Source organism: Bradyrhizobium sp. 2TAF36 (assembly GCF_052114925.1).
Classification (GTDB): domain Bacteria; phylum Pseudomonadota; class Alphaproteobacteria; order Rhizobiales; family Xanthobacteraceae; genus Bradyrhizobium; species Bradyrhizobium barranii.
The window spans coordinates 1-57671 of record NZ_JBFRFR010000041.1 but is presented as its reverse complement, the minus strand read 5'-3'; the positions used below and the strand labels follow the sequence as shown (position 1 = coordinate 57671).

Genomic DNA, 57671 nt, shown 5'->3' with positions numbered 1-57671 from the left:
CATCAATGCGAAACACGTATCAATGCAGCCCTGATCGCGCAATGACGCATCGACATGACCGCCACGCGACACTCGACAAAGTCGCGCGCGACTGCAACACTCCGCGCAAGACCAAAAAGGAGGAAACGATGACGATCAACCGACGCGATCTGGCTCTCTCGACTCTTGCCGTCTCAACCCTTGCCGTCTCCGCGCTTGCTCTCACAGCACCGGCGTTGGCGGCCGCGGCGGATGAGGAAGCCGTGGCGAAAAAGGTCGAGGCCTTCCGCCTTGCCCAGATCGCGGCCGATCCCAAGGCGCTCGGCGCGCTCTGCGCCGACGAGGTGAGCTACAGCCATTCCAACGGCAAGGTCGAGGACAAGGCGACCTTCGTCACCAACGCCACCGACGGCAAATCAAAATTCCTGTCGATCGAGTACAAGGACCCGACCATCAAGGTCGTCGGCCCCGCCGCGATCGTGCGCTTCCACTGGATGGGGGAACAGGAGATGGCGGCCGATGGGAAAAAAGTGTCGACCAATCTTCACATCCTGATGAACTGGCAGAAGCAGGGCGACGATTGGAAGCTGCTGTCGCGGGCTGCGACGAAGTTGTGATTGCGATTCTTTCCCTCTCCCCCTGTGGGAGAGGGTGGCTCGCGGCGTAGCGGCGAGACGGGTGAGTCCCTCCGCGAGCAGACCTCTCACAATTGAATTCGCAGATTCAGGCTCCCCTCATCCGACGCTATAGCCGAAGCTTTGCTTCGGCGTTCTCTTAGCATAGGCCGCCGAAGGCGGCCTATGCACCTTCTCCCACATCCGCCTTCGCCAAGGCTTCGGCGGACATGAGGGGAGAAGGAAAAGGCAGCGGTATCAAGGGCTGCAAAAAATTCCGACCACGCTTTGCGCGTCAGAAATCGCGCCGCCTGGCGCAATGCAGCGTATTGCGACGACGATTGCGACCTGGCGCTCGACACAATCAAGTGCGGCTGCAACAGTGGGCGCAAGATCAAGGACGGAGGATATGATGACACTGAATCGCGACCATGCTGCCACGACGGACCACGAGGCGGTGGCAAGAAACGTCGAGGCATTTCGCCTCGCCCAGATCGCGGCCGATCCGAAGGCCCTCCGCGCGCTGTGCGCGGACGATCTGAGCTACAGCCATTCCAGCGGCTTCCTCGAGGATAAGGCGGCCTTTATCGCCAACGCCACCGACGGCAAGACGGAGTTCCTGTCGATTACGTACAAGGACCCGACCATCAAGATCGTCGGCCCCGTCGCGATCGTGCGCTTCCATTGGCTGGCCGAGATGATGACCGGCGGACAGAAAGTGGCAAACAGCCTTCATATCCTGATGAACTGGCTGAAGCAGGGCGACGATTGGAAGCTGTTGTCACGCTCCGCGACGAAGTTGTGATCGACGCTCTTACCCCCTCCCCCTGTGGGAGAGGGTGGCATAGGCGGCCTTCGGCCGCCGTTCTTGAGAACGCCGATGCTTTGCATCGGCTATGGCGACAGCGGCGAGACGGATGAGGGGTTGCCCTCGCGGGCGACCCTCTCACGATTGAATTCGCGGAAACAACCCCTCATCCGGCGCTTCGCGCCACTTTCTCCCACATCCGCCTTCGCCAAGGCTTCGGCGGACATGAAGGGAGAAGGAAAAGGCAGCGGCATCAAGGGCTGCAAAAAATTCCGACCACGCTTTGCGCGTCAGAAATCACCAGCGGAAGGCGCCTACGCCGCTTCCTTCACATCGCCGTTAACCAGCTTGCGCGCGGCACGCTCGGCTTCGCGTGCGTTGCGGAAGAGCTGGCCTTCAAGGCGATTGAAGCGGTGCGACGAGGCGAAGAAACAATAGCCTCCCTGAGAACGAACGACGATACCTGCGGTTTGCGAGTCGACTTCAATAATGTAGCTGTCCGGCATGGTCCGTAGATTCCTCAGTGCGGGCAAATAACGGCAATCCTGCCCAAAGGTTCCTGAGCATTTGAGGCCGTTTCCACCCCGAATCGACACGCAATTGAGTACGCCGGGACCTCATCCGTTTTATGACTTGTTCTTGGCGAAGCCGCGACGCGGTGACTCAGTCGCGCCGCGTTTGGCGTGCCGCAAGTTTGCGTGAGATAGGGCAGAGCGTCGCGCGCGATTACGTCGCGATCGGCGGATCGTTGCGCTGGATCGCTTGCGGACGGCCGTCATCATCGATCGAGACGTAGGTGAAATGACCGTCGGTGACGAGGATCGGCTGGAGCTCCCTGCGCCGCAGCGCCCAGGCTTCGAGATGCACGGTCATCGAGGTGCGGCCCACGCGGACGAGATTGGCGTAGACCGAAACGAGATCGCCGACATAGACCGCTTTGCGAAAATTCATCGCCTCGATCGCCACGGTGACCGTACGCGACCGCGCGAGCTTTGATGCGAACACGCCGCCGCCGACATCCATCTGGCTGAGCAGCCAACCGCCGAAGATGTCGCCGTTGGCGTTGGTGTCGGCGGGCATTGCCAGCGTGCGAATGCAGAGATCGCCGCGCGGCTCGGTGTCGGACGTTTCGGTCATGTCGGTCTCACCTAAAATTGTCCCAGCCCGGATCGGGCGCAAAGCGCCCGCCGAATCGCTCGGCCAGCGCGCGCAGGGTGGATACGACATTTTCCACGCCGCGCATGCGCGCGTAGTTCAGCGGACCGCCGCGGAACGGTGCATATCCGGTGCCGAAGATCATGGCGCCGTCGACCGCATCGGCATCGTCGACGATACCTTCGCGGAGTGCCGCGACGCAGACATTGGACATCGGCAGCACCAGGCGGTCGATCATCTGGTCGGTGACGCGCGGGCCGGTCTCGGACAACGGCGCCTTCTCCGCCTTGCCGTCCTTCCAGGTGTAAAAACCCTTGCCCGTCTTGCGGCCAAGCTCGCCCTTGGCGACCTTCTCGCGCAGCCAGGCCGGCGTCGGCGGGAGCAGATCGCCGAACTTGGTCCGTAGCATGTCGCCGACGTCGAGGCAGATGTCGAGCCCGACCTGGTCGGCGAGCTCGATCGGCCCCATCGGCATGCCGAACTGCTCGGCCGCCGCGTCGATCAGGCGCTGGTCGATCCTCTCATCCAGCATCACCATCGCCTCCAGCATGTAGGGCGTCAGCGCACGGTTGACGAGGAACCCGGGCGAGCTCTTCACGGAGAGCGGCAGACGGTCGATCGCGCCGACGAAGGCGAGCGCCTCCTTCAGCACCTGCGCGTCGTTGCCGTCATGGCTGACGACTTCGACCAGCTGCAGCCGCGACACCGGGTTGAAGAAGTGCAGGCCGACGAGACGATCGGGCCGCGCCAGCGTGGTGCGCAGATCCTGGAGCGGAATGCTCGACGTGTTGGTCGCAAGGATCGCGCCCGGCTTCATCTTCGGCTCGAGGCCCGCATAGACCTTCTGCTTCAGCTCGAGCTTTTCCRGCACCGCCTCGATGATGAGATCGGCGTTGCGGACACCCTCGCCGTCCATGTCGGGGATCAGACGATCCAGCGCGTCGCGCACCTCGGTCGGCTTGCGGATGATCTTGCCGTAAAGCTCAGCGGCGCGCTTCAACGCGCCGGCGACCGGCTCCGCCTTCATGTCCGCGAGCGAGACGCGCAGCCCCTGCCCCGCACACCAGGCCGCGATATCACCGCCCATGGCGCCGGCGCCGATGACGTGAACATGTTTGACCGAATTGCCGCCGCCGGCCGTCTTCTTCATCTGCTCACGCAGGAAGAACACGCGGATCAAATTCTGCGCGGTCGGCGTCACCATCAGCCTGGCGAACGAGGCTTGCTCGGCCTTCAGCATCGCGGCCTTGCTGCCGCCATGGGTCTCCCAGAGATCGATCAGCGCGTAAGGCGCCGGATAATGCTCGCGGGGCGCGGCCTTCGCCGCCTCCGAGCGCATGCGCCTGGCCAGCAGCCCGCGCACGGGACCGAAATTGGCCGCGTGAGTCAGAAGGTCCGGACGCGCCCGCTTCAGACGGCCGAACAGTGCATCCTTCACCGCGTTGCGGACGTGCCGCTCCTGCGTCACGGTATCGACGAGGCCGAGCGATCTGGCGCGGCGCGCATCGATGGTGCGGCCGGTCAGCATCAGCGCCATCGACTGCGTCGGATTCACCAGCGCGGTGAAGCGCGCGGTGCCCCCGAGGCCGGGATGCAGGCCGAGCATCACCTCCGGGAAGCCGAAGCGCGCGCCGTCGATCGCAATGCGCGACTGGCAGGCCAGCGCGACCTCCAGCCCGCCGCCGAGACAGAAGCCATGGATGACCGCGACCGTCGGCAACCTCAAGGCTTCCAGGTGATCGACCACGGCATGCGCCGCGCGGATGCGTGTCTCGACCATCTCGGGATCGCTGGCACCGCGGAATTCGTTGACGTCGGCGCCGGCAATGAAGCCGGACGGCTTTGCCGAGCGGATCACGAGGCCCGCGGGACGCTCGGTCTCGATCGCCGCGAGCACGGCATCGAACTCCTCCATCACGTCCGCGGACAGCGTGTTGGCGCTGGCATCTGCGCGGTTGAACAGCAGCCAGGCGACGCCGTCGGCATCGCGCGTCAGCTTGAAGTGCTTGTAGGGGCTGTCGGTCGCGGGCCTGGGCCCAAGCTCCAGCACGCGGTCGCCGAGCGCGGTCATGATCCTGGAATCCATGGTCACACCGCCTCGATCAGCATGGCGCCGCCGAGCCCGCCGCCGATACATTCGGTCGCGACGCCGCGGCGCGTGCCGAGCCGCTTCATCGCGTTGACGAGATGCAGCACGATGCGGTTGCCGGAGGTGCCGACGGGATGGCCGAGCGAGATGGCGCCGCCATCGACGTTGAGCCTGTCACGGTCGATCTCGCCGGCCGCGCCGTCGAGGCCCAGGATCTCGCGACAGAATTTGTCGTCGTTCCAGGCGGCGAGACAGCCGAGCACCTGCGTCGCGAAGGCCTCGTTCAGCTCCCAGGTCTCGACGTCCTTGACGGTGAGGTCATTGCGTTGAAGCAGCGGCGTCGCGGACATCACGGGTCCCAGTCCCATGATGCTGGGATCGAGCGCGGCCCAGTGGCTGTCGACGATGACAGCCTTCGGCGTCAGTCTGTGCTTTGCGACCGCCGCGTCGGAGGCGAGGATCACCCAGGAGGCGCCGTCGGTGATCTGCGACGAATTGCCGGCGGTGACCTGGCCCCACGGGCGCTCGAACACCGGCCGCAGCTTTGCGAGCGTCTCGGCCGTCGAGTCCGGCCGCACGCCGTCGTCATGGTCGAAGAATTTTCCGTCGCGGGAGAACGCTGTCTCGACCTCGCCCTTGAGAAAACCTTCGGCCTGCGCATGCGCGAGCCGGCGATGACTCTCGGCGGCATAGGCGTCGGACTGTGCCCGCGTGATGCCGAAGAGATGGCCGACGACCTCGGCGGTCTGGCCCATGTTCAAGTCGGTGATGGGATCGGTGAGCCCGCGCTCGAGGCCGATGATCGGCTTGAGATAGCGCGGCCGCAGCTTGAAGGCGGCAGCGAGCTTCGCGGCCACGCCCTTGGCGGTGGCAAGGCCGGCGAACCAGCGCACACCGGAGTTCGGCCAGACCAGCGGCGCGTGGCTCAGCGCCTCGGTGCCGYCGGCGAGGACCATGTCGGCATGACCCTCGCGGATGTAGCGGTAGGCCGTGTCGATCGACTGCATGCCGGAGCCGCAATTGATCTGCACGGTGAAGGCGACCATGTCCTCGCCCATGCCGAGCCGGAGCGCGGCGACGCGGGCCGGGTTCATCTCGTCCGCGATCACGTTGACGCAGCCGAGGATGACCTGGTCGAAATCATCGGGTGAAAACGGCTGACGCGCCAGCAGCGGCCGGCCGCATTGCACGGCGAGATCAACCGGCGTGAACGGCCCCGGCCCCGAACGCGCTTTGAGAAACGGCGTCCGGCTGCCGTCGACGATGAAAACCGGTCGTGCCATCAGCTCGCCGCCCTCTGTTCACCGAGTTCCTGGAAGAACTGATGCACATCTCCGGTTTTCTTGTAAATCGGCGACAGCGCTTCGGGCGCAAAATCATCGACCTCGATCACTTTTGTGACGGCTTCATGAGCGGCCGCAAGCTGCTCGCCTTCGGCCTGCGTGATCACGCCCTTGGCGACGCCATCCTTCCAGTCGCGGATGTGCGCGGCCCGCATGCGCTTGGCGATCGCATCGGTGCCCGCAACGAGCTTGAACGCGCGCTCCAGCCGGGCAAAGCCGCCGTCGTCGTCGACATGGGCGAGATCCGGCGTGAGACGCTCGCGCGCGGCCGATGGCTCCAGCACGAGACTTGCGCATTGGTGCACGACACGGTCAGACGGGCCGAGCACCCGCGCGCCGAAGGGCTGGACCACGAGCTTGAGGATAACAGCGACAAAACGGTTGGGCAGATTGGCGAGGATCTCGGCAAGCCGGTTCTCGATGGTCTTGAAGCCGGTCGCCATGCACCATTCCAGCGCAGCAAAATCCTCCTTCTGCCGGCCCTCGTCCTGCCAGCGTTTCAGCGCGGCGGAGAGCAGATAGAGCTCGGAGAGGATGTCGCCGAACCTCGCCGACAGCATCTCCTTGCGCTTGAGCGCGCCGCCGAGCGTGAGCAGCGCCATGTCGGCGCAGAGCGCAAAGGCCGCAGAGTAGCGCGCGAGCTGGCGGTAGAATGGCGTTGCATCGCCCGCATCCGGCGCAAGCGCGAAGGCGCCGAAGCTCCAGCTGCGGCCGAACGCACGCAACAGCGTCTGGAAGCTATGGCTGACATGTTTCCAGAACGCTTTGTCGAACGCGGCGAGCCCGCGCTCGCGATTCGTGTCCGCAAGCGCGTTCATCTCGTCGAGCAGATAGGGATGCGCGCGGATCGCGCCCTGCCCGAACACGATAAGGTTGCGGGTCAGGATGTTGGCGCCCTCGACCGTGATACCAACAGGCACGGCGCGGTGCAGATTGCCGAGATAGTTTTGCGGACCGTCGATCACGGCCTTGCCGCCATGGATGTCCATGGCGTCGTCGACCGCGGTGCGCATCCGCTCGGTCGCGTGCAGCTTCATGATGCCGGAGATGACGGCGGGATGGATGCCGGCATTCAGCGCCGCGCAGGTCAGCCGGCGTGCCGCGTCGAGCTGGTAGGCGGTGGCGACGATGCGCGCGAGCGGCTCCTCGACGCCCTCGAATTTGGAGATGGAGATGCCGAACTGCTCGCGGATGCGGGCATACGCGCCGGTGGTGCGGGCGGCATAGGCGGCACCGGCCGCCGATAGCGACGGCAGCGAGATGCCGCGGCCGGCGGCAAGCGCCGTCATCAGCATCTTCCAGCCCTGCCCGAGTCTCTCCTTGCCGCCGATGACGTAGTCGAGCGGGATGAAGACGTCGCGGCCCCAGTTCGGGCCATTCTGGAACACTTGCATCGACGGCAGATGACGATGGCCGATCTTGACGCCGGGCAGATTGGTCGGGATCAGCGCGACAGTGATGCCAAGCTCTTCCTGGCTGCCCACGAGATGATCAGGATCGTAGGCCTTGAAGGCGAGCCCGAGCAGCGTCGCGACCGGGCCGAGCGTGATGTAGCGCTTGTGCCAGTTGAGCCTTAGGCCAATGACCTCGCGGCCCTCGAAATCGCCCTTGCAGATGATGCCGGTGTCGACCATCGAGGCGGCGTCGGAGCCGGCTTCGGGGCTAGTCAGGCCGAAGCACGGAATGTCGCGGCCGTCGGCGAGGCGCGGCAACCAGCGCTCCTGCTGCTCTTTCGTGCCGAAGCGCATCAGAAGCTCGCCGGGCCCGAGCGAGTTCGGCACCATCACGGTGACGGCCGCCGCAATCGAGCGGGTCGAGATCTTGCGCACCACTTCCGAATGCGCATACGGCGAGAAGCCGAGGCCGCCAAACTCCTTCGGAATGATCATGCCGAAGAATTTTTCGCGCTTGACGAAATGCCAGACCTCCTGCGGCAGGTCGCGCCATTCCCAGAAGATCTTCCACTCGTCGAGCATGGCGCAGAGCGCGTCGACCGGGCCGTTGAGGAAGGCCTGCTCCTCGGGGGTGAGCGTCGCCTGAGGCACCTCCAGCAGCTTCGACCAATCCGGGTTGCCGGTGAAGAGATCGGCATCCCACCAGACGTCACCGGCCTCCAGCGCCTCGCGCTCGGTGTCGGACATCGCTGGCAGCACGCCGCGCGCCCAGGAGAAGATCGGCTTTGTGATGGTGTCGCGGCGGAAGCTCATGGCTGACCTCATGCATCGGCGCGGTTATCGGCATTTTAGCGGAAAGTGGCCGGGGTAAGTGAACACTTCGCGAGCAAAAAGACGCGAATTGACGCGGCCGGGCGGCCGCCCCGGGGGCCATAACGGCCGGGGCGTGGGGGCAGTTCCGGGGAGGGGAATCGGGCTGAATGCCCTGTCGTCATTCCGGGGCGACGCGCAAGCGTCGAGCCCGGAATCCATAACCACCATCGGGAGTATGGATTCCGGGCTCGCGCCTAACGGCGCGCCCCGGAATGACGATGCGGAGAGAGTGGCTTAACCCGGATCAGATCAGTCCGGCCGCACCATCTCGAACATGTTTTCCGGCTTGATCTCGAAGTAGTCGCCGCGACGGCCGGCGCGGACGATGGGGCGGGCGGCGGCGGTCTGGTAGACGCCGTCCTTGATCATGGCCTTGTCGATATGGACGGCGACGACCTCGCCCAGCGTCAGCCAGGCATCGGCCTCCTTGCCATCGGCGCCCTTGAGGCGGACGATGTCGGACACCTTGCACTCGAAGGCAACCGGGCTCTCGGCCACGCGCGGCACGTTGACGAGCTTGCCGGGGACGGCGGTCAGCCCTGCGAGCTTGAACTCGTCGACCTCGGGGCCGACATGCGCGGCGGTCGCGTTCATGTGCTTGGCGAGATCCATGGTCGTCAGATTCCAGACGAACTCGCCGGTCTGCTCCATGTTCGACACCGTGTCCTTCCAGTTGGTGGAGGAAAACCCGATGATCGGCGGCACGTAGCAAAAGGCGTTGAAGAAGCTGTAGGGCGCGAGGTTGACGTGGCCCTTGGTGTCGCGGGAGGAGATCCAGCCGATCGGCCGCGGCGCGATGATGGCGTTGAAGGGATCGTGCTTGAGGCCGTGGCCCTTGGAGGGCTCGTAGAAATAGAGGTCTTTGTCGGTCACGGCGAGGTCTTCCCCTGATCCAGGCTACGTCGGCCTGCTTATAGGGGAAATTCCAGCGCCCGTCAGTGGCGCGGCGACAGACCGGCGATGACGAAATCGATCATCTGGTCGATGGTCGGGCCCGGCTTGGTAGCGCACTGGGCGATCATCTGGGGGTGGAAGAAGCGCATCATCGCGGTGCAGGCGCACATCGAGGCCAGTTGCAGGTCCGGCGCCTCGAACTCGCCGGACGCGGTACCTTGCGCGATCACCTGGCCGATGACGCCGGCAATGCACTCCATATGGGCGACGCAGACGTCCCAGTCCTCCTGCATCGCGATCTCGACCATCTCATGCAGCTTGTTATCACCGACATAGCGCTCGGTGTTCATGCGGTGGATGGTGGTGAGCAGCTCGCGGAAGCGCGGGAGCACCGGACCAGGCCTCGCCACGATCCGCTGCGCTTCGATCTCGACCTCGCCCATCAAGGCCCGCGCCACCGACTGGTGGATCGCCTTCTTCGATTCGAAGAAGCGATAGACATTGGCGGGGCTCATCCTGAGCTCCTTGGCGATGTCCCCGACCGTGGTCTTCTGGTACCCGATCTGGCGAAACAGCCGCTCGGCCACCTCGAGGATACGATCCCGGGTGTCGCCTTCGATATGTTCCGCAACCAGTGTCATGTGTCAGGACTCGTCCATCAGCAGTCTTCTCATTTATTCAGCCGCTTCAGCAAGCGGAATTGCGTGCTGGTCATCGCTCCCATGCTGCGGCGCGGCAGGCTGCTCGGGGGTGCCCGCCTCGTCCAGGCTCTTCCTGAACCACAGGGCGTAGAGGCCCGGCAGGTACAGCAGCGTCAGGAAGGTCGCGACGAACAGGCCTCCCATGATCGTGATCGCCATCGGGCCCCAGAAGGCCGAGCGCGACAGCGGGATCATGGCCAGGATCGCGGCGAGCGCCGTCAGCACCACCGGCCGGGCGCGGCGGACGGTTGCCTCCACGATCGCCTCGCGGCGGGTCAGGCCGTGGGAAACGTCGGTCTCGATCTGGTCGACCAGGATGACCGTGTTGCGCATGATCATGCCGGCGAGTGCGATCAGGCCGAGCAGCGCCACAAAGCCGAACGGGGCATTGGCGACGTTGAGGCCGAACGAGGCACCGACGATGCCGAGCGGCGCGGTGAGGAACACCAGGATCAGGCGCGAGAAGCTCTGAAGCTGGAACATCAGCAGCGTCAGCATCACCATGACCATCAGCGGGAAGAGGATGAAGATCGAGGCGTTGCCCTTGGCGGATTCCTCGAACGCCCCACCCGGTTCGATACGGTAGGCCGGCTCGAGATTGTCCTTGATCGCCTTCAGCTTCGGCGTGATCTGGCTGGTGACGTCGGGCGCCTGCACGCCGTCGACGACGTCGGAGCGCACGGTGATCGCCATGTCGCGGTTACGCCGCCACATGATCGGCTCCTCATGGGCATACTCGATCTTGGCGATCTGCTGGAGCGGCACGGCGACGCCGTTCTTCGAGGTGATGGTCAGATCGCCGACGCCGCCGAGATCGAGTCGTTCGGACGGGACCGCACGAGCGACCACGGCCACCTTCTCGATGCCGTCGCGAATGGTGGTAACCTGCGCACCCGAGATCAGCATCGACAGCGCCTGCGAGACGTCCTGCGGCGTCAGGCCCATGGCGCGGGCACGATCCTGGTCGACGACGAGCTTGAGGTAGGGCGACTGCTCGTTCCAGTCGAGCTGGACGTCCTTGACGCTCTTGTTCTGCCGCATGACGTCGCGGACCTGATAGGCGATCTCGCGCACCTTGTTGGCGTCGGGGCCGATCACGCGGAACTGGACGGGGAATCCGACCGGCGGACCGAAGTTGAAGCGGTCGACGCGCACGCGCGCCTCTGTCAGCATGCCCTCCGCAGCCGCGTTCTCGATCTTGGCCTTGATGCGCTCGCGCGCCTCGACGCCCTTGGCGACGATGACGATCTCGGCAAACGCCTCGTTGGGAAGCTGCGGATTGAGGCCGAGCCAGAAGCGCGGCGAGCCCTGGCCGACATAGGACGTATAGGTCTCGATGTCCTTGTCGTCCTTGAGCAGCGTCTCGGCCTTCTTCACCGCCTTCTCGGTGACGTTGAAAGCGGTGCCCTCGGGCAGGCGAAGCTGGAGGAACAGCTCGGGCCGCTCCGACAGCGGGAAGAACTGCTGCTGGACATGGCCGAAGCCGACGATCGAGGCGATGAAGACGCCGACGGTCGCGGCCACCACGGTGATGCGGTGGTTGACGCACCATTGCACGATGGCGCGCAGGCCGCGGTACATGCGGGTCTCGTAGACCGCGTGCGGATCGTGATTGTGGTGCACCTTGATGTTGGGCAGCAGCATGACGCCGATATAAGGCGTGAAGATCACCGCCACGAACCAGGAGGCGACCAGCGCGATCGCCACGATCCAGAAGATGCTGCCGGCATATTCGCCGACCGCGGAATTGGCAAAGCCGATGGGGAGGAAGCCAGCGGCCGTGACCAGCGTTCCCGTGAGCATCGGAAACGCAGTGGATTCCCAGGCAAAGGAGGCCGCGCGAAAACGGTCCCAGCCCTGCTCCATCTTCACCACCATCATCTCGACCGCGATGATGGCGTCATCCACCAGCAGGCCGAGCGCGATGATCAGCGCACCGAGCGTGATGCGGTGCAGATCGAGCGACATCATGTTCATGACGACGAAGACGATACCGAGCACCAGCGGCACCGACAGCGCGACCACGATGCCGGTGCGCCAGCCGAGTGCCAGGAACGAGACGAACAGCACGATGACGAGGGCTTCCATGAAGGAGTGCACGAACTCGCCGACGGCGTGCTCGACCACCTTGGGCTGGTCGGCGATGAGCTTGACGTCGATGCCCTGCGGCACCGCCTTCATGAACTCGGCGGTGGCCTTCTCGACCTCCTTGCCGAGATCGAGGATGTTGGCGCCCTTGGCGGTGACGACACCGATGCCGATCGCGGCCTTGCCTTCCTGGCGCACGATGAAGCTCGGCGGGTCGACATAGCCGTGGGTGACGGTGGCGATATCGCCTAAACGGAACACGCGGCCGTTGCTCTCGACCGGCGTCTCGGCGACGGCCTTGGCGCCATCGAGCGCGCCGGTGACGCGCAGCGGCACGCGCTGCGACGAGGTCTCGACCGTGCCGGCCGGAGTCACGTTGTTCTGCTTGGCGAGCGAATCGAACAGCGCCTGCGGCGTGATGCCGAGAGTGGCGAGCTTGGCGTGCGAGAATTCGACGAAGATGCGCTCGTCCTGGTTGCCGTAGACGTCGACCTTGGTCACACCCGGCACCTTCAACAGGCGCTGGCGGAAGCCTTCCGAGACCTTCTTGAGCTGGGCATAGTCGGCGCCGTCGCCGGTCATCATGTAGAGGATGGAATCGACGTCGGAGAACTCGTCGTTGACGACGGGTCCCAGAATGCCCGACGGCAACTGGCCCTGCACGTCGGCGAGCTTCTTGCGCAGCAGATAAAACAGATACGGCACGTCCTTCGGCGGCGTGGAATCGCGGAAGGTCACCTGGAGCGCGGTGAAGGCCGGCTTGGAATAGGTCTGCACCTTCTCGAAGTAAGGCAGCTCCTGGATCTTCTTCTCGATGGGATCGGCGACCTGCGTCTGCATCTCCTGCGCGGTCGCGCCCGGCCAGATCACGGAGACGTTGACCACCTTCACCGTGAAGAACGGATCCTCGGCTCGCCCGAGCTTCTGATAGGAGAAGAAGCCGGCGACGCCGAGTATGATCATCAGGAACAGGACCAGCGTCGGATGGCTGACGGCCCAGGCCGAAAGGTTGAAGCGCTTCATCGCACTCTCCAAAGATGGTCCAATTGCAAAAAAACCACAGCCACTCTGTTCAAACCGTCGTCGCGAGGCAGCGAAGCAATCCAGGGGGCTGGGCAGGTTCTGGATCGCTTCGCCGCTTCAGCCCCGGCATTTGCGCTTGGGCCGAAACTCACCTCACACGACGTGACTCGTAAACTCTAGAAAGACAGCGACGAGACGATCCGCACCCGCTGGCTCGGATCGAGCTTCTGCACGCCGAGCGCCACGATCTTGGCGCCCTCTTCGACACCGCTGGTGATGATGACGTCGTTGCTCTCGTAGGACTTCACCACGACCGGCTTGAGCGTGACGGCGCCATTGTCGTCGACGACATAGAAGGAGGGCTTGCCGCCTTCGTTGAACAGCGCCGACAGCGGCAGCCGCGCGACGCGCTCGGTCGCGGCATCCGACAGCGTCAGCGTCGCGGTCATGCCGAGCGAAACCTTGTCGTCGGCCTCGGGCAGCGAGAACTTTGCAAGATAGGTGCGCGTCGACGGATCGGCCGTCGGCGCGATCTCGCGCAGCTTGGCCGCATATTTCTTGTCCGGCTCCGACCAAAGAGTGACGCTGGCGGCGCCCGACTTGGCACGTCCGACCAGCGTCTCAGGGATCGCGACGACCGCTTCCTTCTCGGCAAAGCGGGCGACACGGATCGAAGTCTGGCCTGCGGCAACCACCTGGCCGGGCTCGATCAGCGTTGCGGTGACGACGCCACGGGCGTCGGCGTTGAGCGTCGCGTAGGAAAGAGAATTCTTGGTCAGCTCGACTGAGCGCACGGCCCGGTCCAGACGCGCGCGGGCCTCGTCGGCGGCGGCGCGGCTCGAATCCATCGCCGCATCCGTAGTCCAACCCTTGGCCTTCAGATCCTTGGCGCGCTGCTCGGCAGCGGCGGCCTGGGCCAGCACGCCGGTCGCGGCGGTCTGCTCGGCGACGGACTGCTCGGCCTGGAGCTTCAGATCGACCTCATCGAGGGTCGCGAGCGGCTGGCCGATTTCGACGGTCTGGCCGACCTCGACCAAGCGCTTGGCAACCTTGCCGGCAACCCGGAAACCGAGATCGCTCTCGATCCGGGGCCTGACGGTGCCGACGAAGCTGCGCTCGGGCGTTTCGGCATCATAATGAGCTGTTGCCACCAGAACCGGCCGCGGCGGCTCGGCCTTTTCAGCGACGGTGTCATTGCACCCGGCCAGCGCAGCGGCCATGAGGGCCAGCGACACACCCGCCAAGAGCTTGGAATAGCTGGACAAAACTGACCGAACGAACATCGGAGGACACTCCCGCGACTGCAATGAGAGGAATGTCGACTAATCACTGATAAAAGTCAATAATCGTCAGTCATCAGGAAAGCGTGATCGTTAAGGGGTGGTAAGGATTTGGATGGCGGTTGCCGGGAGGGTGCGATCGTAGGGTGGGCAAAGCGGAGCGTGCCCACGATGCCTGCCGGAATCAGGAAAATGGTGGGCACGGCGCGAATCGCGCCTTTGCCCACCCTACGAGAGCCCGTAGCCCGGATGGAGCGGAGCGCAATCCGGGGCCTGCAGGCTGTAGCTCGGAGCGCCCCGGATTTCGCTTCGCTCCATCCGGGCTACGCAGCGGTGAGTGCTGCTCTACCGCCCCTGCCCGGCGAACTCGTGCTTGCTCTCGTGGCCACCGACAAAAACCAAAATGCCGGCGATCAGGGGCAGGACCGCCAGCACCAGCAAGCCGGTCGAGGTCTGGCCGGTGGCTTCCTTGACCCAGCCGATCAGGTACGGCCCGCCGAAGCCGGCGAGATTGCCGATCGAGTTGATCAGCGCGATGGCGCCGGCCGCCGCCGTGCCGGAGAGCCAGGCGGTCGGCAGGGTCCAGAACACGCCGAAGCAGCAGAACACGCCGATCGCCGCCACAGTGAGCACCACCATCGTCATGGTGGGATCGGTGAGATAGGAGGAGACGGCAAGCGCGACGGCGGTGAGCAGCAGCGGCGCGCCGACATGCATCACGCGCTCGCGCGTCGCATCGGAATGCCGCGCCCACAGGATAATGCCGCGCCCACAGGATCATGGCGATGGTGCCGAACAGATACGGGATCGCGGTGACAAAGCCGGTCTGGGCGTTGGTGAGGCCGAACGCCTTGACGATCTGCGGCAGCCAGAACTGCATGCCATAGAGCGCGCCGACGAAGCCGAAATAGACGAGGCTCAGCATGATCACCTTCGGCGACGACAGCGCCTCGCCGAGCGACAGATGCTTCACCGTCTGCTTGGCCGCGATTTCCGAATCGAGCCTGGACTTGAGCCAGGCCTTCTGATCGGCCGAGAGCCAGTCCGCCTTCTCCGGCCTGTCGGTGAGATAGAACCAGGTGACGATGCCCAGCAACACCGAGGGGATGCCTTCGATGATGAACAACCACTGCCAGCCCTTCAACCCCATCGCACCGTCGAGCCCGAGCAGCAGGCCCGAGACCGGCGCACCGATCACGGTGGAGACCGGGACAGCGATGGCGAAGGCCGCGAGGAAGCGGGCGCGATACTCGGCCCGGTACCAATAGGTGAGATAGAGGATGATGCCGGGGAAGAAGCCGGCCTCGGCGACGCCGAGCAGGAAGCGCAGCACGTAGAAGCTCGTCACCCCGCTGACCAGCGCCATCAGCGCCGAGATGATGCCCCAGGTCACCATGATGCGGGCGATCCAGCGGCTCGCGCCGAACTTCTCCAGCGCCAGATTGCTCGGCACCTCGAAAATGAAATAGCCGATGAAGAAGATGCCCGCGCCCCAGGAGAAGATCAGCGGCGTGAACTTCAGCTCCGCGTTCATGGTCAGCGCGGCGAAGCCGAGATTGACGCGGTCGAGATAGGAGAAGAAGTAGGCCAGCACCAGGAACGGAATCAGGCGCCAGGAGATGGCGCGGATCGTCGAGGTCTCGATTTCCGACTTGGCTGAGCCGGCGGAACCGGCATAGGTCGTGGTCTGGCTCATGGCTTTCCCCCCGGGGTTGTTGCTCTTATGGGCTGGTTGCGGTTTTGAGCATCGCGGGCAAAGAGTCAATGGAGCGAGCAATGCACGGGGCGCAACCGGATAAACCTGTTGCGCCGCTACAGACATCACTGATCCGCGCCGGCCTTGCTCTTGCGGTCATCGCCTGCGGGCTGTCGTTGCGTTGGTACGGCTTTCCGCTCGGGCTTCCCGCCTTCGTGGTGAAGTATGGCGGCTCGCTGCTATGGGCGACGATGGTGTTTCTGCTGGTCGGGGTGTTGCTGCCGGGGATGTCACGGAGCCGACTTGCAGCCATCGCCGTGGCGATCGCGATCGTCGTCGAGTTCTCCCGGCTGGTGCATGCGCCCTGGCTCGATGCGTTTCGGCTCACCACCGCGGGCGCGCTGCTGTTAGGACGGATCTTCTCGCTGTGGAATCTGGTGGCGTATGGGGTGGGGATTGCGTTTGGCGTTTGGGTCGATGGTCTTGTAGGGTGGGCAAAGGCGCGTTAGCGCCGTGCCCACCATTCTCCTTCGCGGACCACGATGGTGGGCACGCTTCCGCCTTCGCTCTTCGAGCTACGGCGGACAAGTCGCTTTGCCCACCCTACGAGACCGAAGCCGTGGCGAGCGCGCTTCACTCCGCCAATTGAAACCGCTCAAAGCGATCGAGCTCCTCCTCGATCACGCGCTTCAGCTCCTTGCGCCCCGCCGTCTTCTTCCCCTGCCCGACCCAGGTCCATTTCTGCATCAACAGCTTCTTCACCTGCCTATCGGTCTTGAGGTCAAGCGCCGCGACGATCTCGTCGCCCACCAGCACGGGCAACGCGAAATAGCCAAGCTTGCGCTTGGCCTTCGGCACATAGGCTTCGAACAGATGGTTGTAGCCGAAGAACAGATTGGTGCGCTTGCGCTGGATGATCAGGGGATCGAACGGCGAGAGGATGTGAACGAGATCGGGCGCGGCGCCCTCACCCGGCTCCAGCGCCGCGGGCGCGGCCCAATGCTCCTGCTTGCCGGCGCCCTCGATCGCAACGGGCACGAGCTCGCCGCGGCGCACGCGCGAGGCGACCAGCTGAGCGATCGCCTTCTTGCTCGGCGCATCGAGGTGGCAGATCGAATCCAGGCTGACCACGCCCTGCGACCGCAGCGCGCGGTCGAGCAGATAGGCCGTGATGTCTCTCGCTGACGCCGGCCTCGGCAGCTTGTCCCAGCCGAAGTGCCGCGTCATCAGCTCGTAGGTCTTGAGCATACCCTGGCGCGCGCTGACGGTCGCGACGCCGGTGTAGAAGGCGAGCTGCAAAGCCCGCTTCGAGGGTTTTCGGCTCTGCCAGAGATGCTCCTTCTCGGTGAGCACGTCGTCCTCGATGTCGCGGATCGTCAGCGGACCGGCGCGCAGGRGCCGCATCACCTTGCGCGTATCGGCCGGCTTGACCGAGGCGTACCATTTGTGCCCCTCGCGCCGGTGCTCGCGCATCGCCGGCAGGAAGAAGCGAAAATCGTTCGCTGGCACGTAGGACAGCGCATGGGTCCAGTATTCGAACACGCTCCTGTCGACGCTCTGGGCCTGGCGCAGATCGGCACGCCGGTAGGACGGAATGCGGCTGAACAGGATGTGGTGGTGGCTGCGCTCGATGACGTTGATGGTGTCGATCTGCACATAACCGAGATGGTCGATCGCATCCGCCACCGCGCGCGCCCCCTCCCCGAACGGCGCGCGCTCGTCCAGCCGCTGGGCATGCAGCCAGATCTGCCGGGCCTGTGTCGTGGGGATCGGAAAGGGTTTGGGCGCGCGTGACATTGCAGGAGGCAATGTAGCCGGATTCGCGCCAGGAAAAAGAGAGACGCCAAAGAAGCTTTCTCAAGAAAAAGCCGCGCTGCCAACTGCTGACAGCGCGGCCGAACCGTGCGCGCCTCACTTCATCGACATGGCCTTCTGCGCCTTCATGTAATGCGTGCAAGCGCTCTTCATCTTGCCGTTGCTGATATCGGTGTTGGCCATGGCTGCGCTGCGAGGGTGCAAGGCCTCAATTGCCGTTCTTTTGCACCTTGGGCCGGTCACCGACGCTGCCTGTGGCGACATCGGGCTCGCAGGACGCTTTGCCACGCCCCTCCGCCTGGCAGCGATAGACGCTGCCGGTGAGGCGGTCGACCAGCCACATGTTCTCGTCGTTCGGACCGTCGAGGCCGACATAACGGCTGCTCAGCCCGGTGATCAGCGTGGACAGCAGGATCGCCACCGCGATCATCGCCGCACCGACATAGATGGGCATTGAGCTCAGAAAGACTGTCCGATCCTGCGGCCCGCCACGATAGAACTGGTAATCACTCGGCCTGGGCACTGGACTGAACTCGGCTCCCTTCCTCGGCGGTTGTTGGACGCGGAGTCCTGCTAGGCGCCCAACTGGCCGAATTCTTGTTCGCACGCGGGCCATCACGCGACGGCTTTGCGACGATCGGTGAGCAAGGGTTTCCGGAACAAATTGGCGGCCCGAACCGGGCCGCCTGTTGCTTGCCTGCCGGCTCAGCGGCGGCCGAACAACCCGCCCATCATACCGCCGAACAGACCGCCGGGGCCGCCTGGCGGACCGGCACCGCCACCGCCGTAATGGCGCCGGCCGCCACCGCCGGAGGACCGGCGACGCGCGGGCTCGTCGTCTGCCTGCTCGGAGGAGGCCGCGCGGGTCGAGACAATCTCCGACAGCAGGGCCTTGTGCTGGAGCTTGTTGAGATAACCAGTCGCAGGATAGCCACGGGCAGCCTGCCACCGCCTCATCACGGAACGGGTCTCATCGTCGAACTTGCCCGTCGCCTTGACGTCGAAGCCGAGCCCGGTGAGGCGGCGCTGCACGTCGCGGCGCTGGTTCTTGTCCAGACCGATCTGGTCTTCAGACACCTGGTTGGCTTCTTCCGTAAAGGTCGCGGGATCGATCCCGGCCGAGAGATTGCGGGTGGTGATGGATGGACCATCCTGCAACGCCGCGATGCGGGCGAGTGCGATCGATTTGAACGTGCCGTTGGGATAGCTGGTGAGATAGGCGTTGAGTTCCTCGACCTTGTTGGAGTCCCTGATCGAGCGCCAGAACTCGAGCTCGACGTCGGAGCCTTGCTTGCTCGCGGCCGACACCGGTGCGTTCGACGGATCGGTCGTGGCCGCGGCCGGCACACCAACCGGATTGAGATAGACGTTGCCCGTGAGGTTGGTGTGCCCCCAGGGCAATTGCCCCTTGCTGGTCTCGTCACTGACCTGGGCACGGACCTTGGTCATCGCCTGCTGGATCTCGATCCCGGGCTGGGCAATGTTGGCGACGAGCGCGCGGGTGAACGGGCTGTTGGTGCCGGCCTCGCCGTCGAGCGCGGTCTGGCCGGGGCCGGTGGCAAAGGCAATCAGCGTGCCCTCGCCCGACTTCATCTCGGCAAGACCGGTCTGGACGTTGACGGAGCGGGTGGCCTTGGCCGAGCGGATCTTTGCCGCGAACGGATTGTCGCGGCAGGCGTCCAGGAACACGAGCTTCACCTTCGCGTCCGACATGGTCTGATCGAGCGTGAGGTCGACATTGATCGCCGCGCCCAGCTTGACGTCCATCTCGGATTTCAGGTCGGCGTCGACCGGCAACAGGTAGTTGACGCCGTTCACGGCAATCCCGTGGCCGGCATAGAAGAACACCGCGACGTCGGCGCCTTCGCTCTTCTTGCCGAACTCCAGCAGCTTCGCGGTCATGGCATCGCGGGTGAGGTTGGCGCCCTCGACGACGTCGAAGCCGACATTGCGCAGCACCCTGGCCATCGCCTTGGAGTCGATCGCGGGGTTGGGAAGCTGCGGGACGTTCTTGTAGGCGGCGTTGCCGACCACGAAGGCGACGCGCTTGTCCGCGAAGGCCGCGTTGCCGCTGACGAGAAATACTGCGATTGAAATTGCTGCGATCAAGAAGCGCATGATCATTCTCCCCTGATCCAAACTTCCTCGCTGCTCTCGGTTCGACCTTCCGATGAGAGCAATCTGATCCAATTCACAACGACGCACTGTGATCTGGATCACTCGGGGATTTCTGCTGCTCGAACCGAGCTGAGAGTCGCTGCGACGGTCGCTTTTTGGGCTGCTGACGCAGCGGGCAATACGGCTGGTGACGAACAATGGCCAAAAGATTGTACCTGCGCGGGCTGCGAGTCCAGCCGGTTCAGCTGTCGATGCCGAATGAGACGGCGCTTCTTCCCGGTGGCAGGGCACCGCCGCTGGCCCGACATGCCATGGATTCCGATCGGCGCCGGCGCGAGGATGCACGGGTCATTTCGGTCGTCTGGAATGTGACCCGCATCACATCGAGGCTGTTGAACCTTCCCTACGCTCGCAACATCAAATCGCCATCAGGCGTAACAGCGAGGATTCGACAATGACCCGTTTTGATAAGTTTTTTGGACTGAAGGCGATTACCCTCACGGCCGCGCTGTCGATGACGGCGGGCCTGGCTTTCGCCGGCGATAACGTCTCCGCCAACCAGATTCTGGATGCGCTGAAGCCCAAGCCGGCGACCCGCGGCCTGTCCGTCGGTCCGCAGGCCGATCCGGCGGTGCAGGCCAAGGAATCGACGTTCCTGAACACGGTGCGCAACCGCTCGACCCGGTCGCTCTCGACGGGCGAGCGCGAGCAGATCGCCGAGCTCGCCGCGACCAAGCCGAAGATCGATCTGGAGATCCAGTTCGACTACAACTCGGCCGACATCGCCAAGACGTCGGTGCCGTCGGTGCAGGCGCTCGGCAAGGCGCTGTCCGATCCGTCGCTGAAGGGCTCGACCTTCGTGGTCGCCGGCCACACCGATGCGATCGGCGGCGAGGAGTACAATCAAGGGCTCTCCGAACGGCGCGCCGACACCATCAAGAAGTACCTGGTGCAGAACTATGGTCTCAACGGCACAGATCTCGTCACCGTCGGCTATGGCAAGACCAAGCTGAAGGACACCGCCAACGGCGCCGACCCGATCAACCGCCGCGTCCAGGTCGTGAACATGGAAGCCAAGACGACGGCGTCCAAGTAAAATTGTCCAAGTGAAATTCAAGTCATCGCCGCGTGAAACACGCCGCCTGCCACGATCGTGACAGGCGGCGCTTTCATATCCAGCTCTGGAACAGCATCAACCGGTTGAACGTCTGCATGGACGTGCCGATGAAGGCCGCCGAGATCGGCAGCATCACCGCAAAGCCGATCGCCGCGACCCCGACATAGGCCCACAGCAGCCAGCGCGGCAGCCCCTCTCGTCGCAGCACATAGACCAGCGCAAGCGACGCCACCGTTGCGGCCGGCAGATAATAGTAGAGGAAGCCGAGCGTGCGCGGCAGCAAAGCCCAGGCGAGCCACGAGCCGAAATAGAACGCCGCGATCAGGAACGCGTCCCAGCGCCGCGCGACGATAAAGTCGCGCAGCACGACGGCGAGCGCGAGCAGCGCCGGCCACGCGACCAGCGGATTGCCGAGGAAGACGATCGCGGAGACATTGTTCTCCGAGGTCTTGTCGAACAGGAACCACACCGGGCGCGCGAGCAGCGGCCAGGATGGCCACGCGCTCATATAGGTATGGCCGGCGATCGCGGTCGTAGTGTTGTCGGCGAATATCCGGCGCTGCGCCTCGATCAGATCCGGCAACGACGCTCCGTAGAGCGGCACGAAAGCGGCAAGATATGTCAGCGCCGGCAGCACGGCAAAACAGAGCGCGACATGCTGCACGCGAAGATCGGGCCAGAGATCGGGCCGATACCAGTCGCTCGGCGTCGCGCCGGCGAACAGCGTGCGCCAGCCCTGCATCAGCCGGATCACCGCAACCATCACGATGCAGATGCCGAGCGGAAACAGGCCGCTCCATTTGCAAGCCGCCGCGAGGCCAAACAAGGCGCCCGCGAGCGCGAACAACGCATGCGGGCGCTCTCTTCGAAAGCCGTGCATGAAGGCGGCAATCGCGAGCAGGCCGAACCCGAGCGCGTAAATGTCGAGCATGGCGATGCGCGCCTGCACGTAAAGCATCTGGTTGAAGCCCGCGATCGCCGCGGCGGCGATCGCGGGCCCTTGCGCGGAGAACAGCGCGAGCCCGCACAGATAGATCGCGACGATCGCCAGCGCGCCGAACAAGGTCGACGGATAGCGCCAGCCCAGCGCATTGTCGCCGAAGGCGGCGATCGATGCCGCGATCAGCTCCTTGGCCAGCGGCGGATGCATCGGATTGAGCATCGGTTGCGACATCGTGGGTGCCAGCATCTGCCGTGCCGCCGGCACGTAATGCACCTCGTCGAAGACGAACTTCTCCGGCGCCGTCAGGCCGATCAGCAGCGCGAGATGCGCGACCAGGAAAATCGCGACAGCGATCACTGCGCTCTGCGACACCTTCGGAACCGCGGGCAATTCGAACGGCTGCTGTGGGGCTATTTTGCGTGGCAAATCTGCTTCACCGCGGAGAAAAACAAAGACGGCACTTTTCATTGAACGCATTCTGCCGCAACTGTCACTAAGCATAACGCACGTCCAGCACCGCTTGTGATAATTTCGCCACATCAGAAGCGCGCACGATCCGGTACGATCAGGGACATATCGATCGGTTGCGAAATGAATTTGCGTTTCTGGCTTTTCCCCACTCTGTTGTCGGCCGCGTTGTGCGCGGCGCACTGCGCGCAGGCGCAGACGCGCGTCGGCGAAGCCGTCGTGATCCAGAACGACGTGGTGCGCGTGGCCACGACCACGACGCCGATCAGTGTCGGCGACAGCATGCTGCGCGACGAGACCGTGCGCACCGGCGCCGACAGCGCCGCGCGCTTCGTCATGGCCGACAGCACCAACCTCTCGCTTGGCCCGAGCGCCACGCTGAAGCTCGACCGCACCGTCTTCAACGACGAGCACAGCTATCGCGACGTCGCGATCCGCATGACCACAGGCGCATTCCGTTTCGTCACCGGCCATTCGGAGAAGACCGCTTACAAGATCACCACCCCGCTCGCGACCATCGGCGTGCGCGGCACCACGCTCGACATCCTCTCCCAGCGCGGCCGCTCCGTCGTCGTGCTCCAGGACGGAGCCGCCAGCGTCTGCACGACGAACTCCCAGTGCGTGCAGCTCACCCAGCCCGGCGACACTGCAATCATCACCTCGGCCGGCGGCAAGGTCAGCATCACCAAGACCAACACGCCGCCCTGGACCTTTGCCGCCAATTGCGCCGCAAGCGCCGGGCTGTGCTCGGTCAACCAGTATGCGGACGCCTCGCCGACCATCACGCCTGCCGTCCACGACGACGGCATGCTGTGCGGGCGGTGATGATGGCGAAACTCGACGTCAGACGCCTCGTCCTCGCCGCCGCGCTGACCGCAACCGCTGCGTTTGCGTTCTTCGCGTTCAATGCGCGACCGGCGGCAGCGCAGGCGACTTGCGAGTCCGGATGCGGTGGGCCGACGCCCTCACCGTCACCGACCTATTCACCGTCGCCGTCGCCGTCGCCGACACCCACACCGACCCCCTCGCCTTCGCCGAGCCCCTATCCGTCGTCCTCGCCGAGCCCGTATCCACCGCCTCCACCTTCGGGCCCGACCGGCGCGGACTCCAGCGGCAATTCGATCGGCGGCCTCGCCAACCAGCGCTTCAACCAGATGATCACCAACCGGGTGCTCGGCACGGTGCTGCTCGGCGTCAACGAGCAGGTCAATTGCAGCGACTGCATCAGCGCATTCGGCTCCGCCGGCTCGTTCTCGGCCGGCATTCACGGCCGCAAGGAGCTGACCAACAACCTGTCTCTGCTCGCCGGCATCGCCTACACGCAATACAGCGAGGGCGGCTACAATATCACCAGCGCGCCGATCGGAGCGTTCGCTCTGCGCTATGACTTCACCGACTGGGGCTCGTCGCGCCCGTTCTTCGACGTCGGCACCATCCTGACGCCGTGGGAGAAGGCGCGCTACACCCGCAACTACAACACCAGCCTCGGGCCGGTGAGCGTCACGGGCTCGACCAACGCGTCGAATTACGCCGTCTATGGCCGTGCCGGCTGGATGAGCCGCGTGTCCCCGCGCGACGAATTCGCGGCCTCGATCGAAGTCTGGCAGCTCTGGCAGCGCGTCTCCGGCTATTCGGACAGCGCCGTGGCGTTCAATCCGTTCGACGCCTCCATTGCGACCGGCACCGACCGCACCAGCCTGGTCAAGATCGGCGGCCAGTGGACGCACCTCTTCGGCAGCAACATCGAGACCAACATCAATGGCGGCTGGGTGCAGTCCTTCGCCAGCCATGGCGGCATCGTCGCCACCGTGACCGGCGACGGCCTGGTGGTGCCGACCATGGGCAACCAGGGCTGGTTCGAATATGGCGGCCGCCTCGGCTTCCGCGTGCAGAAGGGCTGGATCGTCGACCTGTTCGCCAACGGCACGCTGGGCCCGCAGCCGGTGGGGAACACCATCCATGGCGGCGTGGGGCTGCGGATTAATTACTGAGGCCTCTAGGCAAGGTTTCGTAGGGTGGGCAAAGCGGAGCGTGCCCACCAACTCTCTCAATCGTCGATGAATGGTGGGCACGGCGCTTTGCGCCTTTGCCCACCCTACAGCACCTGTGTTGACGTCACGCTGCCGACTTGCCCTCGAACGCGCGACGCAGCACTTCCACATCGAGCTTGACCATCTTCATCATGGCTTGCATCGCGCGCGCAGCCGCAGCCTTGTCTGGGCTCGACAGGAATTCGAACATCACCTTCGGCACCACCTGCCAGGATACGCCCCAGCGATCGCTGATCCAGCCGCACTGCTGCTCCTTGCCGCCATGAGCAAGGAACGCGCTCCAGACGCTGTCGACCTGAGCTTGATCGTCGCAATGGATCATCAGCGAGATTGCGTGGGTATATTCCACCTTCATGCCGCCGTTGAGCGCGACCAGGGGCTGCCCGGCCACCGTGAACTCGACGACGAGCACCGAGCCTGTCTTGCCGGACGGGCCGTCCGAAACGTTGCGCTGGACGTGCGTGATTTCCGAGTTCGGAACGAGCGACACGTAGAACTTCGCGGCTTCCTCGGCATCGCCGTTGAACCACATGCAGGGCACGAGCTTGGACATCGTGAATGCTCCTCTTGGGATGGTCGATATTCGTTGGCTTCGGTCAGGCGTTCGCCATGTCGGACTGCGCGGCGAAGGCCGCCATGTCCATCCAGTTCACGCCCCACATATGACCATCCGGATCCTCGAAGCTGCGGCCGTACATGAAGCTGTATTCGTCCTTCGGGCTGGGATCGGCCACACCGCCCGCGGCCTCGGCCTTGCCGACGACGTCATCGACCTCGACGCGGCTGTCGGCCGAGAGGCAGAGCAGCACCTGGTTGGAGGTCTTGGCATCCGCGATCGGCTTCGGCGTGAACTTGCGGAATTTGTCGTGGGTCAGGAGCATGGCGAAGATGGTCTCGGAGAAGACCATGCAGCTCGCCGTCTCGTCGCTGAATTGCGGGTTCCTGACCGCACCGACCGCCTCGTAAAAGGCCGTCGCGCGCTTGAGGTCGGTCACCGGCAGATTGACGAAGATCATTTTGGGCATCGGAGGCTCCTTGGGCGGGGTTCTGCCCAAGGACGGATGGCCCGACGGCCATCCGACACGGCTTCCGAATATTTTTTGAAGGCCGTGCCTGCGTGGTTCTGTCGCACAGAACCAGCAGGCTTTCAGGCCCTTACTTCTTCTCGTTGGGATCCCGGTGCACGGGGTCGATCCACAGCACGGTCTCGGGCTTCTCGACCGGCTCGATGTCGAGGTTGATCGCGACCGCCTCGCCGTCGCTGCGCACCAGCACGCATTCCAGCACCTCGTCCCGGCTGGCGTTGATCTCCTGATGCGGCACGTAAGGCGGGACGAAAATGAAATCGCCGGGGCCGGCCTCCGCGGTGAATTGCAGGCTCTCGCCCCAGCGCATCCGCGCCTTGCCCTTCACCACGTAGATGACGCTTTCGAGATGGCCGTGGTGATGCGCACCGGTCTTGGCGTCCGGCTTGATGCTGACCGTGCCCGCCCACAATTTCTGCGCGCCGACGCGCGCGAAATTGATCGCGGCCGCGCGGTCCATGCCGGCCGTCGACGGCACATTGGTATCGAGCTGATTGCCGGGAATGACGCGCACACCGTCATGTTTCCAGCGATCGTCATGATCGTGGTCATGGTGGGAATGCGTGTGGTCATGGCCGGTCATGGGACTTGCTTTCTGTTGGTTCCGTGCGCGGCAAGCTAACCAAAGCGGGCCTATCAAGCCATACCCAAAATCGGAACTCTCGTAGTCGGCAGGCGTTGTTTTCGCGAGCCAACTGGAAGGAGAGTTTCATGGGTAGCACGAGCGACAAGATCAAGGGCACCGCCAACGAGGCCATCGGCAAGGCCAAGCAGGGCATCGGTGAAGCCACCGGTTCCGATCGCCTGAAGGGCGAAGGCGTGGTCCAGGAAGTGAAGGGCAAGGGCCAGCAGGCCATGGGCGACGCCAAGGACGCCGCGAAGGAAGCAATCGATCGCGCCGCGGCTGCGGCAAAGCGCGCGGCGGAGTGACGCGCGTCAATCTGAAAGCGAAGAGACCGGCCGCGAGGCCGGTCTTTTTGTTTTGCGCTGATCTCTATCCGTCATGGCCGGGCTTGTCCCGGCCATCCACGTCTTGGCTGCACGAAGGAAAGAACGTGGATGCCCGGGACAAGCCCGGGCATGACGACGTAGGTTCACTTCACCGCGAGCAATTCCACGTCGAACATCAAAGTCGCGTTCGGCGGGATCACGCCGCCGGCGCCGCGCGCGCCATAGCCGAGCTGCGGCGGGATGATCAGCGTGCGCTTGCCGCCGACCTTCATCGTGGCAACGCCCTCGTCCCAGCCGGCGATGACACGGCCCTTGCCGATCGGAAACTCGAACGGCTCGTTGCGGTCGACCGACGAGTCGAATTTCTTGCCCTTCTGGCCGTTCTCGTAGAGCCAGCCGGTGTAATGCATCACGCAGATCTGGCCGGGTTTCGGCGAGGCACCGGTGCCGACAACGTTATCAATGGTCTGCAAGCCTGAAGCTGTGGTCATGGGTTTTCCTGCGGTCTGGGCCGAGGCCGTGGTGGAAACGAATGTCGACACGCTGCCGATCACGGTGATCGCAAGTGCCGACATGATGGCGAAGAGTGCGCGCTGGAAACGCTGCATAAGAGACCTTCCGTTTGAGGCGGAAGGTGTCTAGCGCAACGAAGCAATCGTTTCCAGCCCTCGGCCCTTAATAGCCCAGTGCGCAGCCGTCCTTGCGCGGATCGGAACCGCCGGTGAGCGTGCCCTTGTCCCAGTCGATCCAGATCGCCTGCGCGCCGCCGAGCGGGCCGACCACGCTGGTGGTCTTGTGGCCGAGCTTCTTCAGGCCTTCGACGATATCGGCAGGCACGCTGTCCTCCAGCTGGTACTGGCCCTCGTAGTGCAGACCGCGCGGCATGTCGATCGCCTCCTGCACGTCGCAGCCATAGTCGAGGATGTTGGTCACCACGTGAGTCTGGCCGACCGGCTGATATTGTCCGCCCATCACCGCGAACGGCATCACGGAGCGGCCGCCCTTGGTGAGCAGGCTCGGCATGATCGTGTGAAGCGGACGCTTGCCGCCGGCGATGCAATTGGGATGGCCGGGCTGGATGCGGAACCCACCGGCGCGGTTCTGGAACAGCACGCCGGTCTTGTTCGAGACGATCGCCGAGCCGAAGGAATGCGCGATCGAATTGATGAACGAGCAGACGTTGCGGTCCTTGTCCACGACCGTGATGTAGATGGTCGAGGGATTCATCGGCGGCGCGACGTTCGGCAGGTCGAGCATGCCGTCCATGCGGATCTTGCTGATGTACTCGTCGGCAAAGCCCTTCGCGAGCATTTCGGCGACGTCGATCTTCATATGCTCAGGGTCGGCGACATGCATCTCGCGGTTCATGTAGGCGATGCGCGCGGCTTCGGCTTCGAGATGGAAGCGCTCGATGCTGAGCGGCGCGTACTTGGTCAGGTCGAACCGCGACAGGATGTTGAGCATCAAGAGCGCGGTGACGCCCGGGCCGTTCGGCGGGCACTGCCAGACGTCGTAACCCTTGTAGTTGGTGCCGATCGGCGTCGTCGTCTCGGTGGTGTGGGCGGCGAAATCGTCGAGCGTGTGCAGGCCGCCGATCCCGCGCAGGGTCTCGACCATATCCTCCGCGATCGCGCCCTTGTAGAAGGCGTCGCGGCCGTCCTTGGCGATCGCGCGCAGCGTCTTGCCGAGTTCGGCCTGGCGGATGATGTCGCCGGCGACCGGCGGCTTGCCACCCGGCAACAGGTAACGCACCGTGTTGGTGCCACCCTTCAGCTTCTCGAACTGGTTCTTCCAGTCGAAGGCGATGCGCGGGGCGACGACGTAACCCTCTTCCGCCGCCTTGATCGCGGGCTGGAGCAGGCGGTCGAAGCCGAACTTGCCGTGATCGCGCAGCACGGTCGCGAAGGCGTCGATCACGCCGGGGATCGAGACCGCATGCGCCGAGGTCAGCGGCACGGAATTGATCTTGCGCTCGAGATACCAGTCGGCGTTCGCCGCCTTCGGGGCCCGGCCGGAGCCGTTATAGGCGATGATCTTGCCCTCGCCGCGCGGCTGGATCAGCGCAAAGCAGTCGCCGCCGATGCCGGTCGATTGCGGCTCGATCACGCCGAGCAGCGCCGAACCCGCCACCGCCGCGTCCACCGCCGTACCGCCCTCGCGCAGCACCTCGATCGCGGCCAGGGAGGCCTGCGGATGCGAGGTCGCGACCATCGCGTTGGTGGCGTGGACCGTGGACCTGCCGGGGAAATGGAAGTTTCTCATCGAAGTTTTGCTCTCTCAGGGCTCTCTTGGGGGGCTCTCTTGGGCGGTCGACGCGGAGGGCGCGCCGTCTCGGAAAAACCGGGCCTACATGACACATTCCAGCCCGCCGGGGCAATGCTGGCATACCAGCGAAATAGCTGCCATCCGCTGGGCGTATAGACCTTTTGCCGTCCGGGGCCATGCGGGTTTTCTGGGCGGCGGCCGCCTGCTAAACGAGCCGCCATGATCCACAAGGTCGCCGCCTTTTACCAATTCGCCGCCCTGCCCGATTACCGCGAGCTACGCGAGCCGTTGCGCGCGTTCTGCGCGGGCCTCGCGCTCAAGGGCAGCGTGCTGCTCGCCCAGGAAGGTATCAACGGCACGATTGCGGGTGCGCCCGAGGCGATCGACGCCTTCGTCCACGAGCTCGCGCACGGCGCCCTGTTCGGCGGCCGGCTGAACAATCTCGAGCTGAAATTCTCGACCGCCGAGGCGATGCCGTTCGGCCGGCTCAAGGTGCGGCTGAAGAAGGAGATCGTCACGCTCGGCGACGAGGCCGCCGATCCAACGCGCCAGGTCGGCACGTACGTCGAGGCCGCCGAATGGAACGCGCTGATCGCAGCACCCGACACGCTGGTGCTCGACACCCGCAATGCCTTCGAGGTGGCGATGGGCACGTTCGAGGGTGCGGTCGATCCCGAGATCAAGAGCTTTGGCCAGTTCAAGGATTTTGCCGCCGAGCAGCTCGATCCGGCAAAGCACCGCAGGATCGCGATGTTCTGCACCGGCGGCATCCGCTGCGAGAAGGCGAGCGCGCATCTGCTCGCGCGCGGCTTTGCCGAGGTCTATCACCTCAAGGGCGGTATCCTCAAATATCTCGAAGAGGTGCCGGAGGCGCAGAGCCGCTGGCGCGGCGAATGTTTTGTATTCGACGAGCGCGTCGCACTCGGTCATGGCTTGCGCGAACGGGGCCTACGCGAACAGGAATTGGGGCACGACCGTGACGAGTGACATCAAGACGCTGGGCGAACGCATCGACACGCTGGAGACGCGCATCGCCTATCAGGACGATACGATCGAGACACTCAACCAGACGATCACCGCGCAGTGGAAGCAGATCGACGCGCTGACGCGGAAGATCGCAGAGCTCGGCGAGCGACTTCAGGAAGCCGAGACGAATGCGCCGGGCCCCGCCAACGAGCCCCCGCCRCATTATTGAGGATGATGAGCTACAGCCCTGACGCTTTCGGCAGCAGGCTCGCCACCTCGACCGACATCATCAGGCGGTCGCGCCCACCCTGCTTCGCCGCATAGAGCGCCTGATCGGCTGCCTCGACGAGCGAGCCCACGCCGGCGGTGCGTTCCAGCGCGGGCCGGCAGGCCGCGCCGCCGAGCGAAGCGGTGACGCAGCCCGACGCGTGATTGGTGCTGTGGACGAGGCCCGCCTCGCGGATCGCCCGGCGGATCCGCTCGCCGATCCGCGCGCAGCCGGCGGCATCGGTGTTCGGCAGCAGCATGGCGAATTCCTCACCGCCGTAGCGCGCAGCCAGATCTCCGGCGCGCTGCATCTCGGCCGCGATGACCTTCGCCACCACGCGCAGACAGGCATCGCCTGCGGGGTGGCCGTATTCGTCGTTGTAGGCCTTGAAGTGATCGACGTCGATCATCAGCAAAGCGAGGCTGGAGCGGTCGCGATAGGCGCGCGCCCATTCCTCCTTCAACCGTTCGTCGACGCGGCGGCGGTTGGCGAGCCCGGTGAGGCTGTCCTCGATCGCGAGCGTCTCGAGCCTGGTCTCCAGCTTCTTCTGCTCGGTGATGTCGCGCGAGATCGCGACCACCCCGTCGACGCTGCCGTTTTCCTTGCGCGTCACCCGCATGGTCGATTCGAGCCAGACTTCCGAGTTTTGCCGGTGCGCGTTGCGATAGGTGACGCGCGCCTCGTCCTTTTCGCCACGCTTCATGGCATCGACGAGCGCCTGGACCTGCGGCCGATCATCCGCATGGATGCCGGCGAGCGCCGGCGTTCCGATCAGCTGATTGGGCCGCCAGCCGACGACGCGAACCGACGAGGGCGAGACATAGCGCAGCCGCTCGTCGAGCCCGATGCGGGTCACCATGTCGCTGGAGCCTTCCGCGAGCAGGCGGAAATGCGCCTCTTTCTCGACCAGGGCCGCGGCCATGCGCTGGCCCCGCTGCAACTGCCGCACCAGCACCGCGCCGATGACCGCGATCAGCACGACCAGCGCGAGCACGTAGAGCATGCGAGAGATCGCCGCGGCTCGCCAGGGCGCCAGCAGCTCGGCCTTGTCGACCATGGCAAGCAGGACGAGCGGATAACGGCCAGAGCGCTTGAAGAAGCTGACGCGCTCGGCGCCGTCCAGCGGCGACCTGAAATGGTATGCGCCGCCCGGCTGCTGCAGGCTCGCGTCGCGGAATAGCGGGGTGTCGGCGACGCTGCGGCCGACGAACCTGTCGTTGCTTGGATTGCGCGCGATGATCATGCCGTCGCCATGCACGAGCGCCACGGAGCTGTTGCGGCCGAGCTCGAACTGCTCGTAGAAATGCGCGAGATAGTTCGCGCTGATGGTCGCAAGCACGACGCCGCCGAAGCTGCCGTCCTGCTTGTTGAAGCGGCGCGACAGGGTGACGACCCATTCGCCATCGAGCTGGCTCCGCACCGGATGGCCGACATGAGGCTCCCGTTTCGAGGACAGCTGGTGATGACGGAAGAAAGCGTCGTCGCTGAGCGTCGAGCCGATCGTGCCCGGCGAGGTCAGCCAGTTGCCCTGGTCGTCGATAATGGCGAGGCTGTGAATGCGCGCGATCGCCTTCTTGCGCGCCTCCAAGAGGTTCCTGAGCTTGGCGATCGTGGCGGGTTCGGCGCCGTCCATCTCCAGCCGGCTGACGACGCCGACGACGCCGGAATCCAGCAGGTCGAGGCTGTCCTCCGCATGCTGCGTCAGCGAGCGCGCAACATTCGCCATCTCGGTCTCGGCGCCCTTGAGCACGGCATCGCGCGCGGCCCATTCACGCCAGCCGCTGACGCCGAGGATGGTCGCACAAGTGAGCACGACGAACGCCGCCGCGCGCAACGGCAGGCGGCTCCATCCGGCTCTTTGTGAGGCGACGGTCATGCGGCAGAAATCTCCGATCGCCGGAACTTCCACCGCTTCTGTTATTGAACCCTGAAACGCTTGAGGACATTCGCAGCGTTATGCGGGTTTTCCCGTACTCCTACGGACTGGAGCGTCGCTGGATCGCTAACAATGCGTTAGCGACCCTATCGGAAACCGAGCGCCCCGGCGCTCGCTGAACGTCGGCCTTAGCTGAAGATCGACTTAACCTTGTCCCAGAGCGAGGGACTGTCGGCGTCCGCATCGGCCTTCGACGGTGTCGGCTGCGCAGCGCTGACCGGATCGGACGCAGGGAAACTGTCCTCCAGCCCGGCTTCAAGCCTGGTATGGCGATCGGCGGCCAGCGCCTTGCCAAGATCATCAGCGTGCTTGTCGTGCGGCGCGGGATTGAATGTCTCAGCCATGGAGTCCTCCTCGATTGGGAGGTCAACGCGGTGCATTTGCGCTGGTTCCACTGTTCCGCTCCGGCTTCCGGCAGTGTATCAGGAACCTCAATCTTGATAGGACCGTCCGTGCCCCAGTCTGCGACAAAGCCCTTCATCGACGTGCTCTCCGGCCAGCGCCAGGCTACCCCGCCCATGTGGATGATGCGGCAGGCCGGGCGTTATCTGCCGGAATATCGCGAGGTGCGAGCCAAGGCCGGCGGCTTCCTCGATCTCTGCTTCAACCCGGAGCTTGCCGCCGAAGTGACGCTGCAGCCGATCCGCAGGTTCGGCTTCGATGCGGCGATCATCTTCTCGGACATCCTGGTGATCCCCTATGCGCTCGGCCGTTCCGTGCGGTTCGAGGTTGGCGAGGGTCCGCGGCTGGAGCCGCTGGATGATCCCGCAAAAGTCGCGACACTCGCCGCGCACGCCGACTTCAGCAAGCTCAAACCGGTGTTCGAAGCGCTCAGGCTCGTGCGCGGTGCGCTCGATCCCAAGACCGCACTGATCGGCTTCTGCGGAGCGCCGTGGACGGTGGCGACCTACATGGTCGCAGGCCAGGGCACGCCCGACCAGGCGCCGGCACGGATGATGGCCTACCGGCATCCGGAGGCGTTTGCGAAAATCATCGACGTGCTCGTGGAGAACTCGATCGAATATCTGCTGGCGCAACTCGCGGCCGGTGCCGATGCGTTGCAGATCTTCGACACCTGGGCCGGCGTGCTGCCGCCGGCCGAGTTCGCGCGCTGGTCGGTCGAGCCGACCCGGCGCATCGTCGAAGGCGTGCGCGCAAAAGTGCCCGATTCGAAGATCATCGGTTTTCCGCGCGGCGCCGGCGCGCAACTGCCCGGTTACGTCGAGGCGACCGGCGTGAATGCCGTCAGCATCGACTGGACTGCCGAGCCGGCCTTCGTCCGCGAGCGCGTGCAGAGCCGCGTCGCCGTGCAGGGCAATCTCGATCCGCTGGTGCTGATCACAGGCGGCGCTGCGCTCGATCGCGCTGTGGACAACGTGCTGGCGAACTTTGCGCAAGGGCGCTTCATCTTCAATCTCGGCCACGGCATCCAGCCGGAGACGCCGATCGCCCATGTCGAGCAGATGCTGAAGCGCGTGCGGGGCTGAGGCTCCGCGCCGTCATTGCGAGCGCAGCGAAGCAATCCAGAATCTCTCGGCGGTGACAGCCTGGATTGCTTCGCTACGCTCGCAATGACGGATGCTGTACGTACTGCGCTCTCAAAATTTAGCGCGGCCGGCTGCGCTCGATGATCTCGGCGGCGCCCTTCGTCAGCAGCTCCAGTCCCACCGCACGGCCGAGCTCGCGCGGGCGGTTGGCGGGGCCCGTGTGCGAGGCTTCGATGATGGTGTTGCCGGAGAGGTCGAGCACGGACGCCGTCAGCGACATCTGATCGCCTGCGATGGTCGAAAAACCCGCCACCGGCGAATTGCAATGGCCGTTGAGCACCCACAGCACCTCGCGCTCGGCATCGGCAGAAGCGTGCGCAGAGGGATCGTCGATCGATGCCAGGATCTGCCGCGTCTGCCAGTCCTGCGCGGCACATTCCACGGCGACGATGCCCTGCCCTGCCGCGGGCAGCATCTCCGCCGCGGAGAATTCATAGGCGATACGGTGCGAGAGGCCGACGCGGTCAAGACCGGAACGCGCCATGATCAGCGCATCGGCGGGACCAACCGCGCCGCCATCCGGCAACTTCTGCTTCTCGCCATTGTCGAGTTTTCGCACGCGGGTGTCAGCGGCGCCGCGGAAGTGGATCACTTCGACATCGGGAAACAGCCGCCGCGCATAGGCGGCGCGACGCACGGCGTTGGTGCCGATCTTGAAACCCTTGCCGCGCGACTGGCGCAGCGCTTCCAGCGTCACCCCATCGCGCAGCACCAGTGCGTCACTCGGGGGATCGCGCGATAGCGTAGCGCCGATGACGAGGCCGGGCGTGTCCTCGTTGCCAGGCATGTCCTTCAGCGAATGCATCGCGGCCTGCAATTCGCCGGAGAGCACGGCAGCGCGGATCTGCGCCACGAAGGCGCCGCCCTTGCCGCCATGCGGCAGCAGCTTGCCGGTCTGGTCGAGATCGCCCGTGGTGTCGAACTTGACGATCTCGACATCGAGATCGGGCATGGCGGCGGTCAGGCGGCGCGCGATCTCTTCCGTCTGCGCCAGCGCCATCGCGCTCTTGCGTGTGCCGATCTTCAGTCGCGTAGCCAAGTCGAATGTCCTTTCAGCGCAATGTTTATCGCGCATCCTCCAATATCATGTCGGAGGCCTTTTCGGCGATCATGATGATCGGCGCGTTGGTATTCCCCGACACGAGGTCCGGCATGATCGAACCGTCGACGATGCGAAGGCCTTCGAGCCCCCTCACCTTCAGCCGCTGGTCCACCACCGCCAGCGCGTCATTGCCCATACGACAGGTCGAGGTCGGATGGTAGATGGTGCTGCCGCGCTCGCGGCAATAATCGAGCAGCTCTCCATCCGTGGATACCTTTGCGCCAGGATCGTACTCGCTGACCACGAACGGCTTCAGCGCCGGCGCATTCAGGATCTTGCGCAAGATCTTCAGGCCTTCGACATTGGTGGTGCGATCGGTCTCGGTCGACATGTAGTTGATGCGGATCTCCGGCGGCGCGGTCGGGTCCGCGCTTTTGATGCGCAAGGTCCCGCGGCTTTCGGGCCGGAGCTGGCACACCGACGCCGTGAACCCGGAAAAATCATGCAGCTTCTCCCCCATCTTGTCGGTCGAGAACGGCAGAAAGTGCACCTGGATGTCGGGCGAAGCGAGGCGAGGATTGGTCTTGAAGAACGCGCCCGCGGTGCCGGCCGCGATGGTCAGCCAGCCCTTCCGGAACAGCGCATAGCGCGCGCCGGCCAACGTGCGGCGAAACGGATTATTGACGGTGTCGTTGAGCGTGATCTTCTGCGAGCAGCGCATCACGATGCGGACCTGCATGTGGTCCTGGAGATCGTGGCCGACGCCCGGCGCGTCCAGCACGACATCGATGCCGTGCTTGCGCAAGAGATCGGCAGGGCCGACGCCGGAGAGCTGAAGGAGCTGCGGCGAGTTGTAGGCGCCGCTCGACAGCACGACCTCTTTGCGCGCGCGGGCCCGGCGCACGGTTGTGCCTTGCCGGTATTCGACGCCGACCGCGCGGCGTGCCTCGAACAGCACGCGCTGGCCGAGCGCCTCGGTCTCGACCTTGAGATTGCTGCGCGTCTTCGCGGGTCCAAGATAGGCCACCGCCGTCGAGGCACGGCGGCCGTTGCGCGTCGTGGTCTGGAACAGGCCGACGCCCTCCTGCGTGGCGCCGTTGAAATCGGGGTTGTAGGGCAGACCGGTCTCGACCGCGGCATCCATGAAGGCCTTCGACAGCGGATCGGTCACGACCATGTTGGACACCGGCAGCGGGCCGCCGCTGCCGTGATATTGATCGGCGCCACGCGCCTGGTTCTCGGCTTTCTTGAAATAGGGCAGCACGTCGTCATAGCCCCAGCCGGCATTGCCGTGCTGGCGCCAGCGATCGTAATCCTCGTGCTGGCCGCGGACATAAAGCAGGCCGTTGATCGAGCTCGATCCGCCCAGCGTCTTGCCGCGCGGCTGGAACACCTGGCGCCCCTTCAATTCGGGCTCCGGTTCGGTCTGATACATCCAGTTGACCGTCTTCTCCTTGAACAGTTTTCCGTAGCCGAGCGGCACGTGGATCCAGATGTTGGAATCCTTAGGTCCCGCCTCGAGCAGCAGCACGCTGTGCTTGCCGTTCGCAGACAGCCTGTTGGCGAGCACGCAGCCAGCGGAGCCGGCGCCGACGATGATGTAGTCGAACTCAGGATCGGACGGCGCGAGGGAGGAATTTGCGTTCATGCGCTACTGTTCTTTTTGTTGGTGTGGGCGTTTCCGGTTCGTCACTAGCACAATCATGCGCGTAGACGCAGCGCCTCGACCAGTGACTTGAACGCACGGGCATATTCCGCCCCTGCCCTTGCGATATCCGTGCGCCCGGCGCAGGCGACCGCCGCCTCCGTCACCGCGCCGAGCAGCAGCCGCGCCAGCGGCTCGACCGGTTGCTTTGCGATGAGGCCGGCCTCCATCGCCACCGACAGCGCGCGCGGCATCTTACCGCCAAAATGCTGCGCGTCGATCTCCCGCCAGCGCTCCCAGCCGAGCACGGCCGGGCCGTCGCGCAGGATGATCTGACCTGTCGGGCCCTTGGCGGTCGCCGCAAAGTAATGCTGCGTGCCGGCGACCATCGCGGCGAGCACGTCCTTCTCGGCGCGCGCGGTGCGGTCGATCTCGGCGACGAGATCGCGCGAGACAGAATCGAACACCGCTTCGAACACCACCTCCTTGGTCTTGAAGTGATGATAGACCGCGCCCTTGGCAACGCCCGCGGCCGCCGCGATGTCGTCCACGGTGGTCGCGGCAAAGCCCTGCGTCCCGAACAGGCGCCGCGCCTCCGTCAGGATCGCCTCGGATGTCGCCGCCCGCCGCTCCGCCTGCTTTGCCATCGCTCCCGTCTAGTCCAATTCGTCGCACCCGGCCAGTTGACTTTTCGACTACCGGTCGGTATTTACCGACTATCAGTCTGTTTTAATCGTGAGGTGCGCCATGCCGAGCCGTGACGTCGTCGAAGCTTTTGCGAAGCGGTTGGAGGATGGGGAGTTTGTCGAAGCGATCGAGCAGTACTACACGTCCGATGCCGCGACCTATGAGAACAACGCCGCCCCGACAGTCGGCCGCGACAAGCTCGTCGCCAAGGAGCGCGGCGTGCTCGCGGCCTCCAGGAAGGTCAAGGCCGTCCGCATCGGGCCGAGCCTGATCGAGGGCGATCACGTCGCGACACGCTGGCGGTTCAGCTTCACCAATGCCGAAGGCGTCGTCCGAACGCTGGATGAGATCGCGTGGCAGACCTGGCAGGGCGATCAGCTGATCGAAGAACGGTTCTATTATGATCCGAAGCAGCTCGGGCGGTGACGTTCGGCACATTTGGCAACAGAGCGGGCTGGCAGCCTCCTCGCGGCCATCCTTCGAGACGCCCGCCTTCAGCGGGCTGCTCAGGATGAGGCCTGCTCCGCGGCAACATCTTAGACCCTCATGGTGAGGAGCGCAGCCTTGCGGCGCGTCTCGAACCATGAAGGCCGAGCGCGTTCTGCGATCGGCCCACTGTTACAACCGTAACGCGGGGCGCCGCATTTGTATCGATTTGTTATCGATACCCTCGCTTGAACACGCAGAAGTGGCCATGGCGATCGTGGCCAGCGGGGATAATTCATATTTCGTCAAAGGTTTGCAGCGAATCCTCCTGATCGAGCCGGACAAACGGCCCATGCTGCTAGGCCCTGGAATGCGGACTCAAACGATCAGCTATTTCGCGCGGCTGTTCGCCGGCGATCTGTCGGCCTTTGGCGGTCCTGCAACCGACGAAGCCGTCGCCGGACATATCCGCGCCGATCAGATGTCACAGGTGCTCGGCTACTCCGTCGGCATCATGCTTGCCAATGCCTGCAACGCGGCCGTACTCGCCATCGCGCTCTGGCATTCGCCGGACTGGAAGTTTGCGTTGGCCTGGGCCGCGATCGTGGCCGGCGCCGCGATCGCGTTCGGCCTGCAATCCCACGCCTCGCGCCGGATCACAAAACCGCAATTCGTTTCGCGTCGGGCGATGCATCGGCTGGTGCGCAACGCCTTCGTGCTCGGCGTTGCCTGGGGCATCGTCCCGGTCGCCTTCTTCGCGAATGCCGCGACCGGCGGCCAGCTCGTCATCACCTGCCTTTGCTCGGGGATGCTGGCCGGCGGCGCACTAGCCTTCGCCACGATCCCGATTGCGGCCATCGCTTTCACGAGCCCCATCTTCGTCGGCATCGCCATCTGCCTCGGCCGCGACGGCGATCCCGCCTATGTGCTGATGGCCATCCTGGTGGTGGTTTACGGCAGCGTGCTGCTGCGTGCGGTGTTCGTCAATTCATTCGCTTTCGCGCGGCGCGTGATCCGGCAGATCGAGGCCGAGCGCACGGTCCGGCAGGATCCCCTCACGCTGTTGCCCAACCGCTTCGCCTTCAACGAGACGCTCGAAGCCGCGCTCCGGCGGATGGCCCTGTCCGGCGAGGAATTCGCGGTGCTCCTGCTCGACCTCGACCGCTTCAAGGAAGTCAACGACAAGTTCGGCCACCCCGCCGGCGACGAATTCCTGATCCAGGTCGCAGGCCGGCTGCAACGCTGCACGCGCGCGGCCGAGCACGTCGCGCGAATTGGCGGCGACGAGTTCGCGCTGGTGATGGCCAATCTGGCACGGCCGGAGGATGCGCTCGAGATCGCCGAACGCTTCGTCGCGGCCTTCGACGAACCGTTCCAGATCGAGGGCCGCCAGATCGCCGGCGCGACCAGCGTCGGCATCGTGCTGGCGCCGCGCGACGGCACCACGCAGCTCGACATCATGAAGAATGCCGACGCGGCGCTGTATCGCGCCAAGAAAGCAGGTCCCGGCACGGTCTGCTTCTTCGAGGAAGCCGATGACAGGGTGTCACGCGATCGCAAGGCGCTGCAAGCGGACCTCGAAGGCGCCATCGCCAGAGACGAGCTGTTCCTGGTGTTCCAGCCGTTCCTCGATCTCGGCGAGAACCGCATCACCGGCTTCGAGGCGCTGCTGCGCTGGCAGCATCCCCGGCGCGGACTGGTGCCGCCGAGCGAATTCATCCCGATCGCCGAGGAGACCGGGCTGATCCACGAGATCGGCGAATGGGTGATCCGGCGTGCCTGCGCGACGCTTTCGGACTGGCCGGAGGACATCAGGGTCGCCGTGAACTTCTCCGCCGCGCAGTTTCACAGCACCGGCATCCTCCAGACCATCGTGCAGGCGCTCGCGGACGCGAAGGTCGCCCCGCACCGGCTCGAGGTCGAGATCACGGAATCGATGCTGCTGTCGAAATACGGCTCCGCGGCGTCAATCCTGAACGCGCTGCTCGAGCTTGGCATCACGGTGGCGCTAGACGATTTCGGCACCGGCTTCTCCTCGCTCACCTATCTGCGCAAGCTGCCGTTCAGCCGTATCAAGATCGACCAGTCCTTCATCCGCGACATGCTGGTGCAGCCCGACTGCGCCGCGATCGTGAAGTCTGTGATCTCGCTGGCGCGCGACCTGCGCATCGGCGTGGTTGCGGAAGGCGTCGAGACCGCCGACCAGCTCGAGTTTCTGCGCCAGTTCGGTTGCGACGAAGCGCAGGGCTATCTGATCAGCCGGCCGGTGTCGGCCGATGGCGTTCTGGCGCTGTTGAACACGAAAAAGCAGCGGGCGACTTACGCGGCGTAGGGAAATACTCGCAAATGTGAGGCGGTCCGCTTCCAGGGGTGAAGCAGACTCGCGCAGGGCAGAATTTCTTCAAGCCACCCTTTGCAAATGAATCACTGCCAGGCAGTTCTGCATCCCGCGCCAGTCTTCGCGGTCATAGGGTTGGTCTGCATCCCTGACCTAAGGCTGTCCGCTGTTTTGAGAGCGTTTCCGAGTGTTTCGGCGCGCTACCACTCTCAAGACGGCTTGCCGTGTCGGCCCCATTAAGCAACACTTGCCTCATTTCAAAGTAATTATTTTTGAGGGGCATCATCATGCCTGAGATATTTGAAGTCGTGCTGTGGTGTGCCGCGCTTGCGACATGGTTGATGCTTCTCTTCGCCCTCGTGAGCAAGACCCTGAAACAGCTCTCAAAGAGCATCCGCCGCGCGATAGAGGAAGCTTTCAAGCCCGACTTGAAGTGATCTCGGCTACGATGCCCGATCGAAACTGAACCGGCCCGCCCCGGTGACGAAGATCAACATCGCGCCTCCCATGATCGAGACATTCTTCAGGAAGTGGTTGTATTGACCGATCTGCTGCGCACCCGCGGGATACTCCCAGTAGCGGTGCGCAATAGCCGTTGCCGCCAATACGAACACAAACGTCAGAATTGCGCAGTAGCGCGTACCGACGCCCAATATCARACCAACGGATATCAATACTTCCAGTACGATGTTCGTCATCGTGAACAGCTCGGGTGCTGGAAGATTCAGGGACCTGAAATACCCCACAGAGCCGCTGAAGTTGGATATTGCTCCATACGCGCTTCCGACGAATACCCACGCGAGGAGAATGCGGCCGATTAAAATCAGCGCGTCAGCTCGCCCTGTGGCGAACGCATCGACTGCCAGCGAGACAGAATTGGATTTCATGGCAGAACCTCCACCCTTGCTGTCCAAGACCGGCTGAACGCATCTATTGCCGAGAGCAAACCTATCATGATTGGTGGACCGCACGAAGCGCTCTTGCCGGCCCATTGACGCTGCAAAGCCCGCTTCGTCACCGCCCTTAGCTGCCTCGCCAGGACGACCTGCACCCGCCCGCTCCGAAAGTAGGGCGGATGCGCGAGCCTTCAGGCTGATCGCGGTTTCCGAGTACGCCTTCCAGCTCCGGTCAGACCGCATCTTCCCGGAGCAGCGTGTCCACGGTGATGGTACCGCGGGCGCGGGAGACGCAGGCGCAGATCTTCTGGTTGCTTTGCTTCTGGTGATCGCTGAAGAAGACGTCGCGATGATCGATCTCGCCGTCGACCTCGACCACGTCGATCGCGCACAGGCCGCATTCGCCGCGCTTGCAATCGTACATCACGTCGTGTCCGCTGGCATTGAGCACATCAAGCATCGAGCGCTCGCGCGGGATTTCGAGCTCGACATCGGTCCCCTTCAGGCGCACGCGAAACGTCTCGGTCGGCAGCGTGCCGCTGGAGCCGAAGGTCTCGTAGCGGAGATCGGGARGCGGATGGCCGGCGCCGATCCAGGCGTGGCGCGCGGCATCCAGCATCCTCATCGGGCCACAGAACAGCGCCAGCGCACCTTGCGGCAATGATCCGAACAGCGCATCGGGGTCGAGTCGCCGGCCCTCGTCGCTCGCGTGAACGAGCAGGCGCTCACCGAGCATTTTGGCGAGATCGTCGAGATAGGCGGCATCGGTGCGCGAGCGCACGGCATAATGCAGCGTGACATCAACGCCGCGACGCGCCAGCGCCTGTGCGGCGCCAAGGATCGGCGTGATACCGATGCCGCCAGCGATCAGGCAATAGTTTTCGCGCGTCCAGTCGACTGCGAGCAGCGAAGCCGGCCGGGTGATGTCGAGCCGAGCCCCGGGGGTGAGCTGCCACATGTAGCGCGAGCCGCCGCGGGAATCCTCGGCGCGGCGCACCGCGATCCTGAATCCGCGCGAGGACGCCTCACCGACCAGCGAATAGGATCGCGTCTCCGGCAGGCCGTCGATGGTCACGCTGATATTGATGTGGCTGCCGACCGGATAGGCCGTGCCGTCGAACTGATCCGGCAGGATCAAGAATTCGCGGATGCCCGGCGCAAGATCGCGCGTCGCGACCAGCGTTGCCGGAATCCAGGTTTCGATGAAGCGCATGGCGATTGCCCTAGTCGGTTGCGGTCCTGATCAGCGCGAGCGCCGGCAAGAGGTCGAGATGGGTGCGGTTGCGCAGCGCAAGCCGCAGGTTTCGCACTGCGAGGCGCGCGTGCTCGCGCATCACGGCCTCGGCGCGGGCGCCTTCGCGGTTCTCGATGGCGTCGATCACGACGCGATGGTGCTCCTGCCCGATGATCAGAATCTGCTGCGCCTCGGGCAGCGCCGATTGCGCCATCACGAAACCGCTTGGCGAGGCGAACGGCAGCGCCGAAGCGCGGTCGATCTGCCGGATCAGCGGCGGGCTGCGCGACAATTCCGTGAGCAGTGCGTGGAAGCGCGCGTTCAGCGTGACATAGGATGAGAACGCGTCGACCGAGATCGGCACCTGGCGCAGCAATTCGTCAATTGCGGCAAGGCACTCCTTCAGCGGCTCGAGCTCGCGCGCGGAAACGCCGCGCTCGGCTGCGAAGCGCGCGGCGAGCCCTTCGAGCGTGCCGCGCAGCTCGATGGAATCGGAGATGTCGCGCTCGGAAAACGCCTTCACCATGAAGCCGCCTGAGGGAATCGCCTCCAGCAGGCCTTCCTCCTCGAGCCGCACCAGCGCCATGCGCACCGGCGTGCGCGAGGCGCCGGTCGTCTCCACCGCCTGCAGCTCGGAGATGCGCTCGCCGGGCCGTAAGCGACCCGACAGGATCTGGTCGCGCAGCGCGAGCTGCGCCTTCACGGTCTGCGAGACGGAGCGGTCGACCTCTCGCTCGGGCGCTGCTTTCACCTGGCCTACTCCGCGGCCTGGAGCTGCTGCGGCGCGCTTTCCTTCGCCACCATCCTGTCGATCAGCTTGCGCGTCCACATCGCACCGGCATCGATGTTGAGGTTGTAGAAGATCCGATCGGGGTTCTCGTCCATAGCGCGCTGCTGCGCCTCGAGGATCAGTTCGTCCTCGTGGAAGATGCCGGAGACGCCTTCGCGGATCTCGGTGGTGATGCGCTGCTCGCCGATCTGATAGTTGCGCACGAAGGCCCAGAAATAGTGGCAGGTCTTCTCGGTCTCCGGCGTGATGGTGTTGAGCACGAAACCGTTGACGCCCTGCGAGCGGTCGCCTTCGGGCGCGCCGGTACCTGTCGGCGCCACGCCGACATCGATCGCGATCGTGCACGGGGCTTCGAAGCGGATGATCTGCCAGCGGTCGACGAGGCCGGGCTTGCCGAGCTGCTTGGCCCAGAACGGCGGCGCCTCGATGCCGCGCATCCAGCGCGTCACCGTCACCGTCTTCTCGCCATGGGTGACGTCGAACGGCGCCTCGGCGACCGCATCGTTGCCGATCGACGAGCCGTGCACAAAGGTCTCGTGGGTGAGGTCCATGAGATTGTCGAGCACGAGGCGGTAGTCGCAATTGACGCGGATGGTCTTGCCGTCGCCGGCCCAGGCCGGATCGTGATTCCAGTGCATGTCAGGGACGAGCGCGGGATCGGCGAGCGCAGGGTCTCCCATCCAGAGCCAGATGTAGCGATGACGCTCGACCACGGGATAGGCGCGGACACAGGCCGACGGATTGATGGTCTCCTGCGAGGGCATGAAGGTACAGCGCCCCTGCGCATTGTATTTCAGGCCGTGATAGCCGCAGACGACGGTGTCGCCTTCCAGCCGGCCCTTGGACAGCGGGACCAGGCGGTGCCAGCAGGCATCCTCCAGCGCGGCCACCGAGCCGTCGGCCTTGCGGTACATCACGACATGCTTGCCGCAGATCGTCCGCGGCAACAGCGCCGGCTTGACGTCGGCGTCCCAGGCCGCGGCGTACCAGGCGTTCATCGGAAAGGGTTTTGTCACGGGTCGCTCTCCCAAGCGCTTATGAATACGTTATGTATACAATAGCGGAGAGGTAGAATCGTTCAAGGCTAAATATGGCGTATTTGGATACCTATTATCTTGGTTATGTATACAACTATACCGGAAGTCATTCCCCGCGAAGGCGGGGAATCCAGTACGCCGCAGCTCCTCCGCATCACGGCACGGCCGCGGCGTACTGGATCACCCGCTTTCGCGGGTGATGACAGCGGAGAATGCGGCAAACACTTCCTCGGAGCAGCAACCGAAGAGTCGTCCTGGGCTCGGCGCCCTACGCCCCGAACACCTTCTTCAGCCCTGCCTGGGCCTCTTCCTGAATCCGCTTCAGGTGCTCGGTGCTGCGGAAGCTTTCCGCRTAGATCTTGTAGACGTCCTCGGTGCCCGACGGCCTTGCGGCGAACCAGCCGAAATCGGTTTCGACCTTGATGCCGCCGAACGGCTGGCCGTTGCCCGGCGCCTTGCCCAGCGTGGCGCGGACGGGATCGCCGGCGAGGTCCTTGAGGCCGAGCTGCTCGGGCGTGACGGACTTGAGGATGTTCTTCTGGGGCGCAGTGGCGGCGACGTCGATGCGCGCATAGTGCGGCACGCCGAGCTCGGCAGTGAGGTCGTTGAAGAGCTGGCTGGGATCGCGGCCGGTCTTCGCCATGATCTCGGCTGCGAGCAGGCCGAGGATGATGCCGTCCTTGTCGGTGGTCCACACCCCGCCGTCGCGGCGCAGGAACGAGGCCCCTGCACTCTCCTCCCCGCCGAAGCCGAATCCGCCCGTGAGGAGGCCGTCGACGAACCATTTGAAGCCGACCGGCGTCTCGACCAGCCTGCGGCCGAGCTTCTTGGCGACGCGGTCGATGATCGAGCTCGACACCACGGTCTTGCCGATCGCGGCATCCCTGCCCCAGTTCGGGCGGTTCGCGAACAGATAGGAGATCGCGGTCGCAAGGTAATGGTTCGGATTCATCAGGCCGCCGGTGCGCGTCACGATGCCGTGGCGGTCGGCATCGGTGTCGTTGGCAAAGGCGACGTCGAAGCGGTCGCGCATCGCGATCAGGCTCGCCATCGCGTAAGGCGAGGAACAATCCATGCGGATCTTGCCGTCCCAGTCGACGGTCATGAAGCGGAAGGTCGGATCGATCGCCTCGTTCACGACGGTGGCCTTCAGGCCGTAGCGCTCGATGATCGGATGCCAATAATGCACGGCGGCGCCGCCGAGCGGATCGATGCCGATATTGATTCCGGCGGATTTAACCAGATCGAGATCGACGACATTGCCGAGATCGGCGACGTAGGGCGTGATGAAGTCGTAGGCGTGCACGTTCGCGGATTTGCGCGCCTTGGCGTAGTCGATGCGCTTCACGCCCTTCAGGCCGTCGGCGAGATAGGCGTTGGCGCGCTTCTCGACCACGGAGGTCGCGTCGGTGTCGGCCGGGCCGCCATGCGGGGGATTGTATTTGTAGCCGCCGTCCTCGGGGGGATTGTGCGAGGGCGTGACGACGACGCCGTCGGCAAGGCCGCTAGCGCGGCCCTTGTTGTAGGTCAGGATCGCGTGCGAGATGACAGGCGTCGGGCTGTAGCCGCCGTCCTTGTCGATCATGATGTCGACGCCGTTGGCGGCGAACACCTCGACGGCGCTGACCAGCGCCGGCTCGGCCAGCGCGTGGGTGTCGATGCCGATGAAGAGCGGACCGGTCAGGCCCTTTTCTGTCCTGTAGTCACAAATTGCCTGCGTGGTCGCGAGGATGTGGCCCTCGTTGAAGCTGTTCTTGAACGATGTGCCGCGATGGCCGGAGGTTCCGAACGCCACCCGCTGCGTGGGATCGCCGACATCGGGCTTGCCGGCGAAATAGGCCGTCACCAGCCGCGGAACATTGGTGAGCGCGTCCGGCGAGACCAGCTTGCCCGCCGCGGGGTCAACATCAGCCACTGAAATATCCTCGTCCTGTCGTGCAGAGTTTGTGGATTACCATAGCATCGGCCGGGCCCCCGCCAAGGGCACAACACGCGCGGTTGGCTGGCCGTTCCTGAGATCATGCTATGGTCTTTCAAATCGGGGCTTTTTCGAGTCGGGGCATGACGCTGTTTCACAGGCTCTTGGTTGTGCTGATGGCCTGGCTTGCGACCGCTGGCATCGTGACCAATGCGACGGCCGCGGAGTTCTACACGGAAGACCTGCGCATTCCGATGGCGGAGGCCGGGCCGCAGGGGCTGGAGGCCTTTCTCGTCCGGCCGGCCGGAACGAAGCGCTATCCGCTCGCGCTGCTCAACCACGGCTCGCCGCGCAGTTTCGACGACCGCGCGACCATGTCGGCGCACAAATATTACGGGATCGCGCTCGAATATGCCCGGCGCGGCTTTGCCGCGCTGATCGTGAYGCGGCGCGGATATGGCACCTCGCCCGGCGGGCGCGTCGACAGCGTCGGCGTTTGCGCGAATGCCACCTATCTGCCGGCGGCGGCGGTTGCGATCGCGGATTTGCGCGCGGCGATCGATGCGATGGGGCGCAGGGCCGACGTCACGACATCGGGCATGATCGCGGCCGGCCATTCCGCCGGCGGGCTTGCCACCGTCGCGCTGACCGCGCAGGCACCGAGTGGTCTCGTCGCCGCGATCAGCTTTGCCGGCGGCCGCGGCTCGCGCGATGACGACGACGTCTGCAACAAGGACGGGCTGGTGCAGGCGTTCGCCACGTTCGGCAAAACCTCGCGCGTGCCGATGCTGTGGGTCTATGCGGCCAACGATTCGTTCTTCGGTCCCGATCTCGCGCGCCGCCTCTATGACGGATTTCGCGGCAATGGCGGTCACGCGAAATTCATTGCGGCGCCGCCTTACGGCGATGACGGCCACTATCTCTATTCGGTGGTGGGCCGCCCGCAATGGACGCCCTATCTCGACGCCTTCCTGCGCGAGCGCGGGCTCGGCCATGACATCCTGAGCCTTCCCGATCCGCTGCCGCCGCCGGGCCAGCTCAACGAGGCCGCGCGCGCCGAATTCTCCCGCTATCTCGCCAGCACCATGCCGCACAAGGCTTTTGCGGTGTCGCCGAACGGCGGTTACGGCTGGCGTTCGGGCCGCACGACCGCCGACGACGCCCGGCGCGATTCGCTTAGCGCCTGCATGAAATGGTCGCCGACCTGCACGCTGTATGCGGTCGATGACCAGCTGGCCGGGGCGACGCAAAGGACATCGACGGATCAGAGCGCCCGCGCGCGATAGGCGCGAGGGTGATCGGATCTTTCGACGGATAAGGCTAGAGCCGCTCGCTGAGCGCGAGCTTGTAGCCGACGCCGGTGACGGTCGCGATCACGGGCGTGCCGCTGCCGACGAGCTTGCGGCGCAGCCGCGCCACCAGCGCGTCGACCGTCCGGATATCGACCTCGGCCTGGCGGTTGCTGACGACCTCGATCAGATAGTCGCGGCTGAGCGGCCGGCCGTCGGCGCCGACCAGCGCCGCGAGCAGATCGAACTCGGCGCGCGTCAACGCCACCGGCTTGCCGTCGCTGCCGAGCAGCTCGCGCCGGGTCAGGTCGATGATCCAGTCGCCGAAGGCGATCGAATTGTGGTTGCGCGCGGCCTTGCGGTCGATCGAGCGCCGCCGCAGCACGCTGCGCGCGCGCGCGAGCAGGTCGCGCAGATTGATCGGCTTGGTGACGTAATGGTCGCCGGCGATCTCGAGGCCGAGGATACGATCGACGTCGGTGTCGCGGCGCGTCACGAAGATGATGCCCGCGTTGCTGGTCGCCTGGATCTCCTTGGCGAGCTCGAAGCCGTCGCCGTCAGGCAACTGCACGTCGAGGAAGACGAGATCGGTGCGCGAGCGCAGCGCCTGGCGGCATTCCGCGCAGGAGCCGGCGCCGACCACGTCGAAATTGTTCTCGCTGAAATAGCCGACCAGCATCGTCCGCGTCACGGGATCGTCTTCGACGACGATCAGCCGTTCGCGGCCGGCAGGCCTCAATTCCTGACGTGCGGAATCAACCACGTTGTTGGATGTCCTGTGTGCTTGTGGCGCGGCTTGAAAGTTCAAGTCGTCGCGCAGCGCACTGTCCTGTGAACGAACATTCACGACTTATTCGAGCCCCCGAGATTGCCTGCTGGAATACTAGGCGTGTTGTGCTGCCCGAACAATATTGGTCATGGTATTGGCGTATTAAGTATGAATTGCCCCACAATTCTCATCGCGCGCATCATCATGCCGGCGTGGCGCGTGCGAGCGACGACCAGCCCCCTCGACACCGCCGATCCCGTACATTCGGCATCAGACTCAACCGCTGGTTAACGTAAAGAAAGGCTTCGGCTTCGAAACAGCCGGCCGCGCCTCTATGGTCTCCGCTTGCAGATGCGAAACCACGGAGCAGGCGTGATGCAGGGGCAGGCCCGGTTGGCCGCCGAACGAACCGAGCAAGGTGCAACGCCTTTCGGCCGTTCTCACACGCTCGACGTCCTGCGCGGCCTCGCCATCGTCGGCGTGATGGCGATCCACGTCTCACAATCCTTTCCTTCAAAGATCCACGCCCTCGACTTCGCCTTCATGTGCGGCTGGACCGGCGTCAACGTGTTCTACTTCGTCAGCGCCATGACGATGTGCCTGATGTGGACGCAGCGCACCGAAACCGACCCGACGCGCAAATTCTACATCCGGCGCTTCCTGCGCATCTCGCCGCTGTTCTGGCTCGCGATCCCGGTTTACCTCGCCGTCAACGGCACGGGTCCCAGCTACAACGCGCCCAACGGCATCGGACCGCTCCAGGTGATCCTGACCGCGACATTCCTGCACGGCTTCTGGCCGGACAGCGTCAACAGCGTCGTGCCGGGCGACTGGTCGATCGCGGCGGAAATGACGTTCTATCTCGTGTTCCCCTTCGTGATCACGGCCTTCGGATCTCGCCGCCACCTCTATCTTGCGCTCGCGATCGCGCTGCATCTCGTCAATGTCTGCCTGTTCAAGCCGTGGGCCTTCGCACTGTTCTCGGCCTATTATGGTCCCGGCCACGAAGCGTTCGTGTGGAACGCATTGCACATCAGCTTCCTGAACCAGTTGCCGGTCTTCCTCGTGGGCTGCGCGCTGTTCTTCTCGCTGCGCGACGGCTTTGCGAAGTCGGATGCCGCGATCTTTGCCGCCTTCATCGCGCTGTCCTTCATCGCCGACCGCGCGACCGGCTCGCATGAATTCAACTATTTGATGATCAACCTCGTGCTCGGCGCGCTGGTTGCAGGTTGCATCCGCCTCGCGATCCGCTGCCGGCCGATCGAGGCGCTCGGCCGCAACTCCTATTCGATGTACCTGTCGCACTTCGCGGTGATCTACGGCCTGCGCCAGATCTGGCCGCTTACGGACGGACTGGTCTCGCTGCTGATCGCCTATGCCGTCACCGCCGCGCTCAGCTATCTCGTCGCACGCGCCACCTGGCATCTGGTCGAGCGGCGCGCGCAGGATTTTGCGCATCGCCTGACGTCCGCGGGATCGGACCGGTCAACGATCCGGCCAACCATCGCGGCCACTGTGGCCGGTCTGCACTGACGCGCGACTTGTCTAGCTGACGCCTTCGAATCTAAAGTACGCCACGAGCGATCTTCAGACACGCTGGGGCGGCGTGATCAGATCGACCGGCTTCACGCTGGAGTAGGCGCCATGGAAGTCATACTGCTCGGCACCGGCGGCCCACGCCCGGACCCGCGCCGCATGGCGACGACCACGCTGATCAGGCTCGGCGAGGAGAATATCCTGTTCGACGCGGGCCGCGGCGTCATGGTGCAGCTCCACAAAGCCGGCGTGCCGCTCGGCGCCATCGACACGGTCTTTCTCACCCATCACCACTTCGACCACATCGGCGACCTCTATGATGTGATGCTGAATTCGTGGATGCATGGGCGCAAGGACGATCTGCGCATCTACGGTCCGCCCGATACCGAACGGCTCGTCAACACGCTGATCACACAGGTCTACGACAAGGACATCGCTTGGCGGGATCAGGGCGAGCCGACCTTTGGCGGATGGAAGCCGGTCGTCGCGACGGACATCATTCCCGGCCCCGTCCTCGACACCGGTCGCTGGAAGATCAGCGCCGAGCTCGTCTCACATGGCGACGGTCTCGACATGTCGCCGGCGTTTCTCGCGCGCTGGATGTGTCTCGGCTTCCGCTTCGAAGCCGAGGGCAAGGTCATCGCGATCTCCGGCGACACGGTCCCCTGCCCCGGTCTCGAGCGGCTGGCTGAAGGAGCCGACCTACTGGTGCAGTGCTGCTTTCTCGCAACACCTGAAATCAACAACGACCATCTCCGCCGGCTCGCGAAATACACGATCGCCTGCGGCGATACGGTCGGCAAGATCGCAGCCAAGGCCGGCGTCAAGAAGCTTGCGCTGACCCATCACCGTCCGCGCACCGACGATGCCATGCTGGATGCGTTGCTCGCGGACGTCAGGAAGGACTATTCGGGTCCCGTCGTGCTCGGCGAGGATCTCACGCGAATCGAGGTCTGAGGACTGCGCGATGCGCCGTCCGGTTTCAGGACGATCCAACCTCGATCCGGTACGACAGTTCTTCGTTCGCGCCGGCCGCGATGTGCATCAGACCAGGCTTGTCGCTGAACTCGCCTTCGAAACCGACGGGACTGGCATAGCCGCGCCACGGCTCGATGCAGAGGAACGGCGCGCCTGTCGGTTTCGACCAGACGCCGAGCTCGCGAAAGCCGCGCCATGACATTTTGAGCCAGGGCCCGCCCCCTTGCCCGGCCGCATAGCGGACCGCATGGCTGTTGACGGGGTCGAGGATGACGGCGTCATTGGTGAACAGGGATTCCGACAAAGGAAGCACGGTGCCTCTGACGGGGCTCGGATCCGTTGCCGCGAGYAGGAGTCCGCCCTCGACACGGCGAACCGGAGACGGCTCCTCGTTCGTGAACGTCAGCGCGTAGCTCTCCTTCGACATTCCAGGCTGAAGCGGCCAGTTGAAGGCGGGATGGCCACCGAGCGACACCGGCAATGTCTCCTTGCCAGTGTTCACGACCGTGAGCGAGAGATCGAGACCAGCGTCGTCGATCGCATAGGTGGCGGTCAGGCGAAATGCGAACGGATAGAGCGCGCGCGTTGTCTCGCTGTCTTCGAGCGCCAGGGTGCAACGGTTCTCGCCGCGCTCTACCCACGCGAACCGGCTGTCGCGCGCAAAACCGTGCTGGGTCATCCGGTAGGTCTTGCCCCGGTGCCGCATTTCGTCATTGGCGAGACGCCCGACGATCGGAAACAGCAGCGGCGCGTGGCGTGGCCAGGCCGGCCCTGCCTGCCAGACAAATTCGACACCGCTGCCGTTCTTCAACGAGCACAGCTCGGCGCCGTGTGCCTTGATGGTCGCGGTGAGCCCGCCACTGCGGATCGTGTGCGTGTCGTCGGTCATGACCGCCTTCAGCCGGCCGAGATCGAGCGCGCGGAACTGCACCCATTCGGTGACGATGACGAGCGCATCGGCGCCTTGCGCGCAGGAATAGGCGTCCTCGCAATAGGTGATGTTCGGCAGCTCGCCCTTGGCCTGCTCCATGCCGACGGGATCGAAAGCCTTGACCGTCGCGCCCATGTCGATCAGGCCGGTGACGAGCGGRATCGACGGCGCATCGCGCATGTCGTCGGTGTCGGGCTTGAAGGTGAGGCCGAGCACGGCGATGGTCTTGCCGCGCAAGCTACCGCCGAGCGCCTGGCTGACCTTGCGCGCCATCGCGCGCTTGCGGTTCTCGTTGACGGCCAGCACGGMTTCGACGATGCGCAGGCTCACGTCATAGTCCTGCGCGATCTTGATCAGCGCCTTGGTGTCCTTCGGGAAGCAGGAGCCGCCGAAGCCGGGCCCCGCATGCAGGAACTTGGTGCCGATGCGGTTGTCGAGGCCGATGCCGCGCGCGACYTCCTGCACGTYGGCGCCGACCTTTTCCGASAGRTCSGCGATCTCGTTGATGAAGGTGATCTTGGTCGCGAGGAASGCGTTCGCGGCGTATTTGATCATCTCGGCGGTGCGGCGCGCCGTGAACATCAGCGGRGCCTGGTTCAGCGACAGCGGGCGATAGACGTCGCCCATCACCTTGCGGCCGCGCTCGTCGGAGGTGCCGACGACGACGGCGGCGTAGACATAGGACAGATCGGCGTGACCGTCGCCGCGGCGCGAGGGCGTGCCGACCGCGATGAAGACGGCATCGGCGTCCGCGACCGGCTTCGACAAATCGGTGGTGAAGTCGAGCCGCTTGGCCTTCACATTGGTCGCGACCAGTTCGTCGAGGCCGGGCTCGTAGATCGGAATCTCGCCGCGATGAAGCGCCGCGATCTTCTTCTCGTCCTTGTCGACGCAGGTGACGTCGTGACCGAAATCCGCAAAGCAGGCGCCGGACACCAGTCCCACATAGCCCGTTCCGATCATCGCGATTCGCATGAAAAACCCTGTTCCAGCTTGGTTAACGAAACCCCAACTCGAGCGGTTTAGCATTTTCCTGAGGGGAGAGAACAGCCCGGATGCAAAAACCGGCACGCGAATTGTACCGGTAAAGAAACCTTAAACCGCAAGGCTTCACACTGCGCCACGTCCGCACAGAGCCGGGCGGACCGCGCCTCGAAACGGGACACCATGGCATTATCAGGCACAATCGCCGCGAGCGGGCTTTCCAAGGCCCCCCCGGCCGCGCGTGTCGACTGGATCGACTATGCCAAGGGCATCTGCATCGTCATGGTCGTGATGATGCACTCGGTGCTGGGGGTGGAGATCGCGGCCGGCCAGACCGGTTTCATGCATGTCGCCGTGGCCTTCGCAAAGCCGTTCCGGATGCCGGACTTCTTCCTGATTTCGGGCCTGTTCCTGCCATTGGTGATCGATCGGGACTGGCGAACCTATCTCGACCGCAAGGTGGTGCATTTCGCCTATTTCTATGTCGTCTGGGTGACAATCCAGTTCGGCTTCAAGGCACCGGCATTCGCGGCGGAGACGAGCTGGCGCGAGGCCGGCCTGCTGTATCTGGAATCCTTCGTCGAACCGTTCGGCACGCTCTGGTTCATTTACCTGCTGCCGATCTTCTTCATGGTCACAAAACTGACACGGCGTATTCCGCCGCTGGCGATCTGGCTCATCGCTGCCGCGCTGGAGACGGCGGGCATCTCGACCGGTTGGACCGCGATCGACGAATTCTGCGCGCGCTTCGTCTATTTCTATTCGGGATATCTGTTCGCGCCTTACGTGTTCGCGCTGTCCGATCGCGCGCGCAACCATCCCGCACTCGCGCTGGCGGCGCTTGCGACCTGGGCGCTGGTCAATGCGGGCCTCGTCGCGCTCGGCGCCAGCGAATGGAAGATCGTCTCGCTCGCGCTCGGCTTCGCCGGCGCCTGCGCCATCATCACGATGGGCACGCTGCTCGCCCGCGCACAATGGTTGAACTTCTTCCGCTTCTGCGGCGAGCATTCGATCGTGATCTACCTCGCCTTCTTCCTGCCGATGGCGGCGACACGAACGCTGCTGCTGCGCACCCACATCATTGCCGACATCGGCACGGTGTCGCTGATCGTCACCATCGTCGGCGTGATCGGATCGCTCGCGATCTGGTACGTCGCATTGCGGCTCAATGCCCGCTTCCTGTTCGAACGGCCGCAGACGTTCTGGATCGCGCCGAACAAGGCCGGGCCAGTGTTGCAGGCGGCGGAGTAGCCGCCCTCTCGGTGTCGTCGCCCGGCTCGACCGGGCGACCCAGTACGCCGAGACGCCAGTGATTGAGCCGAGAAGCCACGGCGTACTGGATTCCCCGCTTTCGCGGGGAATGACAGCGGGGATGTGGGGAACGACAGTGGGGATAGCGGCACCAGCGGCCCAAAAATCCCCCGCTCAAGGCTGTCAAAGCCCGCAAAAATTCATACATTGCGGCCATGCCCAAAAGSTCCCCAACGACATCCCCGAAGACCGCCGCGAAAGCCGACACCAAACCCGCTGCTGACAAGCCTGCTGCCAAACCGGTCGCGGCGAAGGTGGCCGGCAAGGGCGACCACATCTTCCTGGTCGACGGTTCCGGCTACATCTTCCGCGCCTATCACGCGCTGCCGCCGCTGAACCGCAAATCCGACGGTCTTCAGGTCAATGCCGTGCTCGGCTTCTGCAACATGCTGTGGAAGCTTTTGCGCGACATGCCCGAGGACAACCGCCCGACGCATCTGGCGATCGTGTTCGACAAGTCGGAAGTCACCTTCCGCAACAAGATCTATCCCGAGTACAAGGCGCACCGGCCGCCCGCGCCCGATGATCTGATCCCGCAATTCGCGCTGATCCGCGAAGCCGTGCGCGCCTTCGATTTGCCCTGCCTGGAACAGGGCGGCTTCGAGGCCGACGATCTCATTGCGACCTATGCGCGGCAGGCCAGCGACCGCGGCGCCCACACGACCATCGTATCCTCCGACAAGGATTTGATGCAGCTCGTGAACGACAAGATCATGATGTACGACACCATGAAGGACCGTCGTATCGGAATCCCCGAGGTGATCGAGAAGTTCGGCGTGCCGCCGGAGAAAGTCGTCGAAGTGCAGGCGCTGGCCGGCGATTCCACCGACAACGTTCCTGGTGTCCCCGGCATCGGCATCAAGACCGCCGCGCAGCTGATCGTCGAATATGGCGACCTCGAACAGCTTCTGTTCCGCGCTACCGAGATCAAGCAGCCGAAGCGGCGCGAGGCGCTGATCGAGAATGCCGAGAAGGCGCGGATTTCGCGCCAGCTGGTGCTGCTCGACGACAAGGTCGAACTCGAGGTGCCGCTGGACGATCTCGCAGTGCACGAGCCCGACGCGCGCAAGCTGATCGCCTTCCTGAAGGCGATGGAATTCACCACGCTGACGCGTCGCGTCGCCGACTATTCGCAGATCGATCCCGCCAATGTCGATGCCGATGCGTCGAACAGCAGCGGCGCGAGGGCTGGCGGCGACGCCGCCAAGGCAAAGACGTCAGAGACCTCCGGTGATCTGTTCGCCGCTCCAGCTGCGACCGCAACAGGCGGCGACAAGGGCGACAAGTCGGCCGGTCTCAAGGGCGCGCCGATTTCACTGGCCGCCGCGCGCGAAGAGGCGCTGCGCAAGCTGCCGGTCGACCGCAGCAAATACCAGGCGATCAAGACGCTCAAGGAGCTCGACGCCTTCGTCGCGCGCATCCACGACGCCGGTCATGTCGCGATCGAGACGAGAGCCAACTCCATCGATCCGATGCAGGCCGATCTGTGCGGCATCGCGCTGGCGCTGGCGCCGAACGAGGCCTGCTACGTGCCGCTCGCGCACAAGCAGTCCGGTGGCGGCGCCGGCCTGTTCGACGCGGGTCTCGCGCCGGACCAGGTCAAGCATGCCGACGCGATCGAAGCGCTGCGGCCGGTGCTGGAATCGGCGGGCATTCTCAAGATCGGCTTCGACGTCAAGTTCACCGCCGTGATGCTGGCGCAGCACGGCATCACGCTGCGCAACGTCGACGATGCGCAACTGATCTCCTATGTGCTCGATGCCGGCCGCGGCTCGCACGCGATCGAAGCGCTCGCGGAGCGCTGGTTCGGCCACGCCATGCTGAAGGAGAGCGAGCTGCTCGGCAGCGGCAAGGGCAAGATCACCTTCGACCAGGTGCCGATCGACAAGGCCGCACCGCTGTCGGCGGAAGGCGCCGACATGGCCTTGCGCGTGTGGCGCGTGCTGAAGCCGCGCCTCGTCGCCGAGCACATGACCGCCGTTTACGAGACGCTGGAGCGGCCGCTGGTGTCGGTGCTCGCGCGCATGGAGCGGCGCGGCATCTCGATCGACCGCCAGGTCTTGTCGCGGCTATCAGGCGACTTCGCCCAGACCGCGGCGCGCGTCGAAGCCGAGATCCAGGAGATCGCGGGCGAGCCCGTCAATGTCGGCAGCCCCAAGCAGATCGGCGACATCCTGTTCGGCAAGATGGGACTGTCCGGTGGCACCAAGACCAAGACCGGCGCATGGTCGACGACCGCGCAGGTGCTCGACGAACTTGCCGAGCAGGGCCACGACTTCCCGAAGAAGATCCTGGAGTGGCGCCAGGTTTCGAAACTGAAATCGACCTATACCGACGCGCTGCCGACCTACGTCAACCCGCAGACCCATCGCGTCCACACCACCTACGCGCTGGCCGCGACCACGACGGGCCGGCTGTCGTCGAACGAGCCGAATCTGCAGAACATTCCGGTGCGCACCGAGGACGGGCGAAAGATCCGCCGCGCCTTCATCGCGACACCGGGGCACAAGCTCGTCTCCGCCGACTATTCGCAGATCGAGCTGCGGCTGCTCGCCGAGATCGCCGACATTCCCGTCCTCAAGCAGGCGTTCAAGGACGGGCTCGACATTCACGCGATGACGGCCTCCGAAATGTTCGGCGTGCCGATCGAGGGCATGCCGAGCGAAATCCGGCGCCGCGCCAAGGCGATCAATTTCGGCATCATTTACGGCATCTCGGCATTCGGCCTCGCCAACCAGCTCGGCATCGCGCGCGAGGAAGCCTCCGCCTACATCAAGAAGTATTTCGAGCGCTTCCCCGGCATCCGCGCCTACATGGACGAGACGCGCGACTTCTGCCGGAGCAACGGCTATGTCACCACGCTGTTCGGCCGGAAGATGTACTATCCCGACATCAAGGCTTCGAACGCCTCGGTGCGCGCCTTCAACGAGCGCGCCGCGATCAACGCACGGCTCCAGGGCACCGCCGCCGACATCATCCGCCGCGCCATGACGCGGATGGAGGACGCCCTGGTCCAGAAGAAGCTGACGGCGCAGATGCTGCTCCAGGTGCACGACGAACTGATTTTTGAGGTGCCTGACGCCGAGGTCGCGGCGACGCTGCCGGTGGTGCAGCACGTGATGCAGGACGCGCCGTTCCCGGCCGTGAACCTGTCGGTGCCGCTGCATGTCGATGCGCGCGCGGCGAAGAATTGGGACGAGGCGCATTGATCGCTTTTTCACCTCTCCCCGCTTGCGGGGAGAGGACGGATCGCCCCCCGGCGATGCGAAGCATCGTCCGGCGCGATCCGGGTGAGGGGGTACAGGTCTATCGACGACCACCCGGTTGGAGAGAAGCCCCTCACCCCAACCCTCTCAGCGCGAGCGAAGCTCGTCGCGGCCCCGTAAGAACGGGGCGAGGGAGCGCACCGAGCGTTCGGCGGCAGATCGAATTGTCCTCCGTGCAATTGCGCGATGGCTCCGCCGCGCGGCGCACATTAGAACGGTGTCGTCTCCCACACCGGTTCACGCATGCCCCACACCTCCGCCCTGCTCGGCTTCGCCCTCGTCTGCCTCGGTCTCGTGCTCACGCCGGGGCCGAACATGATCTATTTGATCTCGCGCTCGATCACGCAGGGGCCGGCGGCGGRCATCGTCTCGCTCGGCGGGGTGGCACTCGGCTTCGTCTTCTACATGCTGTGCGCGGCGTTCGGCATCACCGCGCTCTTGCTCGCCGTTCCCTTTGCCTATGACGCGCTGCGTTTCGCCGGCGCCGGCTATCTGCTGTGGCTGGCCTGGCAGGCGGTGAAACCGGGCGGACGTTCGCCGTTCCAGGTGAAGCAGCTCGCGATCGACAGCCCGCGCAAACTGTTCGCGATGGGCTTTGTCACCAATCTGCTCAATCCGAAGATCGCGATGCTGTATCTGGCACTGCTGCCGCAGTTCATCGATCCCACCGCCGGCAGCGTGCTGACGCAGTCGGTGGTGTTGGGGGCGATCCAGATCGCGATCAGCGTCAGCGTCAACGCGATGATCGCACTTGCCGCGGGGTCGATCGCGCTGTTCCTGGCGAGCCGGCCGAGCTGGATGCTGGTGCAGCGCTGGCTGATGGGCACGGTGCTGGCCGGGCTTGCGGTGCGGATGGCGGTGGAAGCGAAGAAGGTGTGATTATTTTTCTTCCTTCTCCCCTTGTGGGAGAAGGTGGCGCGAGGCGCCGGATGAGGGGTCTTTCTCCGCGCATTCGAAGACAGCTGGACTCGCGGAGACAGACCCCTTGTAAGTCGAAGCGCCGCAGGTCTGCTATTGTAGACGTTGCGGTGACGGACGGGAGCCCGCAAACCCCCAGGTCGTTGCAGGCCGTGGGTGAGAGAGGTGCCCCGTCCGTTAGTCCATTGAACCCGAACAGTCGCCTGGGC

50 protein-coding genes and 1 pseudogene are annotated in these 57671 nt (G+C 64.6%); 20 read left to right on the top strand and 31 right to left on the bottom strand.

Translation table 11 applies throughout. From position 1 onward, the window contains the following. The first annotated feature begins 128 nt into the window (after window positions 1-128). Together AB4Z51_RS23620 and AB4Z51_RS23615 are read left to right on the top strand one after the other, a co-directional pair. Window positions 129-596: a nuclear transport factor 2 family protein gene (locus AB4Z51_RS23620; protein ID WP_085398540.1), complete on the top strand. Its 468-nt coding sequence runs from the start codon at window positions 129-131 to the stop codon at window positions 594-596. A 406-nt stretch (window positions 597-1002) separates the two neighbouring features. Then, window positions 1003-1398: a nuclear transport factor 2 family protein gene (locus tag AB4Z51_RS23615; RefSeq protein WP_094183814.1), complete on the top strand. Its 396-nt coding sequence runs from the start codon at window positions 1003-1005 to the stop codon at window positions 1396-1398. Window positions 1399-1715: 317 nt separating this feature from the next. Here the strand turns inward: AB4Z51_RS23615 and AB4Z51_RS23610 are convergent, their stop codons facing one another. The 10 genes and pseudogenes from AB4Z51_RS23610 to AB4Z51_RS23565 all read right to left on the bottom strand — a co-directional run bounded on the left by AB4Z51_RS23610 (window position 1716) and on the right by AB4Z51_RS23565 (window position 15937). After that, window positions 1716-1907, bottom strand: a complete 192-nt coding sequence (locus AB4Z51_RS23610; RefSeq protein ID WP_028134810.1) for a hypothetical protein — start codon at window positions 1905-1907, stop codon at window positions 1716-1718. Window positions 1908-2127: 220 nt separating this feature from the next. After that, window positions 2128-2538 (bottom strand): acyl-CoA thioesterase, encoded by a 411-nt coding sequence (locus tag AB4Z51_RS23605; protein ID WP_085398536.1) that lies wholly within the window; start codon window positions 2536-2538, stop codon window positions 2128-2130. A 7-nt stretch (window positions 2539-2545) separates the two neighbouring features. After that, complete coding sequence (locus tag AB4Z51_RS23600; RefSeq protein WP_441498085.1) at window positions 2546-4642, bottom strand: 3-hydroxyacyl-CoA dehydrogenase NAD-binding domain-containing protein; 2097 nt, start codon at window positions 4640-4642, stop codon at window positions 2546-2548. A 2-nt stretch (window positions 4643-4644) separates the two neighbouring features. Next, a complete protein-coding gene (locus tag AB4Z51_RS23595) occupies window positions 4645-5928 on the bottom strand; it encodes an acetyl-CoA C-acetyltransferase (protein ID WP_441498084.1) in 1284 nt (427 codons plus the stop codon). Further along, window positions 5928-8195 carry an acyl-CoA dehydrogenase gene (locus AB4Z51_RS23590; RefSeq protein WP_085398539.1) on the bottom strand — a complete coding sequence of 756 codons (2268 nt, stop codon included), beginning with the start codon at window positions 8193-8195 and terminating at the stop codon, window positions 5928-5930. Before AB4Z51_RS23590 ends, AB4Z51_RS23595 begins: the two co-directional genes overlap by 1 nt. Before the next feature lie 309 nt (window positions 8196-8504). Then, window positions 8505-9128, bottom strand: coding sequence for a flavin reductase family protein (locus AB4Z51_RS23585; protein ID WP_028160319.1), 624 nt, complete (start codon window positions 9126-9128; stop codon window positions 8505-8507). Between the two features lie 62 nt (window positions 9129-9190). Further along, window positions 9191-9790, bottom strand: a complete 600-nt coding sequence (locus tag AB4Z51_RS23580) for a TetR/AcrR family transcriptional regulator (protein ID WP_063985197.1) — start codon at window positions 9788-9790, stop codon at window positions 9191-9193. Between the two features lie 33 nt (window positions 9791-9823). Continuing rightward, the gene (locus AB4Z51_RS23575; RefSeq protein ID WP_085399104.1) at window positions 9824-12961 is read right to left on the bottom strand and encodes an efflux RND transporter permease subunit; all 3138 of its coding nucleotides are present in this window, start codon (window positions 12959-12961) and stop codon (window positions 9824-9826) included. 176 nt (window positions 12962-13137) lie between these two features. Further along, entirely contained in the window at window positions 13138-14244 is a 1107-nt protein-coding gene (locus AB4Z51_RS23570) for an efflux RND transporter periplasmic adaptor subunit (protein WP_028148596.1), read from the bottom strand. Window positions 14245-14586: 342 nt separating this feature from the next. Beyond that, a pseudogene (locus tag AB4Z51_RS23565) lies at window positions 14587-15937 on the bottom strand (MFS transporter). A gap of 80 nt (window positions 15938-16017) precedes the next feature. On the opposite strand from AB4Z51_RS23565, the gene AB4Z51_RS23560 reads away from it, so the two are divergent. Beyond that, window positions 16018-16446 (top strand): ribosomal maturation YjgA family protein, encoded by a 429-nt coding sequence (locus AB4Z51_RS23560; protein WP_085399106.1) that lies wholly within the window; start codon window positions 16018-16020, stop codon window positions 16444-16446. 124 nt (window positions 16447-16570) lie between these two features. On the opposite strand, the gene AB4Z51_RS23555 is transcribed toward AB4Z51_RS23560, so the two are convergent. From AB4Z51_RS23555 to AB4Z51_RS23545, 3 genes are all read right to left on the bottom strand, one after another. Then, the gene (locus AB4Z51_RS23555; RefSeq protein WP_441498083.1) at window positions 16571-17734 is read right to left on the bottom strand and encodes a winged helix-turn-helix domain-containing protein; all 1164 of its coding nucleotides are present in this window, start codon (window positions 17732-17734) and stop codon (window positions 16571-16573) included. 226 nt (window positions 17735-17960) lie between these two features. After that, a complete protein-coding gene (locus tag AB4Z51_RS23550; RefSeq protein ID WP_085399108.1) occupies window positions 17961-18206 on the bottom strand; it encodes a hypothetical protein in 246 nt (81 codons plus the stop codon). Window positions 18207-18457: 251 nt separating this feature from the next. Further along, the gene (locus tag AB4Z51_RS23545; RefSeq protein WP_085399127.1) at window positions 18458-19870 is read right to left on the bottom strand and encodes a caspase family protein; all 1413 of its coding nucleotides are present in this window, start codon (window positions 19868-19870) and stop codon (window positions 18458-18460) included. Window positions 19871-20324: 454 nt separating this feature from the next. Here AB4Z51_RS23545 and AB4Z51_RS23540 point away from each other — a divergent pair, with 454 nt between their 5' ends. Next, window positions 20325-20966 (top strand): OmpA family protein, encoded by a 642-nt coding sequence (locus tag AB4Z51_RS23540; protein ID WP_354078963.1) that lies wholly within the window; start codon window positions 20325-20327, stop codon window positions 20964-20966. A 73-nt stretch (window positions 20967-21039) separates the two neighbouring features. Here the strand turns inward: AB4Z51_RS23540 and AB4Z51_RS23535 are convergent, their stop codons facing one another. Continuing rightward, window positions 21040-22470, bottom strand: coding sequence for a phospholipid carrier-dependent glycosyltransferase (locus AB4Z51_RS23535; RefSeq protein WP_094183871.1), 1431 nt, complete (start codon window positions 22468-22470; stop codon window positions 21040-21042). 51 nt (window positions 22471-22521) lie between these two features. Here AB4Z51_RS23535 and AB4Z51_RS23530 point away from each other — a divergent pair, with 51 nt between their 5' ends. Continuing rightward, complete coding sequence (locus AB4Z51_RS23530) at window positions 22522-23223, top strand: FecR family protein (RefSeq protein ID WP_085399111.1); 702 nt, start codon at window positions 22522-22524, stop codon at window positions 23221-23223. 2 nt (window positions 23224-23225) lie between these two features. Next, a complete protein-coding gene (locus AB4Z51_RS23525; protein ID WP_354113359.1) occupies window positions 23226-24389 on the top strand; it encodes a hypothetical protein in 1164 nt (387 codons plus the stop codon). Window positions 24390-24513: 124 nt separating this feature from the next. On the opposite strand, the gene AB4Z51_RS23520 is transcribed toward AB4Z51_RS23525, so the two are convergent. The 3 genes from AB4Z51_RS23520 to AB4Z51_RS23510 all read right to left on the bottom strand — a co-directional run bounded on the left by AB4Z51_RS23520 (window position 24514) and on the right by AB4Z51_RS23510 (window position 26117). After that, a complete protein-coding gene (locus AB4Z51_RS23520) occupies window positions 24514-25002 on the bottom strand; it encodes a VOC family protein (protein ID WP_071916231.1) in 489 nt (162 codons plus the stop codon). 43 nt (window positions 25003-25045) lie between these two features. Beyond that, on the bottom strand, window positions 25046-25474 hold the full coding sequence (locus AB4Z51_RS23515) for a VOC family protein (RefSeq protein WP_085399112.1): 429 nt from the start codon (window positions 25472-25474) through the stop codon (window positions 25046-25048). Window positions 25475-25604: 130 nt separating this feature from the next. Then, window positions 25605-26117, bottom strand: coding sequence for a cupin domain-containing protein (locus AB4Z51_RS23510; protein ID WP_028148584.1), 513 nt, complete (start codon window positions 26115-26117; stop codon window positions 25605-25607). Window positions 26118-26245: 128 nt separating this feature from the next. Here AB4Z51_RS23510 and AB4Z51_RS23505 point away from each other — a divergent pair, with 128 nt between their 5' ends. Then, window positions 26246-26464: a CsbD family protein gene (locus tag AB4Z51_RS23505; protein WP_028148583.1), complete on the top strand. Its 219-nt coding sequence runs from the start codon at window positions 26246-26248 to the stop codon at window positions 26462-26464. A gap of 164 nt (window positions 26465-26628) precedes the next feature. On the opposite strand, the gene AB4Z51_RS23500 is transcribed toward AB4Z51_RS23505, so the two are convergent. Beyond that, window positions 26629-27027, bottom strand: a complete 399-nt coding sequence (locus tag AB4Z51_RS23500) for an FKBP-type peptidyl-prolyl cis-trans isomerase (RefSeq protein WP_354113368.1) — start codon at window positions 27025-27027, stop codon at window positions 26629-26631. Between AB4Z51_RS23500 and AB4Z51_RS23495 the strand changes: the two genes are divergently transcribed. Then, a complete protein-coding gene (locus tag AB4Z51_RS23495; RefSeq protein WP_245343969.1) occupies window positions 26975-27127 on the top strand; it encodes a hypothetical protein in 153 nt (50 codons plus the stop codon). The two genes, AB4Z51_RS23500 and AB4Z51_RS23495, sit on opposite strands and share 53 nt — an antisense overlap. Window positions 27128-27160: 33 nt before the next feature. Here AB4Z51_RS23495 and ggt read toward each other — a convergent pair whose 3' ends face one another. Next, the gene (ggt, locus tag AB4Z51_RS23490) at window positions 27161-28747 is read right to left on the bottom strand and encodes a gamma-glutamyltransferase (protein ID WP_085399114.1); all 1587 of its coding nucleotides are present in this window, start codon (window positions 28745-28747) and stop codon (window positions 27161-27163) included. A gap of 222 nt (window positions 28748-28969) precedes the next feature. Here ggt and trhO point away from each other — a divergent pair, with 222 nt between their 5' ends. Both trhO and AB4Z51_RS23480 read left to right on the top strand, forming a co-directional pair. Next, on the top strand, window positions 28970-29737 hold the full coding sequence (trhO, locus tag AB4Z51_RS23485) for an oxygen-dependent tRNA uridine(34) hydroxylase TrhO (RefSeq protein WP_085399115.1): 768 nt from the start codon (window positions 28970-28972) through the stop codon (window positions 29735-29737). Beyond that, the gene (locus tag AB4Z51_RS23480; RefSeq protein ID WP_063985210.1) at window positions 29727-29945 is read left to right on the top strand and encodes a SlyX family protein; all 219 of its coding nucleotides are present in this window, start codon (window positions 29727-29729) and stop codon (window positions 29943-29945) included. The genes trhO and AB4Z51_RS23480 overlap by 11 nt, the downstream gene beginning before the upstream one ends. A 10-nt stretch (window positions 29946-29955) precedes the next feature. Here the strand turns inward: AB4Z51_RS23480 and AB4Z51_RS23475 are convergent, their stop codons facing one another. Together AB4Z51_RS23475 and AB4Z51_RS23470 are read right to left on the bottom strand one after the other, a co-directional pair. Then, window positions 29956-31860, bottom strand: coding sequence for a diguanylate cyclase (locus AB4Z51_RS23475; protein ID WP_441498082.1), 1905 nt, complete (start codon window positions 31858-31860; stop codon window positions 29956-29958). Between the two features lie 188 nt (window positions 31861-32048). Continuing rightward, on the bottom strand, window positions 32049-32264 hold the full coding sequence (locus tag AB4Z51_RS23470) for a hypothetical protein (RefSeq protein WP_071917675.1): 216 nt from the start codon (window positions 32262-32264) through the stop codon (window positions 32049-32051). A gap of 108 nt (window positions 32265-32372) precedes the next feature. On the opposite strand from AB4Z51_RS23470, the gene hemE reads away from it, so the two are divergent. Continuing rightward, a complete protein-coding gene (gene hemE, locus AB4Z51_RS23465; protein ID WP_085399116.1) occupies window positions 32373-33407 on the top strand; it encodes a uroporphyrinogen decarboxylase in 1035 nt (344 codons plus the stop codon). Window positions 33408-33525: 118 nt separating this feature from the next. Here hemE and hemC read toward each other — a convergent pair whose 3' ends face one another. From hemC to AB4Z51_RS23450, 3 genes are read right to left on the bottom strand one after another with little or no spacing between them, the layout of a single operon-like run. Beyond that, on the bottom strand, window positions 33526-34506 hold the full coding sequence (hemC, locus tag AB4Z51_RS23460) for a hydroxymethylbilane synthase (RefSeq protein ID WP_085399117.1): 981 nt from the start codon (window positions 34504-34506) through the stop codon (window positions 33526-33528). Window positions 34507-34531: 25 nt separating this feature from the next. Next, window positions 34532-36157, bottom strand: a complete 1626-nt coding sequence (locus tag AB4Z51_RS23455; RefSeq protein WP_085399118.1) for a GMC family oxidoreductase — start codon at window positions 36155-36157, stop codon at window positions 34532-34534. Window positions 36158-36210: 53 nt separating this feature from the next. Beyond that, window positions 36211-36801, bottom strand: coding sequence for a TetR/AcrR family transcriptional regulator (locus AB4Z51_RS23450; RefSeq protein WP_085399119.1), 591 nt, complete (start codon window positions 36799-36801; stop codon window positions 36211-36213). Window positions 36802-36901: 100 nt separating this feature from the next. On the opposite strand from AB4Z51_RS23450, the gene AB4Z51_RS23445 reads away from it, so the two are divergent. The 3 genes from AB4Z51_RS23445 (at window position 36902) to AB4Z51_RS23435 (ending at window position 40042) form a co-directional block, all read left to right on the top strand. Further along, entirely contained in the window at window positions 36902-37267 is a 366-nt protein-coding gene (locus AB4Z51_RS23445) for a nuclear transport factor 2 family protein (RefSeq protein ID WP_085399120.1), read from the top strand. Between the two features lie 370 nt (window positions 37268-37637). Then, window positions 37638-39599: a putative bifunctional diguanylate cyclase/phosphodiesterase gene (locus AB4Z51_RS23440; RefSeq protein WP_441498081.1), complete on the top strand. Its 1962-nt coding sequence runs from the start codon at window positions 37638-37640 to the stop codon at window positions 39597-39599. A 293-nt stretch (window positions 39600-39892) separates the two neighbouring features. After that, complete coding sequence (locus AB4Z51_RS23435; RefSeq protein ID WP_166084486.1) at window positions 39893-40042, top strand: hypothetical protein; 150 nt, start codon at window positions 39893-39895, stop codon at window positions 40040-40042. A 6-nt stretch (window positions 40043-40048) separates the two neighbouring features. On the opposite strand, the gene AB4Z51_RS23430 is transcribed toward AB4Z51_RS23435, so the two are convergent. From AB4Z51_RS23430 to pgm, 5 genes are all read right to left on the bottom strand, one after another. Beyond that, window positions 40049-40492, bottom strand: a complete 444-nt coding sequence (locus tag AB4Z51_RS23430) for a DoxX family protein (protein ID WP_071917677.1) — start codon at window positions 40490-40492, stop codon at window positions 40049-40051. Between the two features lie 241 nt (window positions 40493-40733). Continuing rightward, window positions 40734-41714: a PDR/VanB family oxidoreductase gene (locus AB4Z51_RS23425; protein WP_441498080.1), complete on the bottom strand. Its 981-nt coding sequence runs from the start codon at window positions 41712-41714 to the stop codon at window positions 40734-40736. 10 nt (window positions 41715-41724) lie between these two features. Then, complete coding sequence (locus tag AB4Z51_RS23420; RefSeq protein ID WP_028148569.1) at window positions 41725-42486, bottom strand: GntR family transcriptional regulator; 762 nt, start codon at window positions 42484-42486, stop codon at window positions 41725-41727. A 5-nt stretch (window positions 42487-42491) separates the two neighbouring features. Beyond that, window positions 42492-43541 carry an aromatic ring-hydroxylating dioxygenase subunit alpha gene (locus AB4Z51_RS23415; protein ID WP_187387662.1) on the bottom strand — a complete coding sequence of 350 codons (1050 nt, stop codon included), beginning with the start codon at window positions 43539-43541 and terminating at the stop codon, window positions 42492-42494. Between the two features lie 289 nt (window positions 43542-43830). Further along, window positions 43831-45477, bottom strand: a complete 1647-nt coding sequence (gene pgm / locus AB4Z51_RS23410) for a phosphoglucomutase (alpha-D-glucose-1,6-bisphosphate-dependent) (protein WP_354078978.1) — start codon at window positions 45475-45477, stop codon at window positions 43831-43833. A 146-nt stretch (window positions 45478-45623) separates the two neighbouring features. Between pgm and AB4Z51_RS23405 the strand changes: the two genes are divergently transcribed. Continuing rightward, on the top strand, window positions 45624-46766 hold the full coding sequence (locus AB4Z51_RS23405) for an alpha/beta hydrolase family protein (protein WP_441498079.1): 1143 nt from the start codon (window positions 45624-45626) through the stop codon (window positions 46764-46766). 34 nt (window positions 46767-46800) lie between these two features. Here the strand turns inward: AB4Z51_RS23405 and AB4Z51_RS23400 are convergent, their stop codons facing one another. Beyond that, the gene (locus AB4Z51_RS23400; RefSeq protein WP_063979731.1) at window positions 46801-47616 is read right to left on the bottom strand and encodes a response regulator transcription factor; all 816 of its coding nucleotides are present in this window, start codon (window positions 47614-47616) and stop codon (window positions 46801-46803) included. A 297-nt stretch (window positions 47617-47913) separates the two neighbouring features. Between AB4Z51_RS23400 and AB4Z51_RS23395 the strand changes: the two genes are divergently transcribed. Next, a complete protein-coding gene (locus AB4Z51_RS23395) occupies window positions 47914-49071 on the top strand; it encodes an acyltransferase family protein (protein WP_441498078.1) in 1158 nt (385 codons plus the stop codon). Window positions 49072-49182: 111 nt separating this feature from the next. After that, a complete protein-coding gene (locus tag AB4Z51_RS23390; RefSeq protein ID WP_085399125.1) occupies window positions 49183-50031 on the top strand; it encodes an MBL fold metallo-hydrolase in 849 nt (282 codons plus the stop codon). 25 nt (window positions 50032-50056) lie between these two features. On the opposite strand, the gene AB4Z51_RS23385 is transcribed toward AB4Z51_RS23390, so the two are convergent. Next, on the bottom strand, window positions 50057-51958 hold the full coding sequence (locus AB4Z51_RS23385) for a nucleotide sugar dehydrogenase (RefSeq protein ID WP_441498077.1): 1902 nt from the start codon (window positions 51956-51958) through the stop codon (window positions 50057-50059). Window positions 51959-52150: 192 nt separating this feature from the next. Here AB4Z51_RS23385 and AB4Z51_RS23380 point away from each other — a divergent pair, with 192 nt between their 5' ends. From AB4Z51_RS23380 to AB4Z51_RS23370, 3 genes are all read left to right on the top strand, one after another. Beyond that, window positions 52151-53218, top strand: coding sequence for an acyltransferase family protein (locus AB4Z51_RS23380; protein WP_441498076.1), 1068 nt, complete (start codon window positions 52151-52153; stop codon window positions 53216-53218). 215 nt (window positions 53219-53433) lie between these two features. Beyond that, window positions 53434-56487, top strand: coding sequence for a DNA polymerase I (gene polA, locus AB4Z51_RS23375; RefSeq protein ID WP_441498075.1), 3054 nt, complete (start codon window positions 53434-53436; stop codon window positions 56485-56487). Between the two features lie 300 nt (window positions 56488-56787). Beyond that, on the top strand, window positions 56788-57423 hold the full coding sequence (locus AB4Z51_RS23370; protein ID WP_441498074.1) for a LysE family translocator: 636 nt from the start codon (window positions 56788-56790) through the stop codon (window positions 57421-57423). Window positions 57424-57671 lie beyond the last annotated feature (248 nt).

What these genes read in the sequence shown, in the direction of transcription:
- AB4Z51_RS23620 (WP_085398540.1), top strand. Translation starts at nt 129, where the DNA reads ATGACGATCAACCGACGCGATCTGGCTCTCTCGACTCTTGCCGTCTCA.
- AB4Z51_RS23615 (WP_094183814.1), top strand. Translation starts at nt 1,003, where the DNA reads ATGATGACACTGAATCGCGACCATGCTGCCACGACGGACCACGAGGCG.
- AB4Z51_RS23610 (WP_028134810.1), bottom strand. Translation starts at nt 1,907, where the DNA reads ATGCCGGACAGCTACATTATTGAAGTCGACTCGCAAACCGCAGGTATC.
- AB4Z51_RS23605 (WP_085398536.1), bottom strand. Translation starts at nt 2,538, where the DNA reads ATGACCGAAACGTCCGACACCGAGCCGCGCGGCGATCTCTGCATTCGC.
- AB4Z51_RS23590 (WP_085398539.1), bottom strand. Translation starts at nt 8,195, where the DNA reads ATGAGCTTCCGCCGCGACACCATCACAAAGCCGATCTTCTCCTGGGCG.
- AB4Z51_RS23580 (WP_063985197.1), bottom strand. Translation starts at nt 9,790, where the DNA reads ATGACACTGGTTGCGGAACATATCGAAGGCGACACCCGGGATCGTATC.
- AB4Z51_RS23575 (WP_085399104.1), bottom strand. Translation starts at nt 12,961, where the DNA reads ATGAAGCGCTTCAACCTTTCGGCCTGGGCCGTCAGCCATCCGACGCTG.
- AB4Z51_RS23570 (WP_028148596.1), bottom strand. Translation starts at nt 14,244, where the DNA reads ATGTTCGTTCGGTCAGTTTTGTCCAGCTATTCCAAGCTCTTGGCGGGT.
- AB4Z51_RS23560 (WP_085399106.1), top strand. Translation starts at nt 16,018, where the DNA reads ATGCACGGGGCGCAACCGGATAAACCTGTTGCGCCGCTACAGACATCA.
- AB4Z51_RS23550 (WP_085399108.1), bottom strand. Translation starts at nt 18,206, where the DNA reads ATGCCCATCTATGTCGGTGCGGCGATGATCGCGGTGGCGATCCTGCTG.
- AB4Z51_RS23545 (WP_085399127.1), bottom strand. Translation starts at nt 19,870, where the DNA reads ATGCGCTTCTTGATCGCAGCAATTTCAATCGCAGTATTTCTCGTCAGC.
- AB4Z51_RS23540 (WP_354078963.1), top strand. Translation starts at nt 20,325, where the DNA reads ATGACCCGTTTTGATAAGTTTTTTGGACTGAAGGCGATTACCCTCACG.
- AB4Z51_RS23535 (WP_094183871.1), bottom strand. Translation starts at nt 22,470, where the DNA reads ATGTGGCGAAATTATCACAAGCGGTGCTGGACGTGCGTTATGCTTAGT.
- AB4Z51_RS23530 (WP_085399111.1), top strand. Translation starts at nt 22,522, where the DNA reads ATGAATTTGCGTTTCTGGCTTTTCCCCACTCTGTTGTCGGCCGCGTTG.
- AB4Z51_RS23525 (WP_354113359.1), top strand. Translation starts at nt 23,226, where the DNA reads ATGGCGAAACTCGACGTCAGACGCCTCGTCCTCGCCGCCGCGCTGACC.
- AB4Z51_RS23520 (WP_071916231.1), bottom strand. Translation starts at nt 25,002, where the DNA reads ATGTCCAAGCTCGTGCCCTGCATGTGGTTCAACGGCGATGCCGAGGAA.
- AB4Z51_RS23515 (WP_085399112.1), bottom strand. Translation starts at nt 25,474, where the DNA reads ATGCCCAAAATGATCTTCGTCAATCTGCCGGTGACCGACCTCAAGCGC.
- AB4Z51_RS23510 (WP_028148584.1), bottom strand. Translation starts at nt 26,117, where the DNA reads ATGACCGGCCATGACCACACGCATTCCCACCATGACCACGATCATGAC.
- AB4Z51_RS23505 (WP_028148583.1), top strand. Translation starts at nt 26,246, where the DNA reads ATGGGTAGCACGAGCGACAAGATCAAGGGCACCGCCAACGAGGCCATC.
- AB4Z51_RS23495 (WP_245343969.1), top strand. Translation starts at nt 26,975, where the DNA reads ATGGGTTTTCCTGCGGTCTGGGCCGAGGCCGTGGTGGAAACGAATGTC.
- ggt (WP_085399114.1), bottom strand. Translation starts at nt 28,747, where the DNA reads ATGAGAAACTTCCATTTCCCCGGCAGGTCCACGGTCCACGCCACCAAC.
- trhO (WP_085399115.1), top strand. Translation starts at nt 28,970, where the DNA reads ATGATCCACAAGGTCGCCGCCTTTTACCAATTCGCCGCCCTGCCCGAT.
- AB4Z51_RS23475 (WP_441498082.1), bottom strand. Translation starts at nt 31,860, where the DNA reads ATGACCGTCGCCTCACAAAGAGCCGGATGGAGCCGCCTGCCGTTGCGC.
- AB4Z51_RS23470 (WP_071917675.1), bottom strand. Translation starts at nt 32,264, where the DNA reads ATGGCTGAGACATTCAATCCCGCGCCGCACGACAAGCACGCTGATGAT.
- AB4Z51_RS23455 (WP_085399118.1), bottom strand. Translation starts at nt 36,157, where the DNA reads ATGAACGCAAATTCCTCCCTCGCGCCGTCCGATCCTGAGTTCGACTAC.
- AB4Z51_RS23450 (WP_085399119.1), bottom strand. Translation starts at nt 36,801, where the DNA reads ATGGCAAAGCAGGCGGAGCGGCGGGCGGCGACATCCGAGGCGATCCTG.
- AB4Z51_RS23445 (WP_085399120.1), top strand. Translation starts at nt 36,902, where the DNA reads ATGCCGAGCCGTGACGTCGTCGAAGCTTTTGCGAAGCGGTTGGAGGAT.
- AB4Z51_RS23440 (WP_441498081.1), top strand. Translation starts at nt 37,638, where the DNA reads ATGCGGACTCAAACGATCAGCTATTTCGCGCGGCTGTTCGCCGGCGAT.
- AB4Z51_RS23435 (WP_166084486.1), top strand. Translation starts at nt 39,893, where the DNA reads ATGCCTGAGATATTTGAAGTCGTGCTGTGGTGTGCCGCGCTTGCGACA.
- AB4Z51_RS23395 (WP_441498078.1), top strand. Translation starts at nt 47,914, where the DNA reads ATGCAGGGGCAGGCCCGGTTGGCCGCCGAACGAACCGAGCAAGGTGCA.
- AB4Z51_RS23390 (WP_085399125.1), top strand. Translation starts at nt 49,183, where the DNA reads ATGGAAGTCATACTGCTCGGCACCGGCGGCCCACGCCCGGACCCGCGC.
- AB4Z51_RS23380 (WP_441498076.1), top strand. Translation starts at nt 52,151, where the DNA reads ATGGCATTATCAGGCACAATCGCCGCGAGCGGGCTTTCCAAGGCCCCC.